Source organism: Paracnuella aquatica, assembly GCF_003332885.2.
Lineage (GTDB): Bacteria > Bacteroidota > Bacteroidia > Chitinophagales > Chitinophagaceae > Flavisolibacter > Flavisolibacter aquaticus.
Map to the genome: position 1 here is coordinate 1 of NZ_QOWJ01000011.1, position 57,671 is coordinate 57,671.

Below are 57,671 nucleotides of genomic sequence, written 5' to 3' on the forward strand. Positions count from 1 at the left end.
GCCGGAGGCATCTTTTTCACCAACGACATACTAAAAATCAAACAAAAATCACGAACTTAACCCAGCAAAACCCTCTCTAAGAACTAGTCCACTTTCTTTTGACGACATACATTCTTCTGTCTAGGCCACCTCTAGGTATGATTTTAGATCGTCCAGTTTGATTACTTGTATATGAAAGTGATTCGGTGCGACCGGTGATAGCAATGTGATCCCTGAAGTTGATAGGCATTTAATGTCAGTTAGAATGGTTTTTTTCGGTGGTGAATATAACTAATTAATCTTTCTTGTGAAATCTCCTCTGCTCCATAAACAAGCAAGTCCTTTTCTATATCCTGGCATATTTTATGAACATCAGCAAAACTTAAACCAATCGATTCTTGAGCTGCTTTTTTTAAATCAAAACGACCTGCGAGACTGAAATCTTCAAGATCAAGTTTAAACAATTTAAAAATTTCGTCTTTTGACGGTAGAGTGAATTGAATTATATCATCAAATCGTCTGAACAATGCTTTATCAAGCGTATCAGGAAGGTTAGTTGCAGCAACTACCAAACTATTAGAATCATCTTTCTCTATTTGAAGCAAAAATGTGTTCAAGACTCGTTTAATCTCACCGACATCGTTTGAATAGTTGCGGTTTGAACCTATACTATCGAATTCATCAAAAAGATAAACAGCTCTAAATTGATGCATAGCATCAAATATCAATTTAAGCTTCGCTATAGATTCACCCATATACCTACTTATCAATCCATCCAAGCGAATAACAAATAGAGGTAATGCTAATTCGCTTGCTATAACCCTTGCTGACATTGTCTTGCCGCAACCTGGCGGTCCAACAAAAAGAAGCTTCTTTCTAGGTGTATGATTATGTTGTTTTAGAAGTTCTAATTTTCTCTGTTCATCTAATGTTCTATTGATAGCTTTTTTCAAGTTAGAATCAAGAACCATATCTTTCATCCTTTCTTTGGGATGAATTAATTCAAGTAAATCATTTAATTCCTTTTGGGCTGTATTTACTGGAATAGATTTTATTATCGCCTGCGCCCCCCTTCTACTAACTTTTGACTTATCAATCAGCTTTTTGAGTTCATTTGCCAACGCTTCGTTTCCTTTCCTAGCTTCTGCCGCAGCAATTTGCATAGCAGTTGCGTAGAACCGGTCCTCATCATCTTCAGCAAATGATTTGATTAAAGTCTTTATTTGATCTGCTGCCGCCATTAATTGGAATAAAGGGCCAAAATAAGTTAATTTTGGCACCAGTTGAATTTACAGAATTTGAGCTTAAGGTAAAACCGATATTTAGCTTCTTTATTTGGAGTCTCCTGCTATTCGTAGTGTTGCAAATCTCTGAGCTGCTGGTCTTAACTAAGAGCCGTTTTTCTAACAGACTTGGACTAACTGTGAAGCTGCAAGTAGGTAGTACAATTGCCCTAAAAAACGGCAGCACTTGTCTAATTCGAAAGTTTAGCCTTTGTTGGTGTTCCGCCCGGCCCTTGTGCGCCGGCTGCACCCACAATAATGCGCCAAATAGCAGTACTGCGATGCGCCATATAAAATATGTGCTTTGGTTTCAGCTTTTTGATTCCATTGTTGGTGTTCTACCGAACCATGTGCGGTGGCAGTAACAAAAATGGCTATCCATATAAACTCCAACGCCATCTCAAAATAGCCAACCCCGAACTTTTCCCCTCGCTGTTTGTCATAATGCTGCATGCAAAAAATAGCGGTAAGGGACAGGATCATTGCAGTAGCTGGCGCTAACGGCGACCTGGGCGGAAGGATCATAGCAGAACTGGTGCGCCTCGGCGCAACACCAAGGGCGCTGGTAAGAGCGGGCAGTACTGCTTCTTTTCCCGGTGCCGACACCGTGCCGGTCGATTACAACAACCCCGCGTCATTGCGTGCTGCCCTTCGTGGCGTACACTGCGTTGTTTCTGCGCTGTCCGGTCTGCGTGCGGTGATCGTAGATGCACAGACCGCCTTGCTTACGGCTGCTGTGGATGCAGGCGTACCGCGGGCCATTCCATCCGATTTCAGCATTGATTATACCCGCCTGCCCGAAGGCAGCAACCGCAACCTCGACCTCCGCCGCGAGTTTGCACGCCGCATTGATGCAGCGCCCATTAGGGCCACTTCGGTGCTCAACGGCATGTTCTCCGACATGTTGCTGAAAGAAGCCCCGCTGGTGCAGGCGGGCTTAAAGCGGGTGCTTTATTGGGGCAATGCCGACCAGCCGCTCGACTTTACTACCATCAACAACACGGCGGCCTTTACCGCCCGGGCGGCGTTGGATGAGGATACACCACGTTATTTGCGCATAGCCGGCGACGTGGTAAGCAGCCGTGAGCTAGCCGCTGCAGCATCCCGTGCAACAGGCCACCAGTTTAAGCCAACTAGGGTGGGCGGTTTGGGTTTTTTAAAAGGGATGATCACCATTACCAAAACACTCATGCCGCAACCCAAAGAGGTGTTTCCGCCCTGGCAGGGCATGCAGTATCTCCACAACATGTACACCGGATTGCCAAAGTTCCATGCACTCGACAATGATCGCTACCCCGATATGCAGTGGACATCGGTAACAGAAGTGCTCAAAGGACTCAAAGTAACATAGCGCCATACAATGGAACGGTGTGCCGGATGGTTGCATCCGGGCTTCGGCCATCATTGCAATCCTTCCAACTTATTTTGCCGGCGTCAGTACAATATTCCGGTATTCAATAGCACCATGATCGCCCTGCAGGTACAGCGGGCCCGGCTCGCCTTCCCTGCTGTCCAGCGCACCACCGGTGATGCCCGGGATTTCGCGGTTGCAGATCACCGTTACCCCGTTGGCCACCAGCGTAAGCATGCGGCCTACCAGCGTTATGTCGTAGGTCTGCCATTCGCCGGGTGCTTTTGCTGCCTGCTCGCTGGGTGCAATAAAACCATACACGGCGCCAAAGCCACCGGGCCAGGGTTTAGTGCCCCTGCTGTCTTCGATCTGTACTTCGTGGCGGCCACGCAGATATACGCCGCTGTTGCTGCCCTTGGGGTATCGAAATTCGATGTGGAGTTTAAAATCGGTGAACACCGCTTCGGTAGCCAGGTTGGCGCCGGATTTGGGGCTGAACAAAATGCCGTCTTTTGCCTGCCACTGGTTTTGCGTACCCAGCGATCGCCAGCCGGTAAGGTCGCTGCCATTGAATAGTTGAATGGGTTCGCCCCAAACGGGTGCACCGTTGCGTTGCAGCAGCGGTGCCTTTTCGGCGGTCCAGCTGTGTTGTTTGCCATTGGGGAACGTAATGGTGCCGGCCAGGCCGCTACCCCGTACTGCACCTTCCAGCTCCAGGTTGCCCCCGCCGTTTTCCCATTGCGGTGGGATGGTAAAATGCACTTTGCCGCCGGCATAATGCACCTGCGCAATAGGCCGTGCACTGCCCGATATGCCTACAAAATCGCCCACCAGGGTGCGGTGCCCCGAGTGGCGCACCTCCAGCCAGGAAGGTTGCGGTTTGCCATTTACATCAATGGTAATATCCCAACGGCCTTCAATAGAAACGGAATCAGTGGGTGTTTGTGCCAATGCAGGCGAGGAGCCGGCAAGCAAGAGGCAGCACAGGAAAAAGAACTTGTTCATATGGCGCTGTTTAGAATAGGGATCAATTTAACCCTATCCCCACCGAAAAACAACACCAAATAAGTACACCTCGTTTTGCCCCATTCAATTTGTGGCACACAGCAATGGCTTACACACTAAAATTGTTTGCGCATTATTTACAAAATAAACAACGGTCGTTTCAGTAGAAACGACCGTTGTTTATTAGCTAGAAATAAAGTGCAGCCACGTCAAATGTAATCGGTGATCATTGCTCAATAGCGATCCAAAGCATTTCAACACAGTAGCACCAAAGCCCCATCAGGGCGTTATCCCGAAATCAGGCTGTCATTTGATTTCGGGCCTGCTTTTTTGTTACTTTTTTGCAGGAGCAAAAAAGTAAATGCAATAGCCTATATGCAACCGCAAAAAAGTAAACGAAAAGCCCCTACAACACCACCCGTTGCCCGCTTGCTGCTGATTTATAAATCGCCTCCACAATGTGGATATCCCGCAGGCCTTCCTCACCCGGCACCATCATGGGTTTGCCTTGTGCAATAGCCTGTGCATCGTCGTCCATTTGCATGGCCTGCTGCATCGGCACTTTATAGTCGTGGTAAATTTCACCCAGCGGGCTTTTGGCCCGTATACCGTTGTATTGCTGCACGGGCCGCACTTCCAGCGTTCCCTTTTCGGCATTTACCACCAAGTGGTTCACATTTTCACCAAACGATGTTTTGATGGTGGCCAGCACGCCGCCCGGGAATTCGAGCACCGCTTCGGTGGTTTCGTCGAGTCCGTTTTTATAGATCTCCGGTCGTGTTGTAGAAGTTTTGGCCGATACCACTGCAATGGGTTCGGTGCCGGCACCAAAGCGGGCACCCTGGATGGCATACACACCCATATCGTACAGCGCACCGCCGCCCAGTTCTTTTTTTTGTTTCCAATGGTCGGTGCGGCCATCGCGGTAACCCGCGGCGCAGTCTACTTTTTGAATCTTGCCCAGTTGTCCTGTATTGATGATGCGGCGGTATGCCTGCGTGGTAGGCTCGTGTTGCAGGCGGTAGCCAATGGCCAGCGACTTTTTATTTTTCTTACAGGCCTCGATCATTTCGGTGCATTCTTTTGCCGTCATGGCCATGGGCTTTTCGCACCACACATGCTTGCCGGCATTGGCTGCACGAATCACGTATTCGTGGTGCATCGATGGCGGCAGCACCACGTACACCACGTCAATGTCCTTGTTGTTGGCAATGCTGTCGAAGTTGCTGTAATTGTAAATGTTTTTATCGGGGATGTTGTACTTGCGCTTCCATGCTTCGGCTTTATCCGGCGAGCCCGTAACGATGCCGGCAAGATGGCAATGTTTGGTGAGTTGGAGCGCGGGTGCCAGCAGGTCGGTGCTGTAATAACCCAGGCCTACAAGTGCCACGCCCAGCCCGCGCTTTTGCGTGTTGCAGGCGGCCAGCAGGCCCGATGGCGACAGCAACAGGGCTGCACCGCTCATGGATAGTGTTTGTATGAGTTTGCGGCGGGTAATAAGGGTTGATGCCATGAGGTTTGGTTTTGTGGTTAAAGGAAGGAGCAATTTACGCAAATGCTGTTGGAGGCGAAGCAGTGCTGTTTGGTGGGCTGATTGGTGAAGGGAATACTACCGGGTTATTTTAAAATATGCACTTTGTTGTGCAATTAAAAATGTATGTAGGGTTGTACTTATTGACAGCATGATTCTTAATACTGGATTTACTTTTTTGCTCCTGCAAAAAAGTAACAAAAAAGCAGGCCCGAGATCAATGACAGCCTGATCTCGGGTGGGTTCCCTGATGATGCTTTGGTGCTACTGTAGTTAACAACTATGGATCGCTATTCAGCAATAAAATATTGCTATAAATCTCGCAAATAAATTAAGCTGCGAAGGGTAATATGAACTTAGGAGACACGCTAATTTCTTTTGTTATGAATTCTGAGAAACCGCATTAAGATTGTAACAAAAACCGCCTTGCTTCTGCCAGCATTGGATGCACGTCAAGTGCTTCATCATCCAGTTCTTCGTCGCTTTCATCCTGCAGTTTGGCATCAACCGTATCGTAGTACGACATCGCTATTTCAACAAAATGTTCCCACTCATCCGGCTCGGCCACCTGCAGCAGCAACGCGTTTACAGCACCGCATGCATTCAGGGCATATTCAGCGTCTTCATAGTCTTCGGTATCAGGACAAACTTCTTCCAGGTTATCGAGGTAGTTGTAGATAGCATCTGCATCCTGGCTGCCCGATTCAACATAGCGAATGCTGTCCACCAACACATCGGGGTTGCCAAAGCCCGACTCGTTGACAAACGCTTTATAATGGGGAAACAACCTTTTGCAAATGGCCAGCCCTTGTGCTATGCGTTCGGGGTAAGGGAGCTGCTGTGCACGTTCGTTGAGTGCCGCTTCAAATTCAATAAAGTTCATTGCTTAATTTTTTTACAGAACAAAATGCGGTGGTGCTTTGCCCTTGATAAAATAGTTTTTGCAAAGTTTTTTTACCGGCCAAACTGTTTATCCAGCAACTCTTTTTTAAACTCGGTATAAGTGGGCCGCCCCGATGGTGTGGCATTGGGTGTGGCGCAGGCAAACAAGTCGGCCACCAGGCTTTGCATCTCGCTTTCGGTTAAAGCAGTACCACCTTTAATGGCTTGCTGCCACGCCACGGACCGCAGCAGCATTTCGCGTTTCGATAAGCGCAGCTCGCTGTTGAAATGTTTGTACTGCTCCAGTATTTTTTCCAGCACCTGCCGTTCGTTGCCGCTGCCCACATCGGCCGGTGTGCCCTGTATTACAAATGCACTTTTGCCAAAAGGCTCAATGCTGTAGCCCATATGGGCCAGGTCGGGGATCAGCTCCTGCAGCAAAATGGCATCAGCCGGCGCCAGCTCAATGGTGGTGGGAAAAAGGCTGCGCTGTGCCGCAATGGGCCGCCCGTCTATGGATTGGGCCATGCGGTCGTACAGGATGCGTTCATGCGCCGCCTGCTGGTGCACCAGCAAAAACTTATGCGCCTGCGGCACCAGTATGTAGGTATTAAAAAGCTGGGTCAGTTTAGGGGCCGTATGTTGTGCCCCATAATCGTGCAGCGCCGGTGCCGGATGGTTGCGCACCGCATCGAGCAGGCTGCTGAAGCCGGGATCCGGCGTGATGCCCACACCTGCAGGCTCGTGTTGCGGAGCGGCGCTGTTTGCCGCTGTGTTGCTGCTAAAATCGCGGAGCGAAGGAAAGCTGCCGCTGCTCCGGCTGGGTTCTATTTTATGTGCCTGCCCGCCCGATGAAAAAGTTTGGAACAAGGCCGACGCACTGATGGCCGATGCTTTTTCTTCAGTAAAAGGTTGCTGCACCGATTCAAGGCCTTGTATGGAAGCGTCCAGTTCAAAATCAAGCGTAGGCGTAATGCTGAATTGCGCCAGCGCATGTTTTACCGCCGCCTGCACAAAGGCATACACAATCTTTTCATCCTCAAACTTGATCTCCTGCTTGGTGGGGTGCACGTTCACATCCACTTGCGCCGGGTCGAGGTCAATAAACAACACATAAGCCGGAAACGTATCGGCCGGGATCAGCTCCTGGTAAGCGTTCTGCACGGCATGCGCCAGGTAGGCGCTGCGGATAAACCGGTTGTTGACAAAAAAATACTGGTCGCCGCGGGTTTTCTTGGCCGTATCGGGTTTGCCTACAAAACCATGAATATTGAGGTAGTCGGTTTCTTCTTTTACCGCCACCAGCTTTTGGTTGTAGTGGGCCCCGAGCAGTTGCACAATGCGTTGCTTCAGGGAGCCGCCATCGAGGTGAAACAGTTGCTGCCCGTTGGAGTGCATCGAAAAAAACAGGTGCGGAAACGCCAGCGCCACCCGCATAAATTCGTCGATGATGTGGCGCAGTTCGGCAGTATTGCTTTTTAAAAAATTACGGCGTGCCGGCACATTGAAAAACAGGTTTTTCATGGCAATGGAAGTGCCCACCGGCGCAGCCACAGCGCCCTGTTTTACCACCTGGCTGTTTTCCATATCGAGGCAGGTGCCCACTTCATCTTCGTTGCGGCGGGTACGCAGCTCTACCTGCGCCACGGCCGCAATGGAGGCCAGCGCCTCGCCGCGAAAGCCCATGGTGCGGATGCTGAACAGGTCGTTGATGTTGCGGATTTTGGAAGTGGCGTGGCGTTCAAAGGCCATGCGGGCATCGGTTTCGCTCATGCCGCTGCCATTGTCTATTACCTGCACCAGCGCCTTGCCGGCATCGGCCACCAGCAGTTTTATTTCCGTGGCGCCGGCATCCACGGCATTTTCCAGCAATTCTTTTACGGCACTTGCCGGCCGCTGAATCACTTCGCCGGCGGCTATCTGGTTGGCAATATTGTCGGGTAGTAGTAAAATTCTATCAGCCACGTTGGTCACTCCTTAAGCGCCAAAAATAGCGATTAGCAGGGGATAATAAGTGTGCATAAGTATATGTTCTTACAGGCTAAATATTCTGGCAAAATGATATGCGTGGATGCGGCGCAAAAGCTGCACTCATCCTAATTTTGCAGCGCTATCCAATATATCTATCCTATGAAAAATATACTCCTGGCATGCGTGCTGGCTTTTGCCTGCACGGCCTGCTCCAAAGGCAACGACCCGTTGCCGGCACCACCTGATGAAAGCGGGCCGGTAACAACCGTTGCACCGGCAACCTCCACTGTTTATACCATCAAAAAAGGCGAGCACAGCAGCGACGGAGCTATGCTAAACTGGATTGATACTGCGGCGATGCATTTTTCGGTGCGCTTTGATAGTTCGGCCGTGTACACCACGCAGGACAAGCAAAACCAGTACGACATCAACAAGCTCTATGGCTTTGCCGACAATGGTGCGCAGCACCACCAGTACAGTGCCCGCTTTGGCTGGCGCTGGAGTGGCGCTGCGCTGCGGTTGTTTGCTTATGTGTACAACGCCGGTGTGCGGCAGGAGGCGGAACTGACCACCGTGCCCATCGGCCCATGGATACAATGCGCCATCAGCGTGCAGGGCAATGAGTATGTTTTTGTGGTGAACGACCTGGTGCGTACCATGCCCCGAACGAGCACTACACCAAAGGCTGCGGGCTATATGCTCTATCCTTATTTCGGCGGCGATGAAGTGGCGCCGCATGATGTGCGGATTGAAATACGGAACCGGTGATTTGTATGATTAAGAAGGATTGAAAGGATGGGGGTGTGGCGGTGAAGCTTTTTCGATTTATGGGTTGGGAAAAGACAAGATGTAGGCTTGATCATTTGAACAAATGCAGAAGAACGAATGCAATTTCAACCTTCGGCGGCCAATCATAAAAATCCTTGCTAATCCCACAAATCACTGGTTAAAAGAATGGGCGATGAGAAAAACTCATCGCCCTTGGTGTTCATCATACGTTAGCAACAAGTGCCGTTACCCACCAAAATTCACCGATCCGAGCTTCACAGGGCCGATCGTGCACTGTTACATCGTTGATGCTTTTTGCCAGAACCCGCTGCCTCATAACCAAACACCACATCTGCGGGGCTCCAGCATTTATATAAGGGTTTATTAAACGCTTCTGTTTTCCTCATATTTTACGATTACCGTGCCAAAACTACCCGTTGCGGTAACAAAATTTTTACCCGCATGGATGGGCTTGTTGTGACGGCGGTTCCGGCGGGAAAGCTGCGGCAATTTTAATCAATGGGCTGAAAAGGATCAGGTGCTGTGCTGGGTAAGGGTGGGGAAATAAGGCTGCAAATGGGCTGTGGCGGGACATGTTTTACAACAAACGTTGGTGCGTGGGGCGGATTGGGAGGCGTTGGCAAAATGGCATTTAGCCTAAATGCCTGTTGAAAAACTGGTTTTGGAAACCATTTCCCCGCCTTGTCCAAAATATAAATAGCGGGTGCCACAATAATCCGCTTTGGGTGCCGTTTTCGGGGCCGGAAGTCTCAAAACATAGGCTCAGTTTTTACTTTGTCGGTTCGGATTATTTCCAGCAACTTTGCACACATTCCATCAAAAACACCCCCAAATCCAATAAAGAGCAGCATGGGACTTTTTAACTGGTTTACGCAGGAGATAGCGATTGACCTAGGAACAGCAAATACCCTCATCATTCATAACGACGAAGTAGTGGTAAACGAACCGTCGATTGTTGCCCTCAACCGCAACAACCCCAAAGAAGTACTGGCCGTGGGCAAACGTGCCCTGATGATGCATGAGAAGACGCATGAAAGCATTCGTACCATCCGCCCCCTGAAAGACGGGGTGATCGCCGATTTCAACGCAGCCGAACTGATGCTGCGCGAAATGATCAAGATGGTGTACCCGAAGAAACCCCTTTTCCCGCCCAGCTGGCGCATGATGATCTGCATTCCCTCTTCCATCACGGAAGTGGAAAAGCGGGCCGTTCGCGACTCGGCCGAGCAGGCAGGCGCTAAGGAAGTGTACCTCATCCACGAGCCTATGGCAGCGGCCCTGGGTATTGGCATTGATGTTGAAGAGCCCGTGGGCAACATGATCATCGACATTGGCGGTGGCACCACCGGCATTACCGTAATTGCCCTGGCAGGTATCGTTTGCGACCAAAGCATCCGCATTGCCGGCGACGAATTTACCGCCGACATTATGGAAGCCCTGCGCCGCTACCACTCGCTGCTGATTGGCGAACGTACCGCCGAGCAGATCAAGATCCAGATCGGTGCCGCCTCTAAAGACCTTGACAACCCACCCGATGACCTTCCCGTAAACGGCCGCGACCTGGTGACCGGTATTCCCAAGCAGATCTTTGTGGGCTACCAGGAAATTGCCGAAGCCCTGGACAAAAGCATCTTTAAAATTGAAGAAGCCATCCTGAAGGCGCTGGAACAAACCCCGCCCGAGCTGGCTGCCGATATTTACCGCCGTGGCCTGTACCTCACCGGCGGTGGTGCCCTGCTGAAAGGCCTGGATAAGCGCCTAAGCCAAAAGATCAAGCTGCCCGTGCATGTAGCCGACGATCCGCTGAAAAGCGTGGTGCGTGGTACCGGCCTGGCCCTCAAAAACTACGAACGCTATCCTTTTGTAATGCGATAGAGCTATTGGCCATTAGCGATTAGCTTTTAGCCGGAGCCGCAAAAATGGTTTGGGTTAAAAGCTAATGGCTGATAGCTAATAGCTAACAGCTGCTCCCATGCGCAACATTTTCCTTTTTATTCGCCGCTACTTTGTGCTGCTGAGCTTTCTGGTGCTCCAGGGTATTGCTTTGTGGATGTTGTTTACCTACAACCGGTTTCACCAGGCAGTGGGCATGGGCGTGGCTTCCGAAATCACCGGCTCGGTCAATGCACAGGTGGACAAGGTGGACGACTATTTTCACCTACGGCAGGAAAACCTGCGGGTGCACCGAGTGAACGACTCCTTGCTGAACCTGGTGCGCACCAATTTTACCCCCGTTGATACAACGGCACGCCAGATAGCCGACACCTTGCGCATTACCGATATGACGCGGCAGGTGCGGCGCTACCTGTGGCGCCCCGCTAAGGTGGTGTACAACTCGGTAAACTTTGAACGAAATTACCTGCAGCTGAACCGAGGTGCCAAAGAAGGCATTGCCGAAAACATGGCGGTGCTCAACTCCGACGGCTCACTGGTAGGCCTGGTGGTGGGCACCAGCAACAACTTTAGCCAGGTAATGAGCCTGCTGCATGTGCAAAGCCGGGTACCCGCATCCTTAAAAAACAGCAATGTGTTTGGCACCATCGAATGGAACGCCAAAGATCCCAGGTTGCTGCTGCTGAAAGGTATATCAAGGGATGTAAAAGTAAAACGCGGCGACTCGGTGCTGACTTCCATTTATTCGTACAACTATCCTCCGGGTTTTTTAATTGGACGCATTGCTAAAATTGACGAAGACAAGGCTTCCGGGTTTTATATTTTACAGGTACGCACCGCCGTTAATTTCAATGCCGTGCAACAGGTATTTGTAGTAGAAAACCTGCAGCGTGCCGAGCAGCTGAAACTGGAAGAAGACACAAGGAAAAAAATGGAGCAGAAGAAATAGGGAAGACGGCAGTCCGAAGTCGGATGACCGAAGACGGAAGTCGGCAACACATTAAAGCAAGATGGTAAATAAGAAAAATTTTAGCGCTTCAGAAAAGTTGTCGGACCGCGGACTTCCGTTTTCCGACTGCTATCAACTACCAACTATCAACTGTCAACAACCTTGAGCGATTTAGTCAGAAATATCATTCGCCTCGCTGTGTTCATTTTTGTACAGGCATTTATCCTGAACAAAGTGCCCAACCTGCATCGCTTTGTGGTGCCTTATATTTATTTCCTGTTCATTTTGTGGCTGCCGTTTACCACGCCGCGGCTTACGCTGCTGGCGCTTGGTTTTATCACCGGCTTGTCGCTGGATTATTTTAAAATGACCCCCGGCCTGCACACTGCGGCCTGCTTGCTCATTGCGTATGTGCGGCCATTCATCATCACGCTGCTGTCGCCCAAAGAAGCCACCGAATTTACTTTTCGCGAACCCTCGCCAAGGGCCATGGGCTGGAGCTCGTACATGGTGTATGCATTTATACTAACGCTGTTGCACCACCTGTATCTTACCTTTTTGGAGTGGCTCGATTTCGGCTCGCTGCTTGACCTGCTCATTAAAGTAGGCGCCACCACGGCCATTTCCATGCTGCTCATTGTTACCACCGAAGTGTTGTTTCCCCGCAAGCTCAAGTTCCGCACCAATACGGCGGCGTAAAGGCAATGGTTAAAAATAGACCGCAGCTGTTTCTGGTCTTTACGCCATTTGCCGGCAAGGGTTGTTTGCAGCACGGCAATAATTGTTAAAAGGAACTGGGCTCAATTTTCATCCACCCCTGCTTTGCCTTAACTTGTGCTGCACATCACCCTATAGGATATGAAGCATTTGTTTGGAGCCCTGTGTTCGTTATTGATTATTGGTGCTGCCCAGGCGCAGCAAAACCATGCGCAAAAAGCCTGGGTCGATTCTGTTTTCCGATCCCTGACGCCGCAGCAAAAAATTGCGCAGCTCATGGTCATCAGGGCGCACAGCAACCTGGGTGCCGATCATGTGGCTGGTGTACAAAACCTGATCCGCCAATACAATGTGGGTGCCCTTTGCTTTTTCCAGGGCGGGCCGGTGCGGCAGGCTAATCTTACCAACCTCTACCAATCCATGGCGCAAACGCCGCTGCTGGTGACCATTGATGGTGAGTGGGGCTTGGCCATGCGCCTCGATTCCATCACTCGTTTTCCCTACCAGTCAACCATGGGTGCGGTCACCGATTCTTCCATCATCTACCAAATGGGTGGGGCCGTGGGCCGGCAAATGAAACGCATGGGCGTGCATGTAAACTATGGCCCCGATGTGGACGTAAACAACAATCCCAACAACCCGGTGATTGGGTTCCGTTCTTTTGGTGAAAACAAAGAGCAGGTGGCCCGCCACGGTGTGGCTTATATGAAGGGCATGCAGGATGCAGGCATTATGGCCACGGCTAAACATTTTCCCGGCCATGGAGATACCGAGGTGGACTCGCATTACGACCTGCCGGTGATCAATAAAACAAGGGCGCAGCTCGATTCGCTGGAGCTTTACCCGTTCCGCAAATTGCTGGAGGCTGGTGTGGGCAGTGTGATGATTGCCCACTTGTTTATTCCCGCTATTGACAATACAGCCAACCGGCCCACTTCGCTTTCGGCAAAAGCAGTGAACGGCATCCTGCGCGATGAACTGGGCTACGACGGGCTTGTATTTACCGATGGCCTGGAAATGAAAGGCGTAACCAAATTTTTCCCCGCAGGCGAAGCAGCCGTGCAGGCTTTGCTTGCCGGCAACGATATGTTGTGCCTGCCCGACGATGTGCCCGCCGCCATCAAAGCCGTGGAAGCGGCGCTGAAAAAGAAAACACTGAAATGGAAAGACATCGATGAAAAAGTGCACCGGGTGCTGGAAGCCAAATACCGGTTGGGCCTGCACAGCCCGCAGGTGGTGGCCACCGAAAACCTGGTAGCCGACCTCAACAGCGAAACGGCAAAAGTCAGCGAACTCATTGCCCGCAATGCGTTTACCGTGCTGCGCAACGATGATATGCTGTTGCCGCTGGCCCGCTTCAACCGCCAGAAAAAGATCGCGTATGTGGGCCTGGGCGCCACTGCACCCACCGCATTTGGCAACCGCCTGCAAGCTGATTTTGGCGCCGATACTTTTTACTTAACCTACAAAGCCACCGCCGCACAGGCCGATGCTATTCTTGCAAAAATCGACACGGCTAAATACGCTGCCATCGTGGTGGGCGTGCACAATTACAGCCAGCGGCCCGCCAATAATTTTGGCCTGAGCGCTCCTGCGTTGAAATTGTGGAATGCGGTAAACAAGGATACCACTTCTGTAACGATATTGTTTGGCAATGCCTACGCCGCCCGCAATTTTTGCGCGGCCCGCAACATGGCAGCCGCCTACCAGGATGATGTCATTTCGCAGGAGGCGGCAGCCGATTTTATGATGGGCCGGTTCCCGGCAAAAGGCAAGCTGCCCGTAACGGTGTGCAACTTTGGCGCGGGCTCGGGCCTGGCGGTGAGCAATCTTTTTTCGGCAGGCTTTGGTCCGCAGTGGCTGGCGGTCGATTCGATTGTTCGAGACGGCTTGGCCCGCAGGGCATATCCCGGCGCACAGGTTATTGCGCTGCACAAAGGCGTGGTAAAATACCACAAAACCTTTGGCCGCTTTGAGTTTGACGAAGCCTCGCAGCCTGTGTTGTTTGAAAGCATTTACGACGTGGCGTCGGTTACCAAAACATCGGCTACCACGCTGGCCGTGATGAAGCTGTGGGAAGAAGGCAAGCTGGACCTGAACAAAACGCTGGGCGACTACCTGCCCATTGCCGCAGGCACCGATAAAGCTGCACTTACACTGAAAGATGTGCTGCTGCACCAGGCCGGTCTCAACCCGTTTATTTCTTTTTATAAAGAAACTATTGATAAATCGGGGAAGCCCGCCGACTCGCTGTACCGCACCGCGCTGGAGCCGGGATACAATATTCCGGTGGCCCGCAACCTGTACCTGCGCAGCGATTGGAACGATACGATGCTGCTGCGCATCATGCAAAGCAAATTGGGCGCACCGGGTAAATATGTGTACAGCGACAACGATTTTATTTTACTGGGCAAAATTGTAGAAGCCGTTAGCGGCCAGCGACTGGACCAGTACACGTATTACACTTTTTACAAACCAATGGGCCTGGCCACTACGGGCTTCCGTGCCGGCGAACGCTTTGGCGTGGAGCGGGTAGTGCCCACTGAAAATGAAAAATGGTTTCGGCGCCAGATGCTCCGTGGCACCGTGCACGACGAAGGCGCTGCGCTGTTTGGCGGCATCTCGGGGCATGCGGGCCTTTTTTCCAATGCCTACGATTTAGGCGTGCTATACCAAATGCTGCTGCAGGGCGGCGAGTGGAATGGCAAACGATATTTTAAGCCCGAAACCATTGCATATTTTACCGATTACCACAGCAACATCAGCCGCCGTGGGCTTGGTTTTGACAAACCCGAAAAAGACAACGCAGTGCGCAAAGAGCCCTATCCATCGCAGTTTGCATCGCCCAAAACCTACGGCCACACCGGCTTTACCGGCACCTGTGTGTGGGTGGATCCGGCATCGGAGTTGGTGTATGTGTTTTTAAGCAATCGGGTGTATAACACGCGGGATAATAATTTGCTGTCGCAACTGAGCATCCGCGGAAAAATAATGGATGCCATTTACCGGGCATTGCAGTACGAACAAACTCCTACACCGGTGCCGATGCAGGCCGCTGCTGTGATGCAGTAAATGCAAGCAAAATTTATAGAAAAAGCCCGTAGCCATGGCCACGGGCTTTTGTATGTTTGTTAGTCCCTTATTGGCCCGCCAAAGGCTTACACATAACAAGCACTTTTGGCTGTTCCAAATACATACTTCTTTACGGCACCGATAACTAACGGTATCGCCGCATTAAGCGGAACGACAACGTTAAAAGTAGCTGGGTAAAAGAGAATAACTGCAATAGCATTTAATCCAGATTGATGCCGCCACCTCCCCACAGGCCAAAGGCCCGCAGCAGCCACAGCACCACGGCAATTACCACTACTATATTCAGGATTTGCTTGATCTTGTAATCCATCGGGATAAATCGGTTGATGAGCCAAAGCACCACGCCTACAATAATCAGGATGATGACTACGTTTACCAGGGTCATAAATTTTATTTTTTAGGTTTAAAATGGTTCGCCAGCACCTATGCAAAAGGAATGCTAAGCGGGCCGCCCCAATGTTGCCGCATTTTTGGGCAACAAAAAAGGCTGACGGCATAACCGTTAGCCTTTTCCAAAACATTTTTATCAGGACCCTTTTTCCGGCGACTCGGGCGGCTTGTTGCCTTGCGGTGGTCGCGGTTCGCGGGGTGGGCGTTGCTGCTGCCCGCCGCCACCTTGACCTCCGGGCCGTGGCGGTCGATTGTCCCTGCGCTGTCCGCCGCCCTGGTTGCCTTGTGGCCCACCGGGTTTGGGACCTTGCGGGGGCAGTTGCTTTTGGCCCCCCTGCTGTCCTTGTGGCCGTGGCGTGTACTGCTGACCTTGTGGCTTTTGGCCCTGCTGGGCTCCTTTTTCGCGTTGCGGCGGGCGGGTGGCTTGTGGTTTATCAGGCGTGGGACCGCCTTCGTTCCGGCGTTCGGGGCGTTGTACGGGCCGTTGCTGGCCGCCGCCCTGGCGCTGTTGCTGGCCCTGCCGGTCGGAGTGGCGTTGCTGCTTGCGTTTTTTATCGGCTTTTTCCAAGCTGCGCAGGCTGATCTGGCCCACTACATCCACAAACTCGGGTTCGGCTTCTTTGGGTTTACCCGAAACCACTTCTACGGCTTCCAGCTCTTCGGGCACTTCGTTGCGCATGTTCAGCGACCTGATTTTCCGTACCCTTTCGATGGTAACGGGGTATTGCTTGTTGCTGTTGGGCAGCACATACCACATCAGGTTTTTGAAAATATCTTTTTTAATAAGTGTGGCCGTACCGGCTGCCACCTGCAGCATATCGGCGTTTTCCGGAAAACCCTGCAGCGCATCGAGGTAGGTATCCAACTCGTAGTTGAGGCAGCATTTGAGGCGTCCGCACTGGCCGCTCAATTTGGTTTGGTTGATGGACAGGTTTTGGTAGCGGGCGGCGGCGGTGTTTACCGACTTAAAATCGGTAAGCCAGGTGGCGCAGCACAGCTCGCGGCCGCAGGAGCCGATGCCGCCAACTTTGGCGCTTTCCTGCCGGGCACCGATCTGGCGCATTTCCACTTTTACCTTAAACTCCGATGCGTATACTTTGATGAGTTCGCGAAAATCCACGCGGTCGTCGGCGATGTAAAAGAAGGTTGCTTTTTTACCGTCGGCCTGTATTTCCACCTCGCTGATCTTCATGTTGAGGCGCAACTGGCGGGCAATGGCGCGGCTGCGGATAATGGCTTCCGGCTCGCGGGCCTTATTCTGGCGCAGCAGCTCCAGGTCGCGGTCGGTGGCGCGGCGCAGGATGCGCTTCATTTCGGGATGCTGTTCGTCCACCCCTTTTTTCTTGAGTTGTATCCGCACAATCTCGCCGGTTAGCGATACTTCGCCTACGTCGAAACCAGCCACACCTTCAACGGCGATGAGGTCGCCTTTTTCAAATTGCTGCAGGGTGCTGTTTCGGTAAAAGTCTTTGCGGCTGCCTTGGTTGAAGCTAACTTCCACCACGCGGCAGGCCACGTCGGCATCGCTAATCGGCAGGTTGACAAGCCAGTCGTATGTGTTCATCCGGTTGCACCCGCCGGTGCTGCATCCGCCATTGCTTTTGCAGCCGTTGGGTTTCCCCGTTCCACAAGATCCACATCCCATATATGGTAAGTACCAATTTTAAAGGTTAATGATGTGGTGCGGTAAAGAAATAGGAAGCTATGTGTACCCACTTTTGAATACTGCGCCCCGTAGGCGGCATGCACAGGGCAGCCTGCCGGCAAGGGAATACAGCCATTCTGAAAACAACTGCCTGCGCACAGGCAGCATGTATATAGAGAAAGCAAAAGCTTTTACAAACACATCTTCACAATCCTTTCGCACCGATTTATATTTCGGGCACCGCGGGGCGGTGTGTTGCAAATATAATTTTTTTTGGAAAGGGGCAATGGGAATGTGAGAAGTCGGAAGTCGGAGGTCCGAAGTCGGAAGATGGGTTTTTTAAAATGTTGATTTAAAGTGAGGTAGCGGGGGTAAGGAAATGGTTTTGCTTAGTCTTGGACCTTGCTATTATATCAGGGTTTTTTGTCATCCTGAGCGCAGCGAAGGATCTGAGTAAGCGCCAAAGGGAGTGTGGAAACAAATGTCTGCTCCTATTGCTCTTTTTTTCGGTCACCAGCTCAGGTCCTTCGCTGCGCTCAGGATGACAAGGCCGGGAGCCTGCAAACAAATAGGAGGGCTGGCAGAAAATAATTTCCTTGGCTCTAACCTTTCATTCCAATAATAGTACAACTGTCAATGCCGCCCCTATCTCCCGACTCCGGACTTCCGACTTCGGACTCATATTTCCACTACCGCATTGTTCCGGATGATGTAAAACAACTTAATGGTGAGGGCGTGAAACAGCATCTTGGCATTGGCGTTCCGCTCAATGTAATAGGCGGCGTCATCCAGTTCGCGGCTGATTTCGCCCTGCTGCTCCACGGTGCAGATTTTATTGAGGCGCTGCGCAAAATCCAGTTCGTTTTGCGGCAGGCCCTGCAGGTGATGGCCCATGCCGGCCTCTTCCAAAACCTTAAGGCGCAAGGCCAGTTCCAGCAGGTGCTGGAAAAAGCGGAGGAACTGTTTGCCGTTTTCGCGGCCCATTCGGGCCAGGTCGTCAATACATTTGAGCTGCGCCTGCGGCTGGTATTTTACCGTGGCATTCAGCCAGTCGCGCAGCAGCGCCGAAAAATCCTCATCGGCGTGTTGCAGCAGGTGTAGCGCCTCGCGGTAGTTGCCCTCCGAAAGGCCGGCAATACGTTGGGCGGCATCGGCCGGCGTACCGTTGCGGCGTTGCAGGGCAGCGGCCACATCAGCCGGGTTTAAGGCCGGCACTTTTACCAGCTGGCACCGCGAAAGTATGGTCGATAAAATAGCGGACTCGCTTTCCGCCACCAAAATGAACAACGTATCGGCAGGCGGCTCCTCAATTAGTTTCAGCAGTTTATTGCCTTCTTTGCCCAGGTATTCGGGCATCCACAGCACCAGCACTTTGTAGCCGCTTTCAAAGCTTTTCAGGTTCAATTTCCGAATAATGTCGTTGCATTCGGCGGCGGTAATGTTGCCTTGTTTGTTTTCGGCGTTGATGAACTGCAGCCAGTCGTACACGTTGCCATATGGATATTGCTGTACAAACTCCCGCCATTCGGTGATGTAATCGGTACTGAGCGGCGGCGTGCCCGCCTTTTTAGTGATCACCGGGTAGGCATAATGAATATCTGGGTGCACCATCTGCTGCCCCTTGGAAAACGAAGATTGCTGGCTCGTCCAGCTATCGGCCTCGTCCGGTGTGGACGGCAGTGCGGGTGGCGGCGTGGCTTCGCCAAAAAGCGAAGCTTCGGCAGAATGGCCTTTTTGCTGCGGCAGGGATGAAATGTATTGGGCAAAAGCAAGGGCAAGGGGCAGGGCACCGCTGCCTTCTTTGCCCAAAAACAGCAGGGCATGGCTCAGGCGGTTGTGCTGCACCATCTCAACGAGGTGCCCCTTTACTTCTTGTTGGCCAATAACATCAGAAAACAGCATCCGGGAACTAAGATTTACAGGATTAAAAGGGATTGAAAAAGAAAAGCCGCCCAAAGGCGGCTCAAAAGTAGTGAGAACGAGGAGAACTATGATTTATGGGATGAAACGGATTGGGCGGGAGATAACGGTCATTAATTTTTCCTCGTTAATCCCTTCCAATCCCCAAAATCCGGGTTCTATAATTTGCTGGTCAACTCTTCGCTCAGCGGGCTGGTTTTGCTGGGGATCACGGCAATGAGTTTGCCTTTTTCATCGAGCAAAAACTTGGTGAAGTTCCATTTGATGGGATCTTCCACACCCATGCGGGCCGCTTCGCCGGTCAGGTATTTAAACAGCGGGTGAATGTCTTCGCCTTTAACCGAAACCTTTTCGGCCATGGTAAACGTAACGCCGTAGTTGCGTTTGCAAAACTCGCTGATCTCGGTGTTGGAACCGGGCTCTTGTCCGGCAAAGTTGTTAGCGGGGAAACCCACGATCACCAGTTTGTCTTTATATTTTTTATGCAATTCTTCTAGGTCTTTGTACTGGGGCGTAAGGCCGCATTTGGAGGCCGTGTTCACGATCAGGATTTTTTTACCCTTGTATTTCGAAAAATCAATCTGGTTGCCTTCCAGTCCGGGCACTTTAAAGTCGTAAATAGAAACCGCCATCGAAAAAGCAGCCAAGGTCATAGCCAATAATATTGTTTTCATGATGTGTTGTGTTGTAGTGGTGTAATAACAAAGTAAAGCTACAGAAGTTGGCGCAAGATTGACAACAGTTTTCAGACGATCAGCAAAAGCCGGGGGTTGCATTGAAATGGGTACCGGATTGTTTCAAAACAACCGTTTGCGTGGGCTTCAAGGCAATGTTCTTTTTCTCCTTAGCTTTATGCGGTGAGAATCCTTGTCCTTTGCGCCATCGCTGCATTATTATGGTCCTGCCAAAAAGAATCATTTACCACCGATGCCGCTTCCCGGCTTTCCCTGCTTGCCGATACCCTGCATTTTGACACCGTGTTTTCCAGTGCCGGCTCCACGGTGCGTTCTTTTAAAATATTCAACAATAACAGCAAAGGCATCCGCATTCAATCCATCCGCATGGGTGGTGGTGCCGCTTCGCCGTTTTCATTAAATGTAAACGGCGAGCCCGGCGCAGTGATCAGCGGTGTGGATGTGCCGGCCGGTGATAGTGCCTATGTTTTTGTGTCGGTAAATGTGGATCCTTCGGCCGCGGCGCAACCTTTTGTAGTAGCCGACTCTGTTGAGATCAATTACAACGGCAACCGCGAAGTGGTGCAACTGCAGGCATATGGGCAAAATGCACGCTTCATTAACCGGCGCACCATTACCACCCATGAAATATGGAACAAGGATCTGCCTTACGTGGTGCTGGGCGAACTGCGGGTGGCTGCCGGCGCCACACTTACCATTGAACAGGGCACCAGAATATTTGTACACAATACTGCACCCATTATTATTGCCGGTACGCTTGTAGTGCAGGGCGCTGCGGATAGTGCCAACCGCGTTTATTTTAGCGGCAGCCGTCTCGACGAACCGTACCGCAATCATCCGGGCTCGTGGCCGGGCATCCGCTTTGCGGCGGGCAGCAGGCGCAACCGCGTTGCATTTGCCCAGATAAAAAATGCCTACGGGGGCATAGTGCTCGAAAGAGCAGCGCAATTGAACCTTTCGGAAACCATCATTGAAGGCGCTTTTGATGCCGGTATTTCGGGACAGGATGCATCGCTTACGGCAAGCAATGTGTTGATCAGCAACTGCAGCAAAGGCGTGGTAATGGCGGGTGGGCAGTATGCGTTTGATCATTGCACCATTGTGGGATACAACACCCGCTACCTGCTGCGCAAAGAGCCGCTGGTGCAGGCGGGCAATGTGGTGTCGGTAAACGGCACGCCGGTTGGTGTGCCGCTGTCTGCGGTATTCCGCAATTGTATTATCTGGGGAGCGGCACCGGAACTATCTGATGAAGTGTTCCTATTGCCCCAACCCGGACTTGCATTTTCAGCGCAGTTCGATCATGTTTTATGGAAGGTGAATGCCGTTCCAACTGCGGCAACTGCAAATAATGTTTTTGATGAAGATCCACAGTTCCGGAGCACAGAAAATGGGTCCTTTGATTTTAGACTGCAGGCCACTTCATCAGCCATTGATAAAGGAAAAGCTTCTTTTATTGATAAAGACCTGGATGGCAAACAACGCCCAAATGGCCTGCCCGATTTGGGGGCATATGAGGAGTAGGTGAAGAGTTGATGGATGATAGATGGTGGATGATTGTTGTTTAATTAAATGCGCAGCACAACGTAGCTATACTTAACCGCACATCGGGTACATTAAGCAAGCATCGGCCGCAGGCTTCCAGCGTGGCGCCAGTGGTTACCACATCATCTACCAGCAACAGGTGTTTGCCTTGTAATGCTGCAGGATCAGTTACTAAAAAACGGCCGTCCATATTTTGCCATCGTTCCACTCTTGATTTCTTGGTTTGGCTTTCAGTGTGATGGGTACGAATGATAGCCTGGTGCAGCACCGGCTTTTGCAATGCCTGCGCCATGCCATCGCACAACACGCGGGCCTGGTTGTAACCACGTTGGTGTTCTTTTTCGGGATAGAGCGGCAGCGGCACCAGCGCATCTACCTGCATGAACCGGTTGGTGCCGGCAAGATGTGCGCCGATCGTTTTGCCCAGCCACAAACCCACTTCTTTATTACCCCGGTATTTTAGTGCATGCATCAGGTTTTGCATCACCGAGTCTTTGGTAAAAAAGTATTGCGATGAAGCATAAGTAATGGGCAGGCGTCCCCAAAATATTTTCTCAATCGGATTGTTGGCGTGGTGCTCGAAGTGTGTCCGGGGCAATGCATCGGCACAAGTGGTGCACAACACCTGGTTGGCCTGCAACATATCGGTGCCGCAACCGGTGCAGCAATGCGGAAATACCAGGTGCAACAAACTGTCGGCAGTTTGTTTTAATTCATGCAAGCTAGATGTAAAGAGTTGTTGGTAACGCAAGTTTTGGTTTTGCAACAAGATAACAGGCGGAACGGTGGATTCAAAGCAGGCAGATGAATAAGTCAAAAGGCAAAAGTGAAAACCCAAAAGTGACATTACAAACAGAGCACAACTTTTAGGTTTTACCTTTCAACTTTTGACCTACCCTTTCACAAGCATTATCCATTAAACAAATACCGATATACTTCTTCCACTTGCCCCATCAACACTACTTCTATATTATACCGGTTGGTGGACAGGCCTTTTTGACTGTACTTGGAAATAATGATTTTATCAAAGCCTAATTTCTCCGCTTCCGCAATGCGTTGCTCCACGCGGTTTACAGCCCGTATCTCGCCACTGAGGCCCACTTCGCCGGCAAAGCAAATGTTGTGCGGAATAGCCACATCTTCATAGGAAGAAAGCAAGGCACACAGCACCGCCAGGTCGATGGATGGATCTTCTACTTTCAGCCCGCCGGCAATGTTGAGGAACACATCTTTTACACCAAAATGAAAGCCGCCGCGTTTTTCCAACACAGCCAACAGCAGTTGCAGCCTGCGCAGGTCAAAACCACTAACGGTGCGTTGCGGTGTACCGTACACCGATTGTGTAACCAGTGCCTGAACTTCAATGAGCAGTGGCCGCTGCCCTTCAAGCGTTGCCGCAATGGCAATGCCACTGAGCGCATCTTCTTTTTGCGTGATCAGTATTTCGCTGGGATTGAGCACGGCGCTCATGCCCATTTCATTCATTTGATAAATGCCTATTTCGGCAGTGGAGCCAAAGCGGTTTTTCAGCGTTCGCAAAATGCGGTATGCATAGTGGCGGTCGCCTTCAAATTGCAGCACCGTATCCACCATATGCTCCAGCACTTTGGGGCCTGCTATGTTGCCTTCTTTAGTGATATGGCCAATCAGGAAAACAGGCGTATGCGTTTCTTTGGCAAACTGCTGAAACTCGGCGGCGCATTCTTTTATTTGCGACACACTTCCTGCAGATGATTCAATAAATGGCGACTCCAATGTTTGAATAGAATCAACGATGATCAGTTCGGGCTTCAGCTTTTTTATTTCCGCAAAAATGGTTTGCGTGGATGTTTCGGTGAGCAGGTAAAAATCTTCGTTTTCTTTTTGCAGCCGGTCGGCACGCATCTTTATTTGCTGGCCGCTTTCCTCGCCACTGATGTACAGTGTTGTTACACCCTGCATCATCAATCCCATTTGTAAAAAAAGCGTTGATTTACCAATGCCTGGTTCACCGGCAACCAACACAATGGAGCCCGGAACAATGCCACCACCCAACACACGATTGAGTTCGGGATCGGCAGTTAGTGTGCGGGGCATTTCGTGTGCCACTACCTGTTGCAGCGCCACTGTTTTTTTGCTGCGGTTATCACCGTTGTATTCTTTCCAATCGGTTGCTGCCGATCCTTTTTTTGTATCCTTTTGAATGAGTTCTTCAACAAACGTATTCCATTGCTGGCAGCCCGGACATTTGCCCAACCACTTGGCACTTTCATAACCACAACTCTGACAGAAAAAACCTGTTTTTACTTTCGACATGCTTGGTGAATGCAATAAATAATTTGAAAAATTGGCGTAGCAAAAAGCTGGAAGGTATTGGTAAAAACCCGGAGTGAAATTCCGGGATCGGGGCAAAGATAAAAAGTAAAAAGGGCCGACCAGAAGACCGACCCTTTTACTTACTAACCCATTAAATTCTGACACTAAATTACAAATATGCCCCACATTTCAAAATAATTTTTTTGCACGAAGGGCCCTTTTTCAGCCATTTGAAGGTTAAAAAAAGAGGCGAATAAATCGATTAAAATATTGATTTGTAACAATTTATAATTGTCAAGTAAAAGTTCTGGAAAAATCTGGTGCTGTTAAACTGTCAGTATGAGTGGCCAATTTCGGGGCCAGGCTGACAAAATGGTGGCCTAATTGTTAAAGCCTGTACGGCTGTGCTTAAAATCGGCCGATTGGTAATAGATTTGATGGTTCATAGAAAAACCTACAACGCATGACGCCATCTATAATGATCGTTTCTTTTATCTTTTTGGGGATTAGTATGCTGGTATCGGCCATACTGAAACGCAAGTTCAACACTTTCAGTAAAATCCCCATTGCTGCCCGGCTTACCGGTAAGCAAATTGCTGAGCGGATGCTGCGCGAAAACGGTATCTATGATGTTCAGGTTGTTTCGGTGCCCGGCTTCCTGTCGGACCACTACAACCCCATGAATAAGACCATTAACCTGAGCCCCGATGTGTACAGTGGCTATAGCGTGGCCGCCGCTGCGGTAGCTGCCCACGAAACCGGCCATGCCGTGCAGCACGCCACCGCCTACACCTGGCTCACGCTGCGCAGCAAACTGGTGCCGGCCGTACAGTTTAGCTCCAACCTGGTAAACTGGGTGCTGCTGATCGGTATCATTATGGCTTCTTCGGGCAATTATACGCTGTTGCTGGTGGGCATTATCCTGTTTGCCCTTACCGTAGTGTTTTCGGTAATTACCCTGCCGGTAGAGTTTGATGCCAGCCGCCGGGCCCTTGCCTGGTTGCAAAGTACCAACGTTACTACCCCTCAGGAATATCCTAAGGCAAAAAATGCACTTACCTGGGCTGCAATGACTTATGTAGTAGCTGCACTGGCCGCCGTGGCTACCCTGATGCAGTACGTAATGATATTTTTGGGCGGCCGCGATCGTGAGTAAGCGCAAAAGGCTTAATGTGTGGACAACTCATACATTTGCCTTTATCGCTATGTATGTTTGAATGAGGTTGAATCAATAATTTGGCTATATGGTAAAAAAATGAGTTGTTAATATAGCCGAGGTTGTTGTTTGAATAATATGGAGAGCCACGCAGCATATGCGTGGCTTTTTGCTGTCTGCATCTTTTAAGTTTATTTTTACATCCTTAAAATTCAGACATATATGAGAAAAATGAAGCTGTTCCTGCTTCTGCCCCTGCTCCTTATGGTTCAGGTACTTTGGGCACAAGTACAGGTAACAGGTAGGGTAGTCGATCCAAATGATCAACCAATCGTTGGTGCTACCATCCGGGTAAAAAGCGCCAACGTAAACGCTGTTTCTGGTGTGGATGGTTCATTTTCCATCAGCGCACCCCAAAACGGCGTATTAGTAGTAAGCTATGTAGGGTATCAAACCCAGGAAGTAGCGGTGGCTTCCGGCTCTATGACCATCCGTTTGGCTGCTGTGGAAAACAGCCTGAGCGAAGTGGTGGTAACGGGTTATACAACCGTACAGCGCAAGAAATTTGCCGGTGCCACTGCCGCAGTGCCGCCCGCCGAGATCCGCCGCCAGCCATTTGGTTCGTTCGACCAGGCGCTGCAAGGACAGGCTTCCGGTATCTCTGTTGTAGCCAACAGCGGCCAGCCCGGTGCTAGCGCACAGGTGCGCATCCGTGGTAACGGTTCCATCAACGGTGGCAACGTTCCCTTGTACATCATGGACGGTATTGAAATTTCCGCTGCCGATTTCGCCAGCCTTAACCAAGGCGATTTTGAGCGGGTGGAAGTGTTGAAAGATGCTGCCGCTACCGCCATGTACGGATCCCGCGGTTCCAACGGTGTGATCGTCATTTCTACCCGTCGTGGCCGTGCCGGCACTTTGCAGCTTACCTATGATGCCCAGCTGGGTTTCAGCAAACTGCCCAAAGACCGCCTGGAGGTGATGAACAGCAGCCAGAAAATTGACTACGAACTGCAACGTGGCAACCCCTACGGTTGGTCAACCGCCGAGGCTGATAGCCTGAAAAACGTAAACTTCAACTGGCAGGATGCCCTGTTCCAAAGCGGCGTTACCCACCAGCATATGCTGAGCGCTTCTGGCGGCTCGCAGAACAGCAAGATGTTTGCTTCGCTTTCGTACCTAGACCAAGAGGGTATTGTAAAAACCACTGGCCTGAAGCGGTACACTGCCCGTGTTAACGTGGACAATACCATTAATAACTTCCGTTTTGGTGTAAACCTGCAGGCTGGTTTTTCGCGGATCAACAATACTGCGGAAGCAAACACGTTCTTGAACTCACCGTTGAATGCCATCCGATGGGCTAACCCGTACGAAAGGGATATTGACCCAACTACCGGCGAATATCAGCAAACCGGCGGCGCAGCTTATCTGACTTCTGGTCAGCCTAACCCTGCCATGGAATTGTTCCTGAACAAAAACTGGTCGAACCAGTTGAAAGGTGTGGCCGTTTCTTACCTGGAATACCATTTCCCATTCCTGCCTGGCTTAACTGCCCGTACCAACTGGGGTGTCGATTACACTCAAAACGAAGGCTCCAATTTTACCAGTCCCCGTACTTCTGTGGGTCTGGCACGCCAGGGTGCTTTGACCAGAACATTCAACCGCAACTTCCGCTACACCGGAACCACCTCGCTGAACTATAAGGCTACTATTGGCGAACACGAACTGGATGCAGGGTTGTTTACCGAAGTGGTAAAAGGACAGTTCCGCAGTTCTGGTTTTACCGGTTATGGCCTGACCAATGGTTTTGACAATGAAGCCGGCATTACACCGGGTAGCACTACCAATCCCAACTATATTCCTGCAGTAACCGGTAACGGTACACAAAACGGTATCCTGTCTTATTTCAGCATCATCAACTACGGTTATGCTGGTAAATACTATGTTACACTGGTAGGCCGTCGTGATGGTTCTTCCCGCTTTGGTGTAAACCGCCGGTTTGCCAACTTTGGCTCCGTTGGTTTAACCTGGGTAGCTACCGAGGAGTCGTTTATGGAAAACCAGAATGTGTTTGACGACCTCCGTATCCGTGCCAGCATTGGTACCACCGGTAACCAAACCACACCACCCGCAGGCGACTTCCCCATCCCAACTTTTGGCCGTATTTCTTATGCCGGTACTACCGGCTGGGGCCTGGGGACGCCGGGTAACCTCGATTACACCTGGGAACAGCAACGCACCATCAACCTCGGTGTCGATTTTGCCGTACTGCGTAACAGGCTGTCTGGTTCGGTTGAGTTTTACGACCGCCTCACCGGTGGTAAAGAAAAAGGTGGTTTGTTTTACGACATTCCCCGCGATCCTTCAGGCAACGGATTTACAACCTTCCCCTCCAACTTTGGCCAGGTACGCAACCGTGGTGTAGAGTTGATGCTGCGTGGCGATGTGATCCGTGCCCGTGATTTTACCTGGAACATCCAGGGCAATATCACCTACAACAAAAACCGCGTAGTGAGCCTTCCTCAGGATTCGCTGCCCAACAGCACTACCACTTTCCTGGCGGTAGACCATCCCGTAAACAGCCTGTACATGGTTCGTTATGCTGGTGTAGACCCTGCAACGGGTAATGCACTGTATTATAAGCGTGATGGCAGCACCACTCCTGTGTTCAGCGTAGGCGACCGTGTATATGTCGGTACTTCTGATGCGCCCTGGTATGGTGGCATCTCCAGCACCATTTCTTATAAAGGACTGGACCTGAGTGCACAGCTCAACTTTTTCCTGGACCGGGTAATGTATAACAACGACCTGAACAACGTGGCCAACCCAACTTACCTGTTTGATAATATGTGGGTAGGTATGCTGCGCGAATGGCGCAAACCAGGCGACATCACCGATGTGCCCCGTCCGGGTGCTGGTGCTGTTTCTGCTACTGGTGCACCTGCCAACCCATACCAAACAGCTACCAGTCGGTTCCTCGACGATGCCAGCTACTGGCGTTTGCGCAACGTAACCCTGGGTTACACCCTGCCTACCAGCCTGGTGAGCAAGGCTAAGATCAGGACTGCCCGGGTATTTGTGCAGGGACAAAACTGGTGGACCAAAACAAAGTACCGCAGCTTTGACCCCGAAGCAACCGGTACCTCGCTGGTGGGTGCACAATACCCTGCACTGGTGCAAACAACATTTGGCCTGTCCGTTGGGTTTTAATTAAAACAATCTAGAATCTTGATCATGTTCAAAACGATAAAATATTCACTGATGGCCCTGACAGCACTGAGCATGCTGCAGGCCTGTACCAAAGAAGAGGTGTTGGAACTGACACCCGAGTTTACACTCGATGGATTGAACAATCCATCCAACATGGACCAGATAGAGCAGGTGTTGTTGGGTGCATATGCCGGTTTCCGCAATGGCAACTATTACGGATCGGGCAGTGGTACCGGCGCAGGCTGGTCGCTGATGCCCGACGTGCTGAGCGATAACCTGTTTGAATCCGGTTCGTCGCTGGCCAACTCCAGGGCTATGGCCGACTGGACCTTTAACCAGAACACCACGCAGATCACTACGTTTTATTCGGCTCCTTACGCGGTTATTGCCAACGCCAACGTAGTGCTGCGCGATATCGATAAGTTCACAACTAGCGCCAACCAGGGCCGTGCTAACCGCCTGAAAGGCCAGGCACTGGCTATTCGTGCCCTGGCGCATTTCGACCTGTTCCGGTATTTCGCTCCGCGTTTCGACCGCAATAGCAACGACCCCGCTGTAGCTTATGTAAAGGAATTTATCCTTCCTTCGCCCAACGCGGTACAGCCGCCACGGATGACCAACAAGGAGTTTTACGACAACCTGTTTGCCGACCTTTCCGAGGCCGTTCGTTTGTTGCAAAATGTGGATCGTGCCATCAACGCATCTTCGGCGCTTACCCGTCCCTACATCGACCTGGCAGGTGCTTATGCCATCCAGGCAAGAGCCAGCCTGTATGCTGGTCAGTGGGCTGATGCCATTACTGCAGCTACGGAGGCCATCGACCGCAGGCCACTGGTAAACGGTGTAACCAACCCTGCTGCTTTTGCAGGTATGTACAACGAAACCAACCGTGGCGAGATAATCTGGAACATACAGTTTGAAGCCGGCCAGAGCGGGCCTACCTTCCTGGTATACTTTGCAACCAACAAGCGCAGTTATTTCCGTCCGGCATTGGAAATTGCCGATACTTTGGGAACCGGTGGCTTGGTTCGTAGCAACGATGTTCGTTACAGCACCTATTTTACCCATATCAACGACGGTACCGTATCTAAAGGCTTGGCCTTGACCAAATACCGTGGTAAGGGCGCAACCGTATCGGATGGCAATGCCAATTTCCCCGCCATCCGCACCGGTGAAATGTACCTGATCCGTGCTGAAGCCCGTGCCAGGAGCGGCCAGGATGTACTGGCTTTGCAAGATTTGAACACGCTGCGTGCCAACCGCATCACCGGTAACCTGCCACTGGTATTGGTGGGCGCCCCGCTGCTGGAGGCTATAGCAAATGAAAGAAGAGCAGAACTGATTGGCGAAGGCCACCGTTTTTTTGACCTGAAGCGCACTACCCGCACCATTCAGCGCGGCAGCACTTGCGGTACCAGCCAGTCGCCGGCCGGCGATTGCCGCCTGGAGCCAAACGACCGCGAATGGGCCCTGCCGATCCCGGAAACGGTGGTTAGGGCAAACACCAACCAGGCTCAGAATTCAGGTTACTAAACTTCAATAAATGCCTGCTTAATAATTAATCCCCGGCCAAGGCCGGGGATTTTTTTATGTTGGGCGTTGTATGAGGTTAAAAAAGTATCTGCTCCGGCCGCTTGATATCATCTTGATTATTCGCCATTATTCATCTTATTTAAAAATATTTATTTAAAACTAATTGGTAAAGCAGCATTGCACTTTAACTTTCAGTCTGTTATAGAAATGTTATAAAATATCCAGACTAAATCAAGTGTACATGAGAAAGTTAAAGCCGCTATTACTGGCAATGCTGTTGCTTGCCGTTCAGGTATTGTGGGCACAGGTACCCGTAACCGGTAGGGTTACCGATGAACGTACCGGTTCGCCCATCGTTGGTGCAACTGTTTCGGTAAAAGGCGGCAGCGCAAATGCTGTTACCGGCCCCGACGGTTCCTTTACCATCAATGCACCGCAAAATGCCACACTCGTTATTTCTTATGTAGGTTTCCGCAAGATTGAAGTGGCTGCTTCCGCTACGCCCATTACTGCATCGCTGGCCGCCGGCGAAACATCGCTGGACGAAGTGGTGGTGGTAGGTTATGGCACCAAGATAAAGCGGGATGTTACCGGCGCCATTGCAAAAGTAGGTTCTGCTGAACTGGCCAATACGCCGGTCACTTCGTTTGAAACTGCGCTGCAGGGCCGTGCTGCCGGCGTGCAGGTAACCCAACAAAACGGAAAGCTAGGCCAGGGCATCAATATACGCATCCGCGGTGCGTCGTCGGTAACGGGTGGCAACGAGCCGCTGTACGTGGTGGACGGCATCCCGGTGGTGACGCTCAACCTTTCGAGCAACGGTGCGCCTACCAACCCGCTGGCTGAGTTGAATACCAATGACATTGAATCCATTGAGATTTTAAAAGATGCGTCTTCAGCAGCCATCTATGGCTCCCGGGCATCAAACGGCGTGGTGCTTATTACTACCAAGCGGGGCAAAACCGGCCGTTCGCGGGTAGATTTTGGTTTTTATACCGGTATGCAAAAGCCCACGCGTAAAATGGAATTCCTGAACGCCGAGGATTATGTAAAACTAATGTACCAGGCTGCCGAAGGTGCCGGCCGCTACGATTTCCGTTATGATATTTCCGGCTATTCGTCGGAGCAGGAAGCCATTGCCGATAACATTGATTTCCTCGAAAGCCGCCTGCGCCGCTATTCGGCAGGCAATGACGATTATAAAACTTACAAAGTAAATACCAACTGGCAGGACCAAGCTTTTCAGGATGCGCCCATTTCGCAGTACGATTTGAGCTTTTCGGGTGGCAACGAACGCACCACCTTTTATATGGGTGGCCAATACCTCGACCAGACCGGTATTTTGCTGGGTAACAGCTATAAAAAATATAACGGCCGCCTCAACCTCGACCACAAGTTCAACAACTGGCTGAACCTGGGCATGAACCTCAATTTTGCCCGGTCGCTCAACGATCGCGTTTCCAACGACAACGCATTTTCCAACCCGTTGCAGATCGTAGCACTTTCGCCCATTACGCCCCTCATCGACCCAAGAACGGGCCTGATCAGCGGGGCATCCGATCCGGCCCGGGCCACCAACCCCGGCGGGCCCAACACCAACTACCCGGTGTATTACAACCCGATCCTGAACTATGCGGATGCTTATTTAAATACAACAGTAAACCGCACTTTGGGCAACCTGTTTGGCCAGGCGCAACTGTTCAAAAACCTCACTTTCCGTTCCGAGTTGGGCATGGACCAAATGAACCAAAATGAGGATGGGTATTACGGGCCGCTTACCGAACGCAACTCGGGATATCCCAAAGGCGGTGGCCTTGCCTCGTCCGACCAGATCCTAAACATTACCACCAACAACTTTTTCCGGTATGCCACTTCGTTTGCCGACAGGCACGACATTGATGGCGTGGTGGGTATGAGTTATCAAAACCAGCGCATTTACAGCATTTATGCTGAAGCGGAAGCTTTCCCATCTTCGGCTTACAAAAAGCTGGCAAGTGCTGCCACTAAGGCTGATGCCTCTTCTTCGGAGTCGCAGTTTTCGTTCCTTTCTTATTTTGCCCGGGCCAACTATAAGTTCAACGACAAATACCTGCTCACACTAAGCGGCCGTTTCGATGCATCATCGCGTTTTGGCGCCAACAACCGTTGGGGCTTTTTCCCGGCAGCTTCGGCGGGTTGGATTGTGTCCGAGGAGAATTTCTTGAAAAACTCCAACGCCATTTCTTTCCTGAAACTGAAAGCCAGCTACGGCCTGACAGGTAATGCCGAGATCGGCAACTTTGCTTCTTTGGGCCTGTTTTCAGGCGATGCACCCTATAACGGCGTACCGGGCCAGCACCCAAGCCAACTGGCCAACCCCGACCTGAAATGGGAAACATCTACCAGCGGCGATGTAGGTTTTGAAATTGGTTTTTTGAAAAACCGCATCAGTGCCGAGGTTGACCTGTACATGAAAAAAACAAAAGACCTCCTGCTGAATGTAGAGGTTCCGGGTACTTCGGGTTTTGCCTCCCAGTTGCGCAACATCGGCAATATGGAAAATAAGGGCATCGAGATTTCCATCAACAGCGACAACATCGCTACCCGCAATTTCCGCTGGACCACCAACGTAAACTTTAGCCTCAACCGCAATAAGATCACCAACCTGGCCGGACAGGAAATTGGTATTGGCAGGCAAAACCGGGCCCGCGAAGGACAGCCGCTGGGTGTGTTTGTAGCCCGTGAGTTTGCCGGTGCCGATGTGCAAACCGGCGATGCCCTGTATATTAAAAACACGGTGGGCCCAGATGGTAAACTGGACCGCTCCACCACTGCCGACTATAACGAAGCCGAGGAAGTGGTGGTTGGCAACCCCAATCCTGATTTTATCTACGGCATCCGCAATACGGTTAACTTCAAAGGCTTTGACCTGGAACTGATGCTGCAGGGAGTGTATGGAAATGAAAACTACGCTGGTGGTGGACAGTACATGTCGGCCAGCGCTTCCAACGGATTTGATAACCAAACCCGCGACCAGTTGGCAGCCTGGAAAGCACCCGGCGATGTAACCCGGATTCCTGAAGCACGCCTGTTCTTCCCCAACGGCACCGATCCTTCCAGCCGCTTTGTTTCGGACGGTTCGTTTTTGCGGGTAAAAACACTGATGCTGGGCTACAGCCTGCCCAAGTCGGTAATCGGCCGCATTGGCCTGGACCGGGCACGGGTGTACGTAAGGGGCCAAAACCTGTTTACGTTTACCAACTACAACGGTTGGGATCCTGAAGTGAATGCCGATTACCAGGCATCCAACATCAACCAGGGTGTAGATTTTTACTCGGCACCGCAAATCAGGGCCATTGTATTTGGTGTAAACGTAGGGCTGTAACCAACAATCAATTTTATTACAATGAAAAGGATCAATAAATTTTTAGGCATTGCGGCACTGCTGTTCACCATGTCGGCATGCGAAAAAAATCTCGATATAACCCCCACGCAAAGCATCGACGAAGGGCAGGCACTGCGCACCAGCTCGGATGTGGAAGCAGCCCTGATCGGTGCTTACTCCGACCTGGGCGATGCCGATGTGTACGGCGGCAACATCATGCTCATATCGGAGTTGCTGGGTGGCTCCAATCTGTTCAACTGGACCGGAACCTTCCAGGGCCTAACCCAATTGTACAACAAATCAACGCCGGTCAACAACGTGTTCGTGCGGGACACCTGGCTTGATTCGTACCAGGTAATCAACGATGTAAACAATGTACTTTCTGCGCTGGATGTGGTACTGCCGGCCCGTAAGGCCCGGGTGGAAGGCGAAGCCAAATTTATCCGCGGTGCCGTTTATTTTGAACTGGTGCGGCTATATGCCAAATCCTGGAACGACGGCAACCCCGCCAACAACGACGGCGTGCCGCTGATTTTAACCCCTACCAGGGCGCCGCTCAACGAGTCGAGCAATGTGGCCCGAGCCAAAGTTTCGGAAGTGTATGCGCAGGCCATTAAAGACCTGACCGAAGCCGAAGCACTGCTCCCAGCAGCGCAAACAAACAACGTGTTTGCATCGCGGTACGCTGCCGCAGCCATGCTGGCCCGCATTTACCTGCAGCAAGGCAATTACGAACAAGCTGCCGCCGCAGCCAACCGCGTCATTACTGCCAACCGCTACCGGCTGGTAGAAACAGACGCCGTATTCCCCTTTAATTCGCAAAACCTGAGCGAAGACACCGAAAGCCCTGCGGAGTATATTTTTTCCATTGCCGTTACCAGCAGCGCTGGTGTAAACGAGCTCAATACGTATTTTTCCACTACTGGCCGTGGCGATATTGACCTGCGTGACGCCTTCGTGGCGCAATTTGAGCCCGACGACCAGCGCCTGGACCTGATTTACAGGGATGGCGGTTTGCGCACAGCCAAATACGATATGGTGTATGGCAACGTGCCCGTGGTGCGCCTTGCGGAAATGTACCTCATTCGTGCCGAAGCCAATTTTAGGCTGGGCACTGCCGTGGGTGCTTCGCCACTCAGCGATGTAAACCAGATCAGGACAAGGGCCGGCTTGCAGCCGCTGAATGCCGGGCAGCTTACGCTGGCCAGCATTTTAAAGGAACGCCGCTTGGAGCTTGCATTTGAAGGCGCCGTGCTCCACGACATCAAACGCCTGCAAGGCTCCATTGGGCCATATGCCTGGAATGCACCGCGGCTGGTTTTGCCCATCCCCGAACGGGAACGCCAGGTAAACCCCAACCTTACACAGAACGAAGGTTATTAATAGCCAGAAAAAAATACAGTGTAAATAGAAACGGCTCCCAACTGGGAGCCGTTTCTATTTAATGTCTTGTCGTGTTGTTTTTCTTTTCACCATTCACGTTTGATGTTTCACGATCAACAACAAACGCTAATCACTAGCCTACATCTTAATTTCTTCGCCGTTGGCATCAAAAAACCGAAATTCGGTGAGTTGGTAATTGTTGTCGGCTTTTACCGTAATGGCTTGTTTGTATTTGCGTTTCCAGCGGGCCAGTTTTGAGTTCCACAGCCAGCCTTTGGTTAAATAGGCATGTACGATGGGGTGCACGGTAATGGAAAGGTTGCTGTGTTTGTGGGTAAACAGGTAGCCCAGGTTTTTCTCGATCTCGTCTTCCAGGATAAGCGTAGACGAAATTTTGCCCGTGCCGTGGCAGGAAGGACAAACCTCCTGCGTGTTGATGTTCATTTCGGGCTTCATCCGCTGCCGCGTAATCTGCATCAGGCCAAACTTGGAAATGGGCAGCACGGCATGCTTGGCACGGTCGGGGCGCATAAAGCCTTCCATGGCCTCCATCAGCTTTTTCTTGTTCTCGGGCAGTTTCATATCGATGAAATCTACCACGATGATGCCGCCAATGTCGCGCAGGCGCAGCTGGCGGGAAATTTCCTCGGCCGCTTCCAGGTTGGTTTCCAGGGCGTTTTGCTCCTGGTTGTTGCTCACGCTTTTGTAACCGCTGTTTACGTCAATTACATGCAGGGCCTCGGTGTGCTCGATAATGAGGTAGGCACCGCTGTTGAGGTTTACTGTTTTGCCAAATGCCGCTTTGATCTGTTTGGTAATGCCGTACTGGTCAAAAATGGGCAGGGGCTGGTTGTGCAGCGTTATGATCTCCGCTTTTTCCGGCGCAATGCGCTGGATGTAGTTCTTGGCATCGGAGTAAATGGTTTTGTCATTTACCACAATGCGGTTGAAATCGGCATTGAGCAGGTCGCGCAGAATGCTGTGGGCTTTGGTTTGCTCACTCAAAATCTTTTTCGGCGGCGCTGCACCCAGCAGGTTTTTCTGGATCACACTCCAGGTTGCTTGCAACTCAGCGAGGTCTTCGTGTAGCTCGGCGGTATTTTTACCCTCCGCAGCCGTACGCACAATAACGCCAAAGTTTTTGCCCTTGATGCTTTCTACAATGCGCTGCAGGCGTTTGCGTTCTTCCGAAGAATGGATTTTACGCGAAACGGCAACAATGTCGTTGAAGGGAGTCAGCACCACAAAACGGCCGGGCAGCGAAATTTCGCAGCTCAGGCGGGGGCCTTTGGCTGCAATGGGCTCTTTCAGGATCTGCACCAGGATGTTGGGCTTGCCGTTGAGTACCTCGTTGATCTTTCCGGTCTTGATGATTTCGGGCTCTACCCCAAACTGCGAAAAGTCCATACCCTCCGGCGTTTTATCGTTGATCGCCATTTGGGTAAACTTCAGCAGCGACTTGGCATAAGGGCTCAGGTCGGTGTAGTGCAGAAAGGCATCTTTTTCGTAGCCAACATCCACAAAAGCCGCGTTCAGTCCGGGAATAAGTTTTTTTACCTTGCCTAAATACAGATCACCCACGGCAAAGCGGGCATCGTTTTTTTCTGTGTGCAGTTCTACCAGCTTCTTGTCTTCCAGTAATGCTATATCCACGCCATGCGTGGCAGCATTGATGATTAATTCTTTGTTCACATTACTCCACCTTTACGAACGTACAACTTGTGGGCGCTAATGGGGGATACGCGGTGTGCCGCGCAGATGCAGAAACCTGGGAAAAAAGTTGATGGCTGGAGCAAAGTGTTGAGGCGGGTTTGCGCAAATGGGGGCACTGCGTGATTAGCAGAAAAAAGGATACCGGAAGCCATTGAAACGGCTCCCGGTATGCGGGGAAGAACAGTCTTATTTACGTTTCTTATGACGGTTCTTTCTTAATCTCTTTTTACGCTTATGCGTAGCAATCTTATGACGCTTTCTTTTTTTACCACAAGGCATATTCAGTTAACTGTTTAAATGATCAATAATGGTTATTTGCTAAGGTCAGCAATTCTTTGCTCCACTTCTTTTTTAATGTTGTCGTTCTCTATGAGCGGCAGGCTTTGGCGGTACCATACAATGGCATTCTTTTTATCGCCTTTCCGTTCATACACATCAGCCAGCGAAATTACGGCTTCCAGGTTTTTGGGATCTTGTTCCCATACTTTTTGAAAACGTTCGATGGCTTTATCCATTTGCCCCGACATCAGCGATGCCTGCCCCAGCGTAAGCTGGGCATAAATGCTTTGCGGGTTGCGTTCGGTTACCGCACGCAACTTGCCGATGCCTTCCATGGGGGTGGCGCCAATGCCGCCAAACAGCAGCGCAGCACCCAGGCCCACTTCCGACGAATCGCTTGCCGGGTTTATTTTCAAAGATCGTTCGAACAGGTCCTTGGCTTGTTGTGCTTTCCACTGCCGCAAGGCAGGATCGGCTTCAGCCCGAAGGTTGCTCAAAAACAAATGGGCAGCAAAGGTGAGGGATTTTTCCGAATTTTCCAATCTTGCTGCTTCCGCCTGGTAAAAAGCATAGGGTTCAAACACACGGCCGGTGTCGTACCAGAAGCGGGCAAGTTGATGATAGAGGTGTTCTTTCTGGCCCTGCACATCGCCGCGGGTAATGCTGCTTTCCATCATCTGGATGCGGGTGGCCTGTTCAGGAGCCAGCGTTTTGCGGGCACGGGCCAATACGCTATCGGTAGGCAGGGCACCAGCAGCAGCCGGGGCTTCGTGGCCTTCGCCGGGGGCATGGTCGTGGCCTTCGTGCGACAATTGGTTGGCGCCAAAAATTTTATTTTGGGTGGCAGCATAGAGGCCTGTTACCAACAGGGCCGACACGGCTACCGTAATCCACTGGCTTTTGTTCACTCCAAAAAGTTTTGGCAAAGATAACGGCAGGCGCCGTATGGAAGGGCTGGGTCCCCGAATTTGGGTTTTTTGTTGCAATCGTGCCGGCAGGCAGCAGGCGTGCCGGTAAAAAGGGCGGATGTGGCAGCATAATAAAGCCGGACTGCGGCGCTGCCCGGCCTCAAATGTTTTGTTACAGGAGTTTACGGATACCCCAATACCCAATAAGCTAAGTGTTGCTTATCCGTTGAGTTGCGCTACGCTTACTTTTTTAATGTCGGCAACAAACTCTTTGGCAGGCTTAAAGGCGGGAATATGGTGCTCCGGAATGTGTACTGCCACGTTCTTTTTGATGTTGCGGCCGATTTTAGCGGCCCTTTTTTTGGTAACAAAAGAACCAAAGCCACGGATGTAAATGTTTTCGCCTTTGGACAAGGATTCTTTTATTTCCTTGAACATCGACTCGAGGGTAACGAGCACATCTACTTTAGGAATGCCTGTCTTTTCGGAAATCTGATTGACCAGGTCTGCTTTTCTCATATTCGGTATTAGGTTTATGTGCAGCAATATAATGAGATAATTAGTGATTGTCAATAGAATACAACAAGTTTGTGGGCTAAAGTGTCGCTGTTGCCCAAATTGGTTATGAAAAAAGGAACAATTGCTACAACTGAGCAGTATAAAAGCGGCGGCGCCTTATTTGCCAGCCTGTTGCTGCACTGGCACCAAACGGAAAACAAGCGCCAGATGCCCTGGAAAGGCGAAAAAGATCCTTACCGCATCTGGCTCTCCGAGATCATGCTGCAGCAAACCCGGGTGGAGCAGGGGTTGCCTTATTTTGAACGGTTTGTGGCTGCTTTTCCAACCATCCGCCAACTAGCCGATGCGCCGGACGGGCAGGTAATGAAACTATGGGAAGGCTTGGGCTATTACAGCCGCTGCCGCAACCTGCTGGCTACCGCCCGGCATATAGCATACGACCTGGATGGCCATTTCCCCGATACTTACGACGGCATCCTGGCGCTGAAAGGCGTGGGGCCATACACTGCCGCGGCGATAGCTTCATTTGCCTACAACCTGCCCCATGCCGTACTTGATGGCAACGTGTACCGGGTGCTATCGCGCATACACGGCATTGATACCCCTACCGATAGCACCGAAGGTAAGGCGCTGTTTTCAACCCTGGCGCAACAGCAATTGCCCGAGGGCCAGGCGGCTGCTTACAATCAGGCCATCATGGATTTTGGTGCCGTGGTGTGCAAGCCGCTGCCCGAATGCAGCGGGTGTTTTTTCCGGGAACATTGCGCCGCTTTTCAGCAGGGGCGGCAACTGAGTTTGCCGGTAAAAGAAAAAAGCCTGCAGGTATCGGAGCGGCATTTTTTTTACCTCGTATTGCGCCATGGAAATGAAGTGGCGCTGCACCAGCGGCAGGGCCGCGATATATGGGAAGGATTGTGGGAGTTTTTGCTGTTTGAAACCGGCACCGGCGCCACCTGGCAACTGATTGAAGCGGAGGCTGCAAGAGCATGGAACCTCCAACCGGCGCAATATAAGCGCATAGGCACCCGGTTTAGTATCAAACAACGCCTTACCCATCGGATGGTGCACCTGGCGTTTGAACAACTGGAACTAACGGAAAAGGCTGACCGGGAAGGCTTGCAATGGGTTCCCATTTCCCAACTCGATGATTACCCTTTTCCTAAATCCATCAGGCAGTTTGTGACCGAAGAATTATTGAAGGGAAACGGGCAGGGTATGGTGTAAAATATAGTTGCTGCTCAACGGTGGAACAACAGTCTTTGTGCGCCTTATTTGCAGAGAAATGTAACATCGAACTATTGCATACAAACTATGCGATGGTTGCTGCAATTGCCTTCGTGTTGTGTAACCACAAACGGCTTAATGGCTTAAAATTTGATAAACTTAGTTAAATTAGTAGGGCAGATTTCTTTGAAGACCGTTTCCTTACACTGACAAAAAAGAATCTTATGCGTGGCGTTAACCGAGTGATGTTAATAGGGAATCTTGGCAAGGACCCGGATGTGCAGTTTTTGGAAGGAAATATTGGCGTTGCCAAATTTCCGCTGGCTACCACCGAAACATTCAAAGACCGCTCCGGCAAACTGGTGTCGCAAACCGAATGGCATACCGTGGTGCTGTGGCGTGGCCTGGCCGAACTGGCCCAGCGATACCTGCACAAAGGCAGCCTGGTGTATATAGAAGGGCGCCTGCGTACCCGCAGCTGGGAAGATAAAGATGGCAACCGCAAATTTGCAACTGAAGTGGTGGGCGATAACCTCATTATGCTCGACAAGCGCACCGACGGCAGCCACCACCCGCACAACTCCATTTCGCAGGAGGGCGGCCTCGAAGGAATGAGTTCTTCCGATGCGCCCATGCCCGAGCCCTCACCGGATATACCTTTTTGACAGGATAAAATATATTTTTGTTACTTAGTTCAGGGGCAGGCCGTATCAGCGACCTGCCTTTTGACTACACCTGTTCACCAAAAATTCACCATTGGATCACTATTCGGTCATCAATACATTTTCTTCCATCACCCTTTTGGCCTTCGACCCGCAGAGCACTGTTTTCCTGGCCGTGCTGATGCTGATATTGCTGCTGCTTAGTTTTGTGGCCTCAGGCGCCGAGGTGGCGCTGTTTTCGCTACAGGGAAAAGATGTAAACATGCTGAAAACAAAACAGCATGCCGCCGCCCGCCGCATCATTACCCTGCTCGATGAACGAAAAGCCGTGTACACTTCGCTGCTTATTGCCGGTACCGTTTTCGATATTTCCATCATCATTTTAGCCAACTACCTGCTTACGCCGGTGCTGCAACTGGGCACGGTACAAATCATTATTCCCATTAACCTCGACCTGCTGGTAAAGATCCTGGTGATTGCATTTGTGGTGGTATTGATCGGTAAAATTTTACCTAAAGTATGGGCTACGCAAAACAACCTGCGTTTTGCCTACAGCACTTCCGCCGTGGTGGAAGGCATACACCTGCTGATGCGCCGCATATCGCTGCGCATGGTAGATATTGCCGAAAACATCAGCCAGGTGAGCGGCGCCAACCAGCAACAAACCAAAAGCCTCCGCGAACTGGATGAAGCCATTGAAGTAAACAATGCAGAAACCAGCAACGAGGAAAAAAACATCCTGAAAGGCATCGTTAAGTTTGGCAATATTTCGGTAAAACAAATCATGCGGTTTCGGCTCGATGTAAGCGGGCTGGAGTACAACACTTCGTTTGCCGACGTGCTGCGCAAAGTAGAAGAACTGCATTACTCCAGGTTGCCGGTCTACAAAGGCAGCCTCGATGAAATTGCAGGTGTGCTCAACACCAAAGACCTGCTGCCGCATATGGACAACCAGCAGTTTGATTGGCATACACTGATCCGGCCCACGCTGTTTGTGCCCGAGTCGAAACTGATCAAAGACCTGTTACAGGAGTTCCAGCAAAAGCGGGTGCATTTTGCCATCGTGGTAGACGAATTTGGCGGCACCAGCGGCATTGTCACAATGGAAGATATTTTGGAAGAAATTATTGGTGATATCCACGACGAGTTTGACGAAGAAGAAGCAGGCGTTACACAGCTTTCGGAAAACAGCTATGTAGTTGATGGCAAAATGATGTTGTACGACCTGTGCCGCCGCCTCAACCTGCCACTCGATACTTTTGATACCGTAAAAGGTGAAAGCGACTCGGTGGGCGGACTGGTGCTGGAACTTGCGGGCCAGTTTCCGCAACCCAACGAAGTGCTTACTGCCGGCGACTTCCAGTTCAAAGTATTGGGTGTAGAAAAAAACCGCATCGGCAGCGTGCAGCTTACCATCGACGTAGGTACGGAAAAATAAGGGGCAGCGCTGCAACAAGTTTTGTTTAAACAGTACAACGATTTTGAGAAACTATTTTTTTTGGATACTGATGGTTGCCGGGTGCCTGGCACTTGCATGCAACAGCGACTACACGCCGAAGCCACGGGGCTATTTTAAAATTGGCATGCCCGATAAAAAATACAATTGGTTTGATGAGCCCGGCTACCCTTATAAGTTTGAATACCCGGCGTATGGAAAGGTGATCAAAGACAGTACTTTTTTTGAGCAGCAGCCCGAAAATCCATATTGGATCAACATTGATTTTCCGCAGTTTGGCGGCCGCATTCACATCAGCTACAAAGATGTACGGCGCAATAATTTCGACTCGCTGGTGAATGATGCATTCACACTTTCGTACAAGCAACATACGTATAAAGCATCGGCCATTGAACCGGAGCCTTTTCAAACACCTAATGGCATCAACGGCGTATTCTTTAATCTCAAAGGCAACACCGCTACTTCCAGCCAGTTTTTTGTAACCGATTCCACCGAGCATTTTTTACGTGGTGCACTCTATTTCGAAACCACGCCCAACGAAGACTCACTGCGACCCGTAAACGATTTTTTGCGGCAGGATCTTCAGCGGCTGATTGGTTCGTTGCAATGGAAAGATTAGTTTGAAGATGTGGCAATTTGAAATTTGAAAATGAGGTGGCATAGAGTAAACTGTCCCACCTCATTTTCAAATCAGCACACTTTCAAATTATTCAAATTATTCCTCCACCAGCTTCGCCAAATCAATTAGTTCCAGGCCTTTGCGGGCAGGGCCGGTAAGCAGGGTGCCATCCGGTGCAAAACGGGAGCCGTGGCAGGGACAATCCCACGACCTTTCGGCGCTGTTCCAGCCCACGGCGCATTTGGCATGCGGGCATACCGGGTCAACGGCAAACAGCTTTCCGCCATCGTCTTTATACAGCGCAATCGATTCTCCTTCCCATTTTACCACACGGGCTTCACCGGGGGCCAGGTCGGCCAGTTCGTTCAACTGCTGTTGCGAAAAACGCTTGCTGAAAAACTCCTTGATCACATCCACGTTTTCTTTTACAAACTCGGTAAAACCAGCCACCGGTTTTACACGGCCTGGCCGGAACAGTTGGGCATATTCGCTTTGCCCGGTTACAATCAGGTCGGTTAGCGTTCTGGCTGCAATATGGCTATACGTAATGCCATTGCCGCTGTAGCCTGTAGCTACAAAAACGTTTTCGCCGGCGCCAGGCAGGTGCCCGATATAAGCCAGGCCATCGGATGGTTCAAAATATTGTGACGACCATTTGAAAGCCACTTCGTTTATACCAAACAGCTTGCGTACATGTGCCTCCAGTTGCTGAAAGCAAGCATCTGTATTTTCAACATGTGCTGTTTTATGATCCTCACCGCCGGCAATGAGGTAGCGCTTGCCTTCCACCTCCTGTGTGCGGTAGTAATAATAAGGTTCTTTCATATCGTACACAAGTGCATCGGGGTATTGTGCCTCATCTTCCAACACCAAGGCCATTGCATAACTGCGGTATGGATGTGCCCGGAAGTGCAGGATGTTGATGCCCGGCGGTATGTGCGATGCATACACCAGGTTTCTTGCTTTGATGGTGCCCAACGATGTTTCCACTTCCAGCATTTCGGTGTTGCCTGTGTAGTGGCCCACGGTGCATTGCTGTAAAATAATGCCGCCGGCTTCTTCAAATACTTTTGCCAGGGCATGCACATATTGTGTAGGGTGTATCTGTGCATTGCGCGGGAAGACAATGGCTTTGATATACTGATCCGAAATGGGCACCTGCGGTGCATAAGCTATGTTTGCGCCTGCCTCCAGCGATGCATTCATGATCTTCTCCAGCCGCTTTGCTTCATCTTCGTTTTGTGCATACAGGTACGCATCTTTTTCAGCAAAGCCACAATCGATGTTGTAAGTGTGTACATGATGCGCAAACAGGTCCAGCGCCTGGCGGGTAGCCCTTGCCACTGTTTGTGCACCTTCGGCACCAAAGTCGCTGCGGATGTTGTCGTAAGTAGTATCGAAAAATGAATTGATGTGCGATGTAGTGCCGCCGGTGGTGCCAAAGCACAGGTTTTGTGCCTCGGCTACAATGCAGGACTTGCCTTGCTGCTGCAGCAATAATGCCGTGGTAATGCCCGTGATGCCACCGCCAACAATAAGCACATCAACAGGCTCGGCTGGTGGTGTGTTGGTGCGGGAAACATAATCGGGTATGCTGGCTTGCCATAAGCTGGTAGTTGCGCCGTCTCTTTTCATGGATGCATTTTTTGCATACGCTAAAAAAATGGTGCCGTAGTGCCGCCTGCTTTTAAAGAAATAACAAACTGCCCCGATGGACGATGTGTTAGTAATGATTGTTGCGGAAACATTTGCCTTTTTACCACCGTTCCGCGTCAGGAATATTGGCGTCGTTTCTGAATTGATTGCGTGCTGCTAACTTTTGTTGTTGCCGTTGCAATAGCAGGCGAGCCAACAACAGACCAGCATCTGCATCCGGGTGCTGCTGCAAAAGTTCCTTCACCATTTTTTCGGAAACATCCACGCGGTAAAGCAGTTGCACCAGCCTGCTAAAATCGTGCAGGATCAGCTCATTGAGCACCAAACCCATGCGGTGCAGCCAAGCCGCTTCGTCCGAAGCATTTGCCGGAAGCTGCTGCAGCAAAACCGATAAGTCGCTGTTGTTTTCCATGGCGTTTAAAACTTTTCAACAACGCCCAATCCAAAAAGGGCAAAATCGTATTTGGCCGGATCGGTAGGATCGTAGCGTTTGAGTTGCTCCGTTAATTCCACGCCTGCAAGCCAGTCGGTTTGGGGCCGCTGCAACAGGCCAAACCTGCGGGCTACACGGGCTACATGCACATCAATGGGGCAAATAAGTTGCGCCGGCGAAATGCCTTTCCATAAACCAAAATCCACGCCCTGCGCATCGCTGCGCACCATCCACCGCAAAAACATATTCAGGCGTTTGCAGGTTGATCCTTTAAATGGCGCAGCAATATGTTTGCCGGTTCTGGCCGGTGCATCGGGCAGCGAAAAAAAGTAGCGGTGAAAGCCGTTGAGTGCACATTCCACGTTTATATCATTTGGCTGCATGCCCCGTGTAAAAGCTTGTTCCAACGAATGATGCTGCACATAATGATGGTGCAGGAACTGTACAAAATACAGGAGGTCGGTGGGGTTAAATGTGCGGTGTTTAAAATGTAGCAAACGGCGCAGGTCCTGCTCCCCGTGTTGCAGGCAAAACTGGTACGGTGCCCCATCCATTAGCCGCATCAACTCGGTGGCTTTGTTGATGATGATGGTGCGGTTGCCCCATGCAAATAATGCCGCAAACAGTGCTGCTATTTCAATATCCTGCAGTTGGGTAAACCGGTGCGGAATGGAAATAGGATCCGGTGCAATAAATGCCGGCGTGTTGTATTCTGCAACTTTTCTATCGAGGAATTCCTTCAGGTTTTGCGGCTCCACGGAGTAAAGGTACAAGCAGTTGATTTGATGTTGGTTGCTTGTTCGAAGGTTCATCGATTCTAATCTAGTTTCTTGTCATCTGTAGCAAATTAGACAGAAATATTTCCACCTTGATTCGTAATTAATTTGCGCAGCCTATTGATAACTATCCTGCTCTGGGTTACAGCAAATGTCTTGAACCTTAGGTTTGCTTAAATTGCAATTAAAAATATTGCCCGATTTATTTATTATATCCGGATGCAATGGAGCAGGTAAAACTACAGCGTCATACACCGTTCTCCCTGAATTGCTGGAGATACGTGAGTTTGTAAATGCCGATGAAATTGCACGTGGACTCTCCCCTTTTCAGCCCGAGAAAGTTTCAATTGAAGCGGGTAAGATCATGCTGCGGCGAATCAACGATTTGATGGCACAACAGCAGGATTTTGCATTTGAAACAACGCTGTCAACAAGAAGTTTTGTAGGCCTCATTCACAAGGCAAGAGCAGCAGGTTATACGATAAACCTCATTTACTACTGGCTGGATTCTGTAGAACTTGCAAAGGAGCGGGTACGGATGCGTGTATCTGAAGGCGGACACAACATTCCGGAAGACACCATAACCCGCCGGTACTATGCTGGAATCAGCAACTTCATTCACCTTTACCAAGCCCATGCTGACTATTGGTTGTTGATCGATAACTCCCATACAACACCGGAAATAATTGCTGAGCGTAAAGAAAACGGGCAGCCGTTAATTACATCACAGGAAAAGTGGGATACATTCAATAATTTAGCGAATTATGAAGCACGCTGAAATCCGCGATAAAGTTTTAAAAGGCAGTAAACTTGCCGTACAGCGACTGCTTGACCGTAAGAAAAGAGACAATGCTTTTGTTGTCGTTTCGCAGGATGGGAAAGTGCTCAAGGTAGCGGCAAAAGACCTCAAGCAACAGTAAACAACAAGCTTTCAATAGCTATCCGCTGCTTTTGTATAGACAATGATCATATCACTGAACTACTCTTTTGTTTAATTAATGCTTTCACCTGTATAGCCATCTAATAATGTTGATGTGCTAGGTTTTACAAAGGCTGCACCAACACAACACCCGCCGCTTTTTTCAACGCTTCCTGCATATACGTGTAGTGATCCACACCGGTCAGGATCACGATTGTTTTCCCGCTGTTGTTATTGATGATCTGCAATACATTTTGTTGCAGGCGCCGGTCGCGTTCGGTATAAAAAAGAGGCAGTGCTTCGTAGTCGGTGCTGCGCAACTGGCTGGTCAGGCAATCGTAGTAAGCCCTTACCAGCAAGGCATCATTGCCGCGAATGATATCATTTATGCTGCCGCTTTGCAACACGGGCATGCGTTGTTTGTTGTACAGCGTACAGGCTTCCATTTTTTTACTAAACGCAGTATCAGCAGCCAGCAATTGCTGCAATGCTTTGATATTTGAATGCTCCTGCCAGTACCGTGGTGGGATTCGCTTTCCTTCCAGTTCTTTGCCCAGCCAGTCAAAGCCTTTGATGGCGGCCGATGGCTGCCAGTAGCGCATCATCCACATCTCGTATGGATAGTTTTGCCGCAGGTACGCAGTGTCGCCGTTTTCATCTTCGGGGCGCAACTCCACCGCTACCACATCGGGGTTTATGCGGGCAATAATGGCTTGCAGTGTATCGTAGCTGTATTGGATGTTGGTGGCATGCATGCGGTGCAACGTGGGCATCAGGTACACTTTGGTTTGGGCATGGGTTTTCTGCAAACAAGTTGACAGTATTAATGCAAGGAACAGTCGGAACTTCATGCTGCTGTTTTCGTGGTGCAAGCTAATGTTTTTAAACCCGCTGTTGTGCTGTAAAAAAAGAATCCACCCGCAGCCATTGCCTTGGGTGGATTACAACCAACAACCAATTATTTTACGGCAATATTTTTTTGTGTGCTTACATACTGAACAGCCGCATCCAACACTTCATCCCGCCCTGCAGCAATGCCTTTTATTGTGGGTGTTACCAACACATCAGGCGCAATACCGATGCCTACAAACTCGGTTCCATCCCACAGGTAATCACGCTTGGCACATACACGGCCACCACCGCCACCGGGCAGGTTAAACGATACCGGCTGACCGGTGCTGCCACCCGTTGGCTGGCCAAATACTCTACCCCTGTTGATGGAGCGAAATGCACTGGTAAAATCTTCCGCGGCGGAGTAAGTAGCGGCACCGGTGAGCAGTACCACGGGCTTTGCATACAGTTGATCTTTGTAAGGCTTCCAGTCCCAGCCGCTGATGTCAATCGTTTCCGGATCGTTCCAGGCACGGCCCACCGGCATGTACTTGCGGATGGCAGTTTTACCGGTATAAAAAGGCTGGCCGGTAAGGCATCCCAATATTTCAAAACCGTTCTGCCCGTTGCCACCACCGTTGTTGCGGATGTCGATCACCAATGCATCTGTTTTGCTGATCTGCGCAAACAAACTATCAAAAATGCGCACCACACCAGTATCATTGAACGAGTTCAGCGTGAGGTATCCAATATTGCCTTTCAGCACGGTAAAACTCGCCAACGGGTACTGCTGCTGCATTTGCTGTACCGGTATGCGTTGCAGCGTATGGGTAAACGTTTTGCCCGCTGCTGTACGCAGCTCAAGCGTTTCGTTGGTGCCTGCAACACCAGGAGTAAGCTCGTACCGGTAAATGCGTTCGGTGCTGTCTTGCGGTGTTGAAAAACTCAGGTACGGACTGATCTCTTTTTGTATGTATTCTAAAATCGGTTGTCCCCCAAACTTCACTACTTCCATCCCGGGTTTAATGTGGGCATCTTCTTTTTTAGTCGACAGGTTTTTTACAACAACCACTTTGCCTTCAACCCAACGCAGTTCCAGCGGCAGCACGGCTGCAAACTTTTGCCAGTATCGTGCAGGCTGGTAAATGGTGGTGTGGCCATCGCGGAGGTGCTGGTAAAATTGCTGCAACACTTTGTAATATGCATCGGTATTGGGCGCAGCCGCTACACGTGGAATATAAGCCTGGTACAGGCTGTCCCAATTGGTGCCCGCAATCAGGTCGAAGTTGGCAAAATTGAACCGTGCCTCGGCCCATGCTTTGCCGAGGCCTGCTATTTTTTCTTCGGTGCTGAGGTGCACTTCGGTTGTGTCCATGCTGTAGTGCGGCTGCTCCCAATAGTTGTGGTAAAACTGTACATATGCAGCGGAATCGAATGTTTTTTGTGCAAAGCTTGTATGCAGCGTACATGCGGCAAGTACGAGCAGTATGATCTTGTTCATGGTTGTTTGCATTGTTGTTTGGTGAACTATTTTATGGCTGTAGCAATTTTTATTTAAGGCAAAAAGAATGAGTGTTTTCAGGAATGTTTTTGGGCAAATGCGAGGATCTTTTCAGCAAACCACTGCGGCTCTTCCTGGAAGGATGCATGCCCGCCGATGTAGTGTACCACGGTTTGTTTGGGAAAAAGAAAATCCTGGTAATGGCGGGTGCCAATGGCGTAATCTTTATCGCCGGTAATAACCAGCACCGGGCATTTTACCGAACGGGTAAGCGGTGCAAAATTGGTCCAGTAATCGGCCACGCCCCACACCTTGTTGGCAAAGTCGCGGTTAAAGCGGTGCACGCTTAAGGTTACCGAATCGTTGATCACTTTTTCGGCAGCATTCCGAAACATCAGTTTGTACCACATGCTTTTTTTGGTCAACTCATCGTGCACGGCCCACACTTTTTCATTGAGTGGTTTGGTGGTGTCGCTTACCACGGCATGCTGCGCCATGTTCAATTCTTTCAGGCCAAACTCCAGGTGGCTGCGCATCGATGCTTCCATGTTTACCGTGCCGTGCAGCATGTATAAAGCCGATACTGATTTGGTATAATGCGCTGCATAGTTGGTGATGACGATGCCCCCAAACGAATGGCCCATTACTGACCATTTTTTATAACCCAATGCGGTGCGCAATTCCTCCAGGTCCTGCTCCAAACGCTGCAGGCTGTAGTTGTTGTTGGCGGCCGAGTCGGAGCGGCCGCAACCACGCTGATCGAAGTACACCATTTGCATGCGCTGCTCAATTATTTTGGCGCCTTCAAATGCTTCGAAATAATAGCTGGTGGAGCCGGGGCCGCCGTGTACAAACACACAGGGCGCACCTTTGCCCGCCACCCGCACATACAGTTGCACGCTGTCGGATGTAGTGAAGTAAAAAGTAGAATCCTGCGCCATGGCAAATGTGGCGGTGAACAGGAGTGTCAGCAGGAAAGCATATCGTTTCATAACTCTTTGTTTGTTGTTGGTGATACAAAGAGAATAAAACGAAGGGGTGGTAAAGAATCAATCCCGACGAATGACGGATGCGGGGTGATGAATCGGGATTGCAGCATTCCGCAGTAAAAAGCAACTATCTATTTTCCTAACCACTCCTTAAACTCTACCACCTTATCCATGCTCACAAACACTTCTTCTTTGTGTGCCGGTTGCAGCTCCAGTTTCAGGCGGCCCTTGGAGTATACATGTATTTGTTCAATGGCTTCGAGGCGCACCATCATTTGGCGGTTGATGCGAAAAAATGATTTGGGATCGAGCATTGCCTGCAGTTTATCGAGGCTAAAATCAACCGGGAAACGCTGGTTGTCGGTGGTAACCAAAAAGGTTACTTTATCGGCGCTGTAAAAGTATTGCACATCGGCAGTGTCGATGGTTTTCAGCCGCGATCCGATGGAGATCAGGAACCTTGTTTTGTATTCGGGCTCTTTTGGTTGCAGCGCCTGTAGCAATTGCTCCAGTGCCGGTTCCCTTTCATCGGTGCCGTCAACGTGCAGCCTTTTGAATTTATCCAGTGCAGCCGACAACTCTTCGTAATTCAACGGCTTCATCAGGTAGTCAATGCTGTTTACTTTAAATGCACGGATGGTGTATTCGTCGTATGCCGTGGTAAAAATAACCGGCACCTGCAGGTTGATGGTTTCAAATATTTTAAAGCTCTGGCCGTCTTCGAGGTGAATGTCCATCAGTGCCAGGTCGGGGTCGCCATGCTCTTTAAACCAGGCCACAGCGCTGCTTACCGAAGGCAATTCGGCCAGTATTTCGATGTTGCTGTCGTATTTCTTAAGCATGCCCTCCAGGCGCTTTGCCGAAAGGGGCTCGTCTTCAATGATCACTACTTTCATCATGCAGTTTTTATAAGCGGAATGTGCACCTTAAATGTTTGTGCATCCTGTTCGACGGTTACTTTTGCTTCGGTTAGCAGCGCATACCTTTTTTTGATATTGTCGAGGCCAATACCGGTTGAAGTTTCGGACTGGTTGCGCCGGCTGATGTTGTTCTGCACCACCAGTTCGCTGCCCGCAGCATCAATGGAGATGATCAACGGCTGTGCCGCCGACATGGCGTTGTGTTTTACCGCGTTTTCCACCAACAATTGCAGCGTAAGCGGTGGTAAACTATAGCCGGTCGTTTCGGGTGCAATGTGTTGTTGCAGTTGTACTTTTTGCCCAAACCTTATTTGCAGTAAAAAAAAATACGCATCTAAAAACTGCAGCTCTTCGCGCAGCGGCACCAGGTCGGCATCTTTTTGATCGAGTATATAGCGGTACGCCTTGGATAGTTGCAGGATAAATTTTTCCGACAGCTCCGCATCTACATGCACCAACGACGAAAGCACACTCAGGCTGTTGAACAAAAAATGCGGGTTCACCTGGCTCTTGAGTGCCTGCAGCCGTACCTGTGCAAATTCGCGTTGCAGCTTTTCGGCCTGTGCCGCTTTTTGCTGCGCCAGGTGGTAATAATTTAACCCCGATAAAAAAGTATAAATAAAGACCGTGGCCAACAGGTACAAGCCAATATGCCTGCGAAAAACCCAACTGGCCGGATCGGCGGGATTACTGCCGGTAAGCGGCCGGTCGATGCCTTCAATAAACGCTACCAAAAACCAATAGGCGCAAAATAGAATAACGATCACTTCCAACAAGTGGCGCAACCACGAAGGCGCCCAATGCAAGGCTTTACCCGACAGCCAGATAATGCCATAGCAAATGAATGCGATGCAGGTAAGACGCGCTGTTGTAAACAACAATTCAACAGCCAGGAAGCGCAACGAAAATTGCTTGTCGATGTACGCAAAAAACAGCGGGTACAGCAGGCTCACCACGCCAATCATGACCAGCGTAATGCGGATGGGCGACACATTCTTTTGTATGAGGGGCTGTGTTTGTGCCATGGTTAAAAAAGCGGTAGTTGAATGGTAGCCTGCCCGTTGCCCAATTGTTGCAGCACCATGGGTTTGCCTTGCAGGTTGTATTGCTCCTGCAGGCGTACCAGTTGTTCGGCTGCCTGCGTGTTGCTGTCTTCTTTTGGTTGAGGGTTGTAGCTAATTAGCAGTGCAGTTGCATCCTGCGCCACGGTTACATGAAGCGGTGCTGCAGCACTCATTTTATTTTGTGCCAGCAGGTAATCAAATACAATCATCAATGAATGTGGCAGCAATAGTTTTTCTCCTGCATCCAAAGGTGGTAACATCACTTGCAGCTTGTTACCAAAACGCTCCTGCATCAGGTATAAAAACGATTGCAAAAACTGCAGTTCATCGGCCAGCGGCACCAGCGCTTTTTCTTTATGCTCCAGCAGGTAGCGGTACGAACGGGAAAGTTTTTCAATAAACAGTTCGGCCTTGTCGGCATCCACCCACACCAACGATGAAAGTGCATTCAGGCTGTTGAATAAAAAGTGCGGGTTGAGTTTATTTTTTACGGTTTCAAACTGTGTTTGTGCATACTCTTTTTGCCACTGCAGCAGCTCCAGGTTTTTTTGTTGCAGGTATCGGAAAATGCGGAACGATGTCATGAACGCATAGATCACAATCAGCAGCGTTACATCGATGGTCAGGATCATTTTCAGCTTTCGATCAAGGAACTGCATGTCCTCTTCGGGCACTACCTGGTAGGTAACAAATATCCAGTAAAAGGCCTGCATGATGGCAAAGCCGACAAGCAGTATAAAAAGGATTTCGTTTAAAAACCGGGAAAAGCTGTTGGGTGCAGCGCTGTATTTTTTATTGAAGTAACGAATGCTGTAATAAACAAAATACAACACCACAAAGGTTTGCGCCATGATGGGCCAGCCCTGCCCATAAAACCCCGACCATTCCTCAAATCGCACAAACGGGCTGCCGGAATTAATGTACCGGTACACCACTGCCAGCAGCGTGTTGACCACAAACCCGCTGGCGATGAGTAAAAAATGCGTGTTGTTGTAAAAGGGACGGCGGCTCATGCACTGAAAAAGTAAATATAGGCACAAACAGCGTTGGCAAGTATGAGCCCGTGCAAGATGCAAATAGATAGATGAGGAAATGTTATTAGTGCTGCATCGCTACGGTTGTTTCCCGTATGTTGTGCACCATTTTGAAGCCGCCCTGCTCTTTGTTGGAAATATGGGCGCCAATGAGCCAGGAATTCGGTAAGCAGCAGTGCCGGATACAGCAGGAGTGATGCACCCATCAGCCATTGAATGTGGAAGGCAAATCCAACGATTGGCAACCCTAGCAGCAGGCTGTTGACGGCACATTCCTGCAGCTTTTCGGTAAGGGAAAGTGTTTGGTTGTTGCGGTTGGTATTGCCGCCCCAAAGCGTAACGGCTACGCTGTACAGCAACAACATTCCCTGGCAGAACAACAGCACCCACATAGCGTTCAGGAAACCAGTAAAATGGATTGGTCGAGCAGGATTACATTGGATGTGTTGGGCCTTGAGGTTGCGTGGCGGCTGGCACAACTGGCAAGCATGGCCAAACAAATTGCAGCAATGAGTAGTGTCCGTTTCATGCCTTTGATGTTTTGTTGGTGTAAAGTTGTGGCGCCTTACTACCGCTAAAAAACAAAGGGTGACGAATCGGCCATTTAAAGTGATGAATCCAGGATTTTCAGCCCTATGCGCTTTTGATGTTCATGGTCCAAGCAGTCGTTATAATTAAATAAAAAATGCGGGCCATCAGACCCGCATTTTTTTATAAGCGCTTAAAAAAATCAACCAATTGCCTGCCGCAGATCTTCAATGAGATCAGACGCGTCTTCAATGCCTACGCTCAGCCGGATCAGCGAATCGGTCAATCCGTTTTTGATGCGTTCTTCCCGCGGAATGGAAGCATGCGTCATGGATGCCGGGTGGTTGATGAGCGACTCCACGCCACCCAGGCTTTCGGCCAGCGAAAACAGGTGTGTGGACGAAAGCACACGGCGTGCATTTTCCACGCTGTCGTCTTTTAAGGTAAAGCTCATCATGCCGCCAAAATCACGCATTTGTTTTTGTGCCACGGCGTAGCCGGGGTGGTCTTCAAAACCGCACCAGTACACCCTTTCAACGGCTTCGTGGTTGCGCAAAAAATGGGCGATTTCGCGGCCATTTTCGCAATGGCGCTGCATGCGCACATGCAGGGTTTTAATGCCGCGCAACACGAGGAAACAATCCATCGGGCCGGGCACCGCACCGCAGCTTTTTTGTATAAAATAAAGTTCGTCGCGCAGCTTTTGATCATTCAGCACCAAAGCGCCTTGGATCACGTCGCTGTGGCCGCCGAGGTATTTGGTGGAGGAGTGCATCACGATATCGGCACCGAGGTCGAGCGGGTTTTGCAAATAAGGCGATGCAAAAGTATTGTCCACCACCAGAATGAGATTGTGCTGTTTGGCCAGTGCCGAAAGTGCGCCGATGTCGGCAATATTCATCAGCGGGTTGGTGGGCGTTTCGCACCAAATGAGTTTTGTTTTGTCGTTGATTACTGCCGCCACGTTTTGTGCATCCTGCATATCCACGTAGTGAAACGTGATGCCGAAGCGTGCAAACACTTTCGAAAACAGGCGGTAGGTGCCGCCATACATATCGGCGCCTGCAATTACTTCATCGCCGGGTTGCAGCAGTTTGATCACGGCATCGGTTGCCGCTACGCCACTACTGAATGCCAATCCAAACTTGCCGTTCTCAATGCCGGCCAGGGCTGCTTCCAGCGCAAAGCGGGTAGGGTTTTGCGACCGCGCATATTCAAAGCCTTTGTGGTCGCCGGGGGCTGCCTGCACAAAGGTGGAGGTTTGGTAGATCGGCGTCATGATGGCACCGGTAGATGGATCGGGTTCTGCACCTGCATGTATAAACTTGGTTCCTAGCTTCATGTTGTATTGATTGAGGAAAACAAATGTAGGCAGGGAAGTCGGAAGTCCGCGGTCCGAAGTCGGAAGATTGAACCATTAACTTTTTGAACCAATATTTGTTTGCATCGATCATTTTTAACGAGTATCTGCAAATCCATTCTTCGGACTTCCGTCTTCCGACTTCGAACTTCCTCACCCCTCCCACAAATAACTCGCCGACCAATAGCGCCAATCGAGGTTGTTGGCGGCGTGGGCCGCAGTCGCTTTGATGGGTTGTTGCAAAACGGAAGGGTGCAGTACCTGTTGCGCCACCAGCAATTCTTTTGCCTGCAGTATTCTTTTTTGTACCCGGGCATCCTGCATCCATTGCTGCTGCGGTGGTTCAAAGCCCACTTTGTCGCGGCGCCAAACCACTTCGTTGGGCAGCACCTTTTTCATGCTTTCGCGGAGCAGCCATTTGGTCCAGCCGTTGCGTATTTTAAAATGGGCAGGCAGGGAAAAAAGAAACTCGATCAATTCATGTTGTACAAAAGGCAGGCGCACCTCCACGGCATGCGCCATGCTGTTGCGGTCGGCATAGCGCAGCAACTCTTCCAGCCCGTTGGTAAACGTGTTGTAATGTAGCACGCCGTTCAGGTCTAGTTTCGCCGGCAAGGCATATGCAAAATGGGCTTTGTTGGCCGCCACAAAATCGGGATGCAGGCCCCGCTGTGCAGCGGCTTTTTTTGCTCGCTGCTTTTGCCACAACGATGCAGTAAAATGCGGCAACAGTGCAGCCACTTTATTGGTTAATCCAAACGGCTCCAGCACACCCAATGCTCTTGCTGACTCAAGTTCGCCGCTTGAAGTAAGTTGTTTGTTGGCATACAATTGCTGCCAGTACCAATGGTAATATTTGTGGTAGCCAGCCAGTATTTCATCGGCACCCTGGCCATCGAGCAGCACGGTGATGCCAGCGTGTTTTGCAGCCGCATACACCTGGTACTGCGCCAGCACCGATGCCGATTGCACGGGCTCCTCCTGATAAAGAGAAAGCGCATCCATTTGTTTTAATAAATCGCCAACCGACACCGGAACCACATGATGTTGCAGGCCCATTTTTGCTGCAATGGCTGCGGCTTGGGCTGTTTCGTCCTTGCTCCAGTTTTCGAACGACGCAGTAAAACAATGGTGCGAAAAACTGCGCTCCGATGAAGCGGCGCACAACGCTGCAATGGCACTGCTATCGAGGCCGCCACTGAGCGAAGTGCCAACCGGTACATCGCTGCGCAGGCGGCGCTGTACCGAGGTGTGCAGCAGGTTTTTAAAAGTATCAACCGCCTCTTTGTCGCTGGTGTTTTTTTCGTCGGTAAAAACGGTCCAGTATTGCTCTATCGAAAGGTCATTGCTGCGTGCATCCAACATGAGGCAGGATGCAGCGGGCAACTTAAAAATATGTTGGTAAAATGTTTCCTGCGCATCGTATGGGTTGGTGGTGTATCCCAGCGTCAGGTAGTTGTACAGCATGCCCTTGTTTACCTGCCGCTCCAGGCCCATTTGCCACAAGGCTTTTATCTCCGATGCAAAGCGCAACTCGTTGCCTGTATGGGCAAAGAAAAAAGGCTTTTCGCCCAGCCGGTCACGGGCTGCAAACAAGGTTTTTGCCTCCTCATCCCAAATGGCAAATGCAAAGGCACCATCAAAATGTTGGAGGCAGTTTTTACCCCAGCAGGCAAACGCCGCCACAATTACTTCGGTATCAGATTGTGTATTGAAATGATAGCTCTTTGCTTCGAGCTGCCCTTTGATTTCTTTGTAGTTGTACAACTCGCCGTTGTGTACAATCACATACCTGTTTTGATAGCGCAGTGGCTGTGCGGCAGCTTCGCTCAGGTCGATGATGCAGAGACGCTGGTGGCCCAGGCTGAGCGGTAATTCAGGATCTTGGTAAAAGCTGCTGCCTTCGGGCCCGCGGTGTTGCAGGCTTTTGGTGGCCGCTTCTATTGTACCCGCGGCACCTGCCGAAAATATGCCTGCAATGCCGCACATAGTTATTTGAATTGAATGGGCAGGCGGCCTTCGGTTTGCTCCCAGCCAATGACCAGCTCGGCACCGTCTTTACTTTGGTTAAACACCATGGTAAAATGCTCCAGGCTGTGTTCTGTTGGTTGAATGGGAATGGTAAACCGGTATGCATCATCCAGCGGGTTGGGCTTAAGGCCCCAGGTGTACAGGTTGGTGTTGAACACGATGGTCCATTGGCTGGCCTCCGGAATGCAATACATGATGTAGCGGCCTTTGGCTACATTTTGTCCGCCAATGGTGGCCGGTGCAAACAATTCAATTTCGGTGGCTTCATTTGCGCCCAGGCGCCAGGGCTGACCATAGGGCACCAGTTCGCCAAAAATGGTACGGCCCTGCCGTTGCGGCCTGCTGTATATTACCCGCGCCATGGGCGGGCCCTGTATTTTGCCTGATGTTTTTAAAATAGGATAGTCGACGGGGAAATAAGCCATGTCCATGCGCGACCGGTCTAGTGCCAGCAGCGGGTTGGCCGGTACAGCAGCAAGCAGTGGCGAGTCGCGGCGTGGGGTAGGGGTTACGCGGGGTTCTTCGGCATCATTGCCGGCACAGCCCGCCAGCAGCAACACCAGTGCTGTTGCAAACAACAATTTCATGGCGAAAAAGTACGGAAAGAATGGGAAAGAGGAGATGGAATGTAGAACAGCGAACAAGGAATGTAGAACAGGTGAACAGAAGAACAAGGAACAGAGGAAGTTGAAAGAGAATATCGAACAAGGAACAAGGAATGATGAATTTGAAATGAGAACAGCCGGGAGTAAGGGATTATGAATGATGAATTATGATTAATGAATGATTAATTGGTGCGTCGGGCTATCAAAAGCATGAATTAATGTTTCAAAACAAATGCAGCCGTCGCAAAATAAAAAAGTGGGCATAGCCCACACCTGTTTGTAGCAATGGTTGTAACCGGTAAATTATTTTGGGCGTAGCCCAAACCCGTGCACCATTTTGCTTTGCGAACTTTTCTGCCTTCAGGGTTGATCCACGATCAACGGGAACATTGAAAAGATGATGATTGTGCTGCTACCAACAGGTTTGGGCTCCGCCCAATAATCTTAATCTGCGATATATCACCGCAACACCTTTCCAATAATTAATCATCCATAATTAATAATTCCTCATTCCTCGACCTCACTGTTCCGCTGTTCGTTATTTCAAACTAATTGGCATGGCCACCATATAATTATCCCAGGCAATATCGAGCACAATGGAATCAGCGTCGCCTTTTTCAAACATGATGGAAAAAGCATTGACCGGTACGGGCATTTGCTGCACGGGCAGGGCAATGCGGGCCACGTCTTTCTTTTCGTCGTATTTGAATGCGCCCCAGGTATCAGTGTCTTTATTTAAAATAACGGTCCATTGTTCCTGCTCCGGAAGGGCAAACAAGGTGTATTTGCCTTTTGCTATTTTTTTGCCGCCAATTTTTACATCGCGGTAAAATTCAATCTCGGTGGCTTCGTTGGCACCCAGGCGCCAGATCTTGTTCCACTCCACCAGTTCGCCAAACACCACGCGGTCATTTTTCAGCGGCCGGCTGTATATCACCCGCGCCACCAGCGGTTCCGTTGCCTTACCCTGTATTTTCAGCACCGGGTAATTGGCCGGGTAATAAGCCATATCCATGGGCGACTTATCTACTTCGGGCATTTTTACAGCAAGCGAAATGGGGCTTG

48 protein-coding genes (1 of these 48 running past the window's edge) are annotated in these 57,671 nt (G+C 50.5%); 19 read left to right on the top strand and 29 right to left on the bottom strand.

Features of this window, described 5'->3' with window-relative positions; genetic code table 11:
• Positions 1–239: 239 nt before the first annotated feature.
• Positions 240–1,259 carry an AAA family ATPase gene (locus DRJ53_RS14765; protein WP_206609799.1) on the bottom strand — a complete coding sequence of 340 codons (1,020 nt, stop codon included), beginning with the start codon at positions 1,257–1,259 and terminating at the stop codon, positions 240–242.
• Positions 1,260–1,713: 454 nt separating this feature from the next.
• Here DRJ53_RS14765 and DRJ53_RS14775 point away from each other — a divergent pair, with 454 nt between their 5' ends.
• Positions 1,714–2,613 (top strand): aromatic alcohol reductase, encoded by a 900-nt coding sequence (locus DRJ53_RS14775; protein ID WP_114236433.1) that lies wholly within the window; start codon positions 1,714–1,716, stop codon positions 2,611–2,613.
• 69 nt (positions 2,614–2,682) lie between these two features.
• Here DRJ53_RS14775 and DRJ53_RS14780 read toward each other — a convergent pair whose 3' ends face one another.
• The 4 genes from DRJ53_RS14780 to mutL form a co-directional block, all read right to left on the bottom strand.
• Positions 2,683–3,618 carry a 3-keto-disaccharide hydrolase gene (locus DRJ53_RS14780; protein ID WP_114236434.1) on the bottom strand — a complete coding sequence of 312 codons (936 nt, stop codon included), beginning with the start codon at positions 3,616–3,618 and terminating at the stop codon, positions 2,683–2,685.
• A gap of 406 nt (positions 3,619–4,024) precedes the next feature.
• Positions 4,025–5,131 (bottom strand): Gfo/Idh/MocA family protein, encoded by a 1,107-nt coding sequence (locus tag DRJ53_RS14785; RefSeq protein WP_114236435.1) that lies wholly within the window; start codon positions 5,129–5,131, stop codon positions 4,025–4,027.
• Between the two features lie 421 nt (positions 5,132–5,552).
• Positions 5,553–6,032, bottom strand: coding sequence for a DUF416 family protein (locus DRJ53_RS14790; RefSeq protein ID WP_114236436.1), 480 nt, complete (start codon positions 6,030–6,032; stop codon positions 5,553–5,555).
• A gap of 71 nt (positions 6,033–6,103) precedes the next feature.
• Entirely contained in the window at positions 6,104–7,996 is a 1,893-nt protein-coding gene (gene mutL / locus DRJ53_RS14795; protein ID WP_114236549.1) for a DNA mismatch repair endonuclease MutL, read from the bottom strand.
• A gap of 165 nt (positions 7,997–8,161) precedes the next feature.
• On the opposite strand from mutL, the gene DRJ53_RS14800 reads away from it, so the two are divergent.
• From DRJ53_RS14800 to DRJ53_RS14820, 5 genes are all read left to right on the top strand, one after another.
• Entirely contained in the window at positions 8,162–8,770 is a 609-nt protein-coding gene (locus DRJ53_RS14800; protein WP_114236437.1) for a hypothetical protein, read from the top strand.
• 870 nt (positions 8,771–9,640) lie between these two features.
• The gene (locus tag DRJ53_RS14805) at positions 9,641–10,666 is read left to right on the top strand and encodes a rod shape-determining protein (protein WP_114236550.1); all 1,026 of its coding nucleotides are present in this window, start codon (positions 9,641–9,643) and stop codon (positions 10,664–10,666) included.
• Between the two features lie 97 nt (positions 10,667–10,763).
• Positions 10,764–11,633: a rod shape-determining protein MreC gene (gene mreC / locus DRJ53_RS14810; RefSeq protein WP_114236438.1), complete on the top strand. Its 870-nt coding sequence runs from the start codon at positions 10,764–10,766 to the stop codon at positions 11,631–11,633.
• A 162-nt stretch (positions 11,634–11,795) separates the two neighbouring features.
• Complete coding sequence (locus tag DRJ53_RS14815; RefSeq protein ID WP_114236439.1) at positions 11,796–12,332, top strand: rod shape-determining protein MreD; 537 nt, start codon at positions 11,796–11,798, stop codon at positions 12,330–12,332.
• Between the two features lie 159 nt (positions 12,333–12,491).
• Complete coding sequence (locus DRJ53_RS14820) at positions 12,492–15,422, top strand: serine hydrolase domain-containing protein (protein ID WP_114236440.1); 2,931 nt, start codon at positions 12,492–12,494, stop codon at positions 15,420–15,422.
• Positions 15,423–15,642: 220 nt separating this feature from the next.
• On the opposite strand, the gene DRJ53_RS14825 is transcribed toward DRJ53_RS14820, so the two are convergent.
• From DRJ53_RS14825 to DRJ53_RS14845, 4 genes are all read right to left on the bottom strand, one after another.
• Positions 15,643–15,828 (bottom strand): Thivi_2564 family membrane protein, encoded by a 186-nt coding sequence (locus DRJ53_RS14825; protein WP_114236441.1) that lies wholly within the window; start codon positions 15,826–15,828, stop codon positions 15,643–15,645.
• A 141-nt stretch (positions 15,829–15,969) separates the two neighbouring features.
• On the bottom strand, positions 15,970–17,478 hold the full coding sequence (locus DRJ53_RS14830; protein ID WP_114236442.1) for a PSP1 domain-containing protein: 1,509 nt from the start codon (positions 17,476–17,478) through the stop codon (positions 15,970–15,972).
• A 678-nt stretch (positions 17,479–18,156) separates the two neighbouring features.
• Entirely contained in the window at positions 18,157–19,380 is a 1,224-nt protein-coding gene (locus DRJ53_RS14840; protein WP_114236444.1) for a DNA polymerase III subunit, read from the bottom strand.
• Positions 19,381–19,556: 176 nt separating this feature from the next.
• Positions 19,557–20,072, bottom strand: coding sequence for a glutathione peroxidase (locus DRJ53_RS14845; protein ID WP_175580759.1), 516 nt, complete (start codon positions 20,070–20,072; stop codon positions 19,557–19,559).
• A 183-nt stretch (positions 20,073–20,255) separates the two neighbouring features.
• Between DRJ53_RS14845 and DRJ53_RS14850 the strand changes: the two genes are divergently transcribed.
• Positions 20,256–21,617, top strand: a complete 1,362-nt coding sequence (locus DRJ53_RS14850) for a choice-of-anchor Q domain-containing protein (RefSeq protein ID WP_114236445.1) — start codon at positions 20,256–20,258, stop codon at positions 21,615–21,617.
• Positions 21,618–21,657: 40 nt separating this feature from the next.
• Here the strand turns inward: DRJ53_RS14850 and DRJ53_RS14855 are convergent, their stop codons facing one another.
• Entirely contained in the window at positions 21,658–22,359 is a 702-nt protein-coding gene (locus DRJ53_RS14855; RefSeq protein WP_241558564.1) for a ComF family protein, read from the bottom strand.
• Between the two features lie 188 nt (positions 22,360–22,547).
• Complete coding sequence (gene radA, locus DRJ53_RS14860; protein WP_114236447.1) at positions 22,548–23,933, bottom strand: DNA repair protein RadA; 1,386 nt, start codon at positions 23,931–23,933, stop codon at positions 22,548–22,550.
• A gap of 463 nt (positions 23,934–24,396) precedes the next feature.
• Between radA and DRJ53_RS14865 the strand changes: the two genes are divergently transcribed.
• From DRJ53_RS14865 to DRJ53_RS14885, 5 genes are all read left to right on the top strand, one after another.
• Positions 24,397–25,089, top strand: a complete 693-nt coding sequence (locus DRJ53_RS14865; RefSeq protein WP_114236448.1) for a zinc metallopeptidase — start codon at positions 24,397–24,399, stop codon at positions 25,087–25,089.
• Positions 25,090–25,311: 222 nt separating this feature from the next.
• Entirely contained in the window at positions 25,312–28,299 is a 2,988-nt protein-coding gene (locus tag DRJ53_RS14870) for a SusC/RagA family TonB-linked outer membrane protein (protein WP_114236449.1), read from the top strand.
• A gap of 51 nt (positions 28,300–28,350) precedes the next feature.
• Complete coding sequence (locus tag DRJ53_RS14875; protein WP_162303885.1) at positions 28,351–29,832, top strand: RagB/SusD family nutrient uptake outer membrane protein; 1,482 nt, start codon at positions 28,351–28,353, stop codon at positions 29,830–29,832.
• A gap of 241 nt (positions 29,833–30,073) precedes the next feature.
• The gene (locus DRJ53_RS14880; protein ID WP_114236451.1) at positions 30,074–33,196 is read left to right on the top strand and encodes a SusC/RagA family TonB-linked outer membrane protein; all 3,123 of its coding nucleotides are present in this window, start codon (positions 30,074–30,076) and stop codon (positions 33,194–33,196) included.
• Positions 33,197–33,217: 21 nt separating this feature from the next.
• On the top strand, positions 33,218–34,579 hold the full coding sequence (locus DRJ53_RS14885; protein ID WP_114236452.1) for a RagB/SusD family nutrient uptake outer membrane protein: 1,362 nt from the start codon (positions 33,218–33,220) through the stop codon (positions 34,577–34,579).
• 138 nt (positions 34,580–34,717) lie between these two features.
• Here DRJ53_RS14885 and DRJ53_RS14890 read toward each other — a convergent pair whose 3' ends face one another.
• The 3 genes from DRJ53_RS14890 to DRJ53_RS14900 form a co-directional block, all read right to left on the bottom strand.
• Complete coding sequence (locus tag DRJ53_RS14890; RefSeq protein ID WP_114236453.1) at positions 34,718–36,271, bottom strand: Rne/Rng family ribonuclease; 1,554 nt, start codon at positions 36,269–36,271, stop codon at positions 34,718–34,720.
• Between the two features lie 332 nt (positions 36,272–36,603).
• Positions 36,604–37,479: a tetratricopeptide repeat protein gene (locus DRJ53_RS14895; RefSeq protein WP_240040739.1), complete on the bottom strand. Its 876-nt coding sequence runs from the start codon at positions 37,477–37,479 to the stop codon at positions 36,604–36,606.
• A gap of 219 nt (positions 37,480–37,698) precedes the next feature.
• Positions 37,699–37,998, bottom strand: a complete 300-nt coding sequence (locus DRJ53_RS14900; protein WP_114236454.1) for an HU family DNA-binding protein — start codon at positions 37,996–37,998, stop codon at positions 37,699–37,701.
• 105 nt (positions 37,999–38,103) lie between these two features.
• On the opposite strand from DRJ53_RS14900, the gene mutY reads away from it, so the two are divergent.
• The 4 genes from mutY to gldD all read left to right on the top strand — a co-directional run bounded on the left by mutY (position 38,104) and on the right by gldD (position 41,959).
• Positions 38,104–39,222 carry an A/G-specific adenine glycosylase gene (gene mutY, locus DRJ53_RS14905; RefSeq protein WP_114236553.1) on the top strand — a complete coding sequence of 373 codons (1,119 nt, stop codon included), beginning with the start codon at positions 38,104–38,106 and terminating at the stop codon, positions 39,220–39,222.
• Positions 39,223–39,446: 224 nt separating this feature from the next.
• Complete coding sequence (locus DRJ53_RS14910; protein WP_114236455.1) at positions 39,447–39,887, top strand: single-stranded DNA-binding protein; 441 nt, start codon at positions 39,447–39,449, stop codon at positions 39,885–39,887.
• A 91-nt stretch (positions 39,888–39,978) separates the two neighbouring features.
• A complete protein-coding gene (gene gldE, locus DRJ53_RS14915) occupies positions 39,979–41,322 on the top strand; it encodes a gliding motility-associated protein GldE (RefSeq protein WP_241558565.1) in 1,344 nt (447 codons plus the stop codon).
• Between the two features lie 43 nt (positions 41,323–41,365).
• A complete protein-coding gene (gene gldD / locus DRJ53_RS14920; protein WP_241558566.1) occupies positions 41,366–41,959 on the top strand; it encodes a gliding motility lipoprotein GldD in 594 nt (197 codons plus the stop codon).
• A gap of 96 nt (positions 41,960–42,055) precedes the next feature.
• Here gldD and DRJ53_RS14925 read toward each other — a convergent pair whose 3' ends face one another.
• The 3 genes from DRJ53_RS14925 to DRJ53_RS14935 form a co-directional block, all read right to left on the bottom strand.
• On the bottom strand, positions 42,056–43,594 hold the full coding sequence (locus DRJ53_RS14925; protein WP_114236456.1) for an FAD-dependent oxidoreductase: 1,539 nt from the start codon (positions 43,592–43,594) through the stop codon (positions 42,056–42,058).
• Positions 43,595–43,715: 121 nt separating this feature from the next.
• Positions 43,716–44,027, bottom strand: coding sequence for a hypothetical protein (locus DRJ53_RS14930; RefSeq protein WP_114236457.1), 312 nt, complete (start codon positions 44,025–44,027; stop codon positions 43,716–43,718).
• Between the two features lie 5 nt (positions 44,028–44,032).
• Positions 44,033–44,821 (bottom strand): TIGR02757 family protein, encoded by a 789-nt coding sequence (locus DRJ53_RS14935; protein WP_241558568.1) that lies wholly within the window; start codon positions 44,819–44,821, stop codon positions 44,033–44,035.
• Positions 44,822–44,993: 172 nt separating this feature from the next.
• Between DRJ53_RS14935 and DRJ53_RS14940 the strand changes: the two genes are divergently transcribed.
• The gene (locus tag DRJ53_RS14940) at positions 44,994–45,602 is read left to right on the top strand and encodes an ATPase (RefSeq protein ID WP_241558569.1); all 609 of its coding nucleotides are present in this window, start codon (positions 44,994–44,996) and stop codon (positions 45,600–45,602) included.
• Entirely contained in the window at positions 45,589–45,744 is a 156-nt protein-coding gene (locus DRJ53_RS21330; protein WP_155523216.1) for a hypothetical protein, read from the top strand. The genes DRJ53_RS14940 and DRJ53_RS21330 overlap by 14 nt, the downstream gene beginning before the upstream one ends.
• Before the next feature lie 124 nt (positions 45,745–45,868).
• Here the strand turns inward: DRJ53_RS21330 and DRJ53_RS14945 are convergent, their stop codons facing one another.
• From DRJ53_RS14945 to DRJ53_RS14990, 11 genes are all read right to left on the bottom strand, one after another.
• The gene (locus DRJ53_RS14945; protein ID WP_123893591.1) at positions 45,869–46,552 is read right to left on the bottom strand and encodes a hypothetical protein; all 684 of its coding nucleotides are present in this window, start codon (positions 46,550–46,552) and stop codon (positions 45,869–45,871) included.
• Between the two features lie 149 nt (positions 46,553–46,701).
• Positions 46,702–48,075, bottom strand: coding sequence for a S41 family peptidase (locus DRJ53_RS14950; RefSeq protein WP_162303886.1), 1,374 nt, complete (start codon positions 48,073–48,075; stop codon positions 46,702–46,704).
• A 77-nt stretch (positions 48,076–48,152) separates the two neighbouring features.
• Entirely contained in the window at positions 48,153–49,067 is a 915-nt protein-coding gene (locus tag DRJ53_RS14955) for an alpha/beta fold hydrolase (RefSeq protein ID WP_114236462.1), read from the bottom strand.
• Between the two features lie 128 nt (positions 49,068–49,195).
• A complete protein-coding gene (locus tag DRJ53_RS14960; RefSeq protein WP_114236463.1) occupies positions 49,196–49,960 on the bottom strand; it encodes a LytR/AlgR family response regulator transcription factor in 765 nt (254 codons plus the stop codon).
• Positions 49,960–51,009 (bottom strand): sensor histidine kinase, encoded by a 1,050-nt coding sequence (locus tag DRJ53_RS14965; protein WP_114236464.1) that lies wholly within the window; start codon positions 51,007–51,009, stop codon positions 49,960–49,962. The genes DRJ53_RS14960 and DRJ53_RS14965 overlap by 1 nt, the downstream gene beginning before the upstream one ends.
• Before the next feature lie 2 nt (positions 51,010–51,011).
• Positions 51,012–52,061 (bottom strand): sensor histidine kinase, encoded by a 1,050-nt coding sequence (locus DRJ53_RS14970; RefSeq protein WP_114236465.1) that lies wholly within the window; start codon positions 52,059–52,061, stop codon positions 51,012–51,014.
• Positions 52,058–52,474 (bottom strand): hypothetical protein, encoded by a 417-nt coding sequence (locus DRJ53_RS14975; RefSeq protein WP_114236466.1) that lies wholly within the window; start codon positions 52,472–52,474, stop codon positions 52,058–52,060. The genes DRJ53_RS14970 and DRJ53_RS14975 overlap by 4 nt, the downstream gene beginning before the upstream one ends.
• Positions 52,475–52,479: 5 nt before the next feature.
• The gene (locus tag DRJ53_RS21800; RefSeq protein WP_262707874.1) at positions 52,480–52,611 is read right to left on the bottom strand and encodes a hypothetical protein; all 132 of its coding nucleotides are present in this window, start codon (positions 52,609–52,611) and stop codon (positions 52,480–52,482) included.
• A 201-nt stretch (positions 52,612–52,812) separates the two neighbouring features.
• The gene (locus DRJ53_RS14980) at positions 52,813–53,952 is read right to left on the bottom strand and encodes a cystathionine gamma-synthase (RefSeq protein ID WP_114236467.1); all 1,140 of its coding nucleotides are present in this window, start codon (positions 53,950–53,952) and stop codon (positions 52,813–52,815) included.
• 171 nt (positions 53,953–54,123) lie between these two features.
• A complete protein-coding gene (gene asnB / locus DRJ53_RS14985) occupies positions 54,124–55,959 on the bottom strand; it encodes an asparagine synthase (glutamine-hydrolyzing) (protein ID WP_114236468.1) in 1,836 nt (611 codons plus the stop codon).
• A 2-nt stretch (positions 55,960–55,961) separates the two neighbouring features.
• Entirely contained in the window at positions 55,962–56,588 is a 627-nt protein-coding gene (locus tag DRJ53_RS14990) for a DUF2911 domain-containing protein (RefSeq protein WP_114236469.1), read from the bottom strand.
• Between DRJ53_RS14990 and DRJ53_RS21335 the strand changes: the two genes are divergently transcribed.
• Positions 56,587–56,763 (top strand): hypothetical protein, encoded by a 177-nt coding sequence (locus DRJ53_RS21335; protein WP_155523217.1) that lies wholly within the window; start codon positions 56,587–56,589, stop codon positions 56,761–56,763. The two genes, DRJ53_RS14990 and DRJ53_RS21335, sit on opposite strands and share 2 nt — an antisense overlap.
• A 381-nt stretch (positions 56,764–57,144) precedes the next feature.
• Here the strand turns inward: DRJ53_RS21335 and DRJ53_RS14995 are convergent, their stop codons facing one another.
• Positions 57,145–57,671, bottom strand: partial view of a DUF2911 domain-containing protein gene (locus tag DRJ53_RS14995; protein ID WP_114236470.1) — the 3' portion only. 67 nt of this gene lie beyond the right edge of the window; 527 of the gene's 594 nt are visible here — the last part of the coding sequence; its start codon lies off the right edge, out of view; the stop codon is at positions 57,145–57,147.

Bases quoted from the DNA above. Each gene is read 5' to 3' on its own strand.
- DRJ53_RS14785 (WP_114236435.1), bottom strand. From the start codon at position 5,131: ATGGCATCAACCCTTATTACCCGCCGCAAACTCATACAAACACTATCC.
- DRJ53_RS14875 (WP_162303885.1), top strand. From the start codon at position 28,351: ATGGCCCTGACAGCACTGAGCATGCTGCAGGCCTGTACCAAAGAAGAG.
- DRJ53_RS14925 (WP_114236456.1), bottom strand. From the start codon at position 43,594: ATGAAAAGAGACGGCGCAACTACCAGCTTATGGCAAGCCAGCATACCC.
- DRJ53_RS14825 (WP_114236441.1), bottom strand. From the start codon at position 15,828: ATGACCCTGGTAAACGTAGTCATCATCCTGATTATTGTAGGCGTGGTG.
- DRJ53_RS14775 (WP_114236433.1), top strand. From the start codon at position 1,714: ATGCAAAAAATAGCGGTAAGGGACAGGATCATTGCAGTAGCTGGCGCT.
- DRJ53_RS14900 (WP_114236454.1), bottom strand. From the start codon at position 37,998: ATGAGAAAAGCAGACCTGGTCAATCAGATTTCCGAAAAGACAGGCATT.
- DRJ53_RS14780 (WP_114236434.1), bottom strand. From the start codon at position 3,618: ATGAACAAGTTCTTTTTCCTGTGCTGCCTCTTGCTTGCCGGCTCCTCG.
- DRJ53_RS14885 (WP_114236452.1), top strand. From the start codon at position 33,218: ATGAAAAGGATCAATAAATTTTTAGGCATTGCGGCACTGCTGTTCACC.
- mreC (WP_114236438.1), top strand. From the start codon at position 10,764: ATGCGCAACATTTTCCTTTTTATTCGCCGCTACTTTGTGCTGCTGAGC.
- DRJ53_RS14840 (WP_114236444.1), bottom strand. From the start codon at position 19,380: ATGCTGTTTTCTGATGTTATTGGCCAACAAGAAGTAAAGGGGCACCTC.
- DRJ53_RS14820 (WP_114236440.1), top strand. From the start codon at position 12,492: ATGAAGCATTTGTTTGGAGCCCTGTGTTCGTTATTGATTATTGGTGCT.
- DRJ53_RS14955 (WP_114236462.1), bottom strand. From the start codon at position 49,067: ATGAAACGATATGCTTTCCTGCTGACACTCCTGTTCACCGCCACATTT.
- DRJ53_RS14910 (WP_114236455.1), top strand. From the start codon at position 39,447: ATGCGTGGCGTTAACCGAGTGATGTTAATAGGGAATCTTGGCAAGGAC.
- DRJ53_RS14930 (WP_114236457.1), bottom strand. From the start codon at position 44,027: ATGGAAAACAACAGCGACTTATCGGTTTTGCTGCAGCAGCTTCCGGCA.
- DRJ53_RS14865 (WP_114236448.1), top strand. From the start codon at position 24,397: ATGACGCCATCTATAATGATCGTTTCTTTTATCTTTTTGGGGATTAGT.
- DRJ53_RS14805 (WP_114236550.1), top strand. From the start codon at position 9,641: ATGGGACTTTTTAACTGGTTTACGCAGGAGATAGCGATTGACCTAGGA.
- DRJ53_RS21330 (WP_155523216.1), top strand. From the start codon at position 45,589: ATGAAGCACGCTGAAATCCGCGATAAAGTTTTAAAAGGCAGTAAACTT.
- DRJ53_RS14880 (WP_114236451.1), top strand. From the start codon at position 30,074: ATGAGAAAGTTAAAGCCGCTATTACTGGCAATGCTGTTGCTTGCCGTT.
- DRJ53_RS14980 (WP_114236467.1), bottom strand. From the start codon at position 53,952: ATGAAGCTAGGAACCAAGTTTATACATGCAGGTGCAGAACCCGATCCA.
- DRJ53_RS21335 (WP_155523217.1), top strand. From the start codon at position 56,587: ATGGCGAAAAAGTACGGAAAGAATGGGAAAGAGGAGATGGAATGTAGA.
- DRJ53_RS14990 (WP_114236469.1), bottom strand. From the start codon at position 56,588: ATGAAATTGTTGTTTGCAACAGCACTGGTGTTGCTGCTGGCGGGCTGT.
- DRJ53_RS14800 (WP_114236437.1), top strand. From the start codon at position 8,162: ATGAAAAATATACTCCTGGCATGCGTGCTGGCTTTTGCCTGCACGGCC.
- DRJ53_RS14870 (WP_114236449.1), top strand. From the start codon at position 25,312: ATGAGAAAAATGAAGCTGTTCCTGCTTCTGCCCCTGCTCCTTATGGTT.
- DRJ53_RS14830 (WP_114236442.1), bottom strand. From the start codon at position 17,478: ATGGGATGTGGATCTTGTGGAACGGGGAAACCCAACGGCTGCAAAAGC.
- DRJ53_RS14965 (WP_114236464.1), bottom strand. From the start codon at position 51,009: ATGGCACAAACACAGCCCCTCATACAAAAGAATGTGTCGCCCATCCGC.
- DRJ53_RS14790 (WP_114236436.1), bottom strand. From the start codon at position 6,032: ATGAACTTTATTGAATTTGAAGCGGCACTCAACGAACGTGCACAGCAG.
- DRJ53_RS14845 (WP_175580759.1), bottom strand. From the start codon at position 20,072: ATGAAAACAATATTATTGGCTATGACCTTGGCTGCTTTTTCGATGGCG.
- mutY (WP_114236553.1), top strand. From the start codon at position 38,104: ATGAAAAAAGGAACAATTGCTACAACTGAGCAGTATAAAAGCGGCGGC.
- DRJ53_RS14960 (WP_114236463.1), bottom strand. From the start codon at position 49,960: ATGAAAGTAGTGATCATTGAAGACGAGCCCCTTTCGGCAAAGCGCCTG.
- DRJ53_RS14950 (WP_162303886.1), bottom strand. From the start codon at position 48,075: ATGAACAAGATCATACTGCTCGTACTTGCCGCATGTACGCTGCATACA.
- radA (WP_114236447.1), bottom strand. From the start codon at position 23,933: ATGTCGAAAGTAAAAACAGGTTTTTTCTGTCAGAGTTGTGGTTATGAA.
- asnB (WP_114236468.1), bottom strand. From the start codon at position 55,959: ATGTGCGGCATTGCAGGCATATTTTCGGCAGGTGCCGCGGGTACAATA.
- DRJ53_RS14975 (WP_114236466.1), bottom strand. From the start codon at position 52,474: ATGTGGGTGCTGTTGTTCTGCCAGGGAATGTTGTTGCTGTACAGCGTA.
- DRJ53_RS21800 (WP_262707874.1), bottom strand. From the start codon at position 52,611: ATGAAACGGACACTACTCATTGCTGCAATTTGTTTGGCCATGCTTGCC.
- DRJ53_RS14970 (WP_114236465.1), bottom strand. From the start codon at position 52,061: ATGAGCCGCCGTCCCTTTTACAACAACACGCATTTTTTACTCATCGCC.